This window comes from Peribacillus sp. FSL H8-0477, assembly GCF_038002765.1.
Lineage (GTDB): Bacteria > Bacillota > Bacilli > Bacillales > DSM-1321 > Peribacillus.
Map to the genome: position 1 here is coordinate 2246705 of NZ_JBBODE010000001.1, position 57671 is coordinate 2304375.

Annotated in this window: 49 protein-coding genes and 4 tRNA genes (1 of these 53 cut by a window edge); 23 read left to right on the forward strand and 30 right to left on the reverse strand. The window is 38.7% G+C overall.

The window, feature by feature from the left end:
• Positions 1 to 1486: the 5' portion of a sensor histidine kinase gene (locus MHI18_RS11255; protein ID WP_340847433.1), read on the reverse strand. Its footprint begins 728 nt before the window's first position; the window shows 1486 of its 2214 coding nt (coding positions 1-1486); it begins with the start codon at positions 1484 to 1486; its stop codon lies beyond the left edge, outside the window.
• Positions 1464 to 2156 (reverse strand): response regulator transcription factor, encoded by a 693-nt coding sequence (locus MHI18_RS11260; protein WP_340847434.1) that lies wholly within the window; start codon positions 2154 to 2156, stop codon positions 1464 to 1466. Before MHI18_RS11260 ends, MHI18_RS11255 begins: the two co-directional genes overlap by 23 nt.
• Before the next feature lie 359 nt (positions 2157 to 2515).
• Between MHI18_RS11260 and MHI18_RS11265 the strand changes: the two genes are divergently transcribed.
• Positions 2516 to 3985 carry an alpha-amylase gene (locus tag MHI18_RS11265; protein WP_340847435.1) on the forward strand — a complete coding sequence of 490 codons (1470 nt, stop codon included), beginning with the start codon at positions 2516 to 2518 and terminating at the stop codon, positions 3983 to 3985.
• Positions 3986 to 4024: 39 nt separating this feature from the next.
• Here the strand turns inward: MHI18_RS11265 and MHI18_RS11270 are convergent, their stop codons facing one another.
• A complete protein-coding gene (locus MHI18_RS11270; RefSeq protein WP_340847436.1) occupies positions 4025 to 5164 on the reverse strand; it encodes an SEC-C metal-binding domain-containing protein in 1140 nt (379 codons plus the stop codon).
• A 137-nt stretch (positions 5165 to 5301) separates the two neighbouring features.
• On the opposite strand from MHI18_RS11270, the gene MHI18_RS11275 reads away from it, so the two are divergent.
• Positions 5302 to 5931: a hypothetical protein gene (locus MHI18_RS11275; RefSeq protein WP_340847437.1), complete on the forward strand. Its 630-nt coding sequence runs from the start codon at positions 5302 to 5304 to the stop codon at positions 5929 to 5931.
• A gap of 140 nt (positions 5932 to 6071) precedes the next feature.
• On the forward strand, positions 6072 to 7310 hold the full coding sequence (gene pepT / locus MHI18_RS11280; protein ID WP_340847438.1) for a peptidase T: 1239 nt from the start codon (positions 6072 to 6074) through the stop codon (positions 7308 to 7310).
• Between the two features lie 48 nt (positions 7311 to 7358).
• On the opposite strand, the gene MHI18_RS11285 is transcribed toward pepT, so the two are convergent.
• Positions 7359 to 9401 (reverse strand): catalase, encoded by a 2043-nt coding sequence (locus MHI18_RS11285; RefSeq protein ID WP_340847439.1) that lies wholly within the window; start codon positions 9399 to 9401, stop codon positions 7359 to 7361.
• 212 nt (positions 9402 to 9613) lie between these two features.
• Here MHI18_RS11285 and MHI18_RS11290 point away from each other — a divergent pair, with 212 nt between their 5' ends.
• The 3 genes from MHI18_RS11290 (at position 9614) to cstA (ending at position 14028) form a co-directional block, all read left to right on the forward strand.
• Positions 9614 to 11353 carry a sensor histidine kinase gene (locus MHI18_RS11290; protein ID WP_340847440.1) on the forward strand — a complete coding sequence of 580 codons (1740 nt, stop codon included), beginning with the start codon at positions 9614 to 9616 and terminating at the stop codon, positions 11351 to 11353.
• Between the two features lies 1 nt (position 11354).
• Complete coding sequence (locus MHI18_RS11295; protein WP_340847441.1) at positions 11355 to 12071, forward strand: LytR/AlgR family response regulator transcription factor; 717 nt, start codon at positions 11355 to 11357, stop codon at positions 12069 to 12071.
• 154 nt (positions 12072 to 12225) lie between these two features.
• The gene (cstA, locus tag MHI18_RS11300; RefSeq protein WP_340847442.1) at positions 12226 to 14028 is read left to right on the forward strand and encodes a carbon starvation protein CstA; all 1803 of its coding nucleotides are present in this window, start codon (positions 12226 to 12228) and stop codon (positions 14026 to 14028) included.
• A 68-nt stretch (positions 14029 to 14096) separates the two neighbouring features.
• On the opposite strand, the gene pulA is transcribed toward cstA, so the two are convergent.
• Positions 14097 to 16028, reverse strand: coding sequence for a type I pullulanase (gene pulA / locus MHI18_RS11305; RefSeq protein ID WP_340847443.1), 1932 nt, complete (start codon positions 16026 to 16028; stop codon positions 14097 to 14099).
• Between the two features lie 244 nt (positions 16029 to 16272).
• On the opposite strand from pulA, the gene MHI18_RS11310 reads away from it, so the two are divergent.
• Positions 16273 to 16458 (forward strand): SE1832 family protein, encoded by a 186-nt coding sequence (locus MHI18_RS11310; protein WP_340847444.1) that lies wholly within the window; start codon positions 16273 to 16275, stop codon positions 16456 to 16458.
• A 131-nt stretch (positions 16459 to 16589) separates the two neighbouring features.
• Here the strand turns inward: MHI18_RS11310 and MHI18_RS11315 are convergent, their stop codons facing one another.
• On the reverse strand, positions 16590 to 18035 hold the full coding sequence (locus MHI18_RS11315) for a DEAD/DEAH box helicase (protein WP_340847445.1): 1446 nt from the start codon (positions 18033 to 18035) through the stop codon (positions 16590 to 16592).
• A gap of 421 nt (positions 18036 to 18456) precedes the next feature.
• On the opposite strand from MHI18_RS11315, the gene MHI18_RS11320 reads away from it, so the two are divergent.
• The 8 genes from MHI18_RS11320 to MHI18_RS11355 all read left to right on the forward strand — a co-directional run bounded on the left by MHI18_RS11320 (position 18457) and on the right by MHI18_RS11355 (position 25562).
• A complete protein-coding gene (locus MHI18_RS11320) occupies positions 18457 to 19896 on the forward strand; it encodes an amino acid ABC transporter substrate-binding protein/permease (RefSeq protein ID WP_340847446.1) in 1440 nt (479 codons plus the stop codon).
• Positions 19883 to 20611, forward strand: coding sequence for an amino acid ABC transporter ATP-binding protein (locus tag MHI18_RS11325; RefSeq protein ID WP_040374678.1), 729 nt, complete (start codon positions 19883 to 19885; stop codon positions 20609 to 20611). Before MHI18_RS11320 ends, MHI18_RS11325 begins: the two co-directional genes overlap by 14 nt.
• Before the next feature lie 176 nt (positions 20612 to 20787).
• Positions 20788 to 21495, forward strand: coding sequence for a pseudouridine synthase (locus MHI18_RS11330; RefSeq protein ID WP_340847447.1), 708 nt, complete (start codon positions 20788 to 20790; stop codon positions 21493 to 21495).
• A 101-nt stretch (positions 21496 to 21596) separates the two neighbouring features.
• A complete protein-coding gene (locus MHI18_RS11335; protein ID WP_340847448.1) occupies positions 21597 to 21932 on the forward strand; it encodes a heme oxygenase in 336 nt (111 codons plus the stop codon).
• Between the two features lie 140 nt (positions 21933 to 22072).
• Complete coding sequence (locus MHI18_RS11340) at positions 22073 to 22540, forward strand: hypothetical protein (protein ID WP_340847449.1); 468 nt, start codon at positions 22073 to 22075, stop codon at positions 22538 to 22540.
• 76 nt (positions 22541 to 22616) lie between these two features.
• Entirely contained in the window at positions 22617 to 23297 is a 681-nt protein-coding gene (locus MHI18_RS11345; RefSeq protein WP_340847450.1) for a response regulator transcription factor, read from the forward strand.
• Positions 23294 to 25036: a sensor histidine kinase gene (locus MHI18_RS11350; RefSeq protein ID WP_340847451.1), complete on the forward strand. Its 1743-nt coding sequence runs from the start codon at positions 23294 to 23296 to the stop codon at positions 25034 to 25036. The genes MHI18_RS11345 and MHI18_RS11350 overlap by 4 nt, the downstream gene beginning before the upstream one ends.
• On the forward strand, positions 25029 to 25562 hold the full coding sequence (locus tag MHI18_RS11355) for a hypothetical protein (RefSeq protein WP_340847452.1): 534 nt from the start codon (positions 25029 to 25031) through the stop codon (positions 25560 to 25562). Before MHI18_RS11350 ends, MHI18_RS11355 begins: the two co-directional genes overlap by 8 nt.
• Positions 25563 to 25619: 57 nt before the next feature.
• Here the strand turns inward: MHI18_RS11355 and MHI18_RS11360 are convergent, their stop codons facing one another.
• The 6 genes from MHI18_RS11360 to MHI18_RS11385 all read right to left on the reverse strand — a co-directional run bounded on the left by MHI18_RS11360 (position 25620) and on the right by MHI18_RS11385 (position 31918).
• Entirely contained in the window at positions 25620 to 26795 is a 1176-nt protein-coding gene (locus MHI18_RS11360) for an amidohydrolase (RefSeq protein ID WP_340847453.1), read from the reverse strand.
• 75 nt (positions 26796 to 26870) lie between these two features.
• The gene (locus tag MHI18_RS11365) at positions 26871 to 28055 is read right to left on the reverse strand and encodes a hypothetical protein (RefSeq protein WP_340847454.1); all 1185 of its coding nucleotides are present in this window, start codon (positions 28053 to 28055) and stop codon (positions 26871 to 26873) included.
• Positions 28056 to 28229: 174 nt separating this feature from the next.
• Entirely contained in the window at positions 28230 to 29072 is an 843-nt protein-coding gene (locus MHI18_RS11370) for an SAM hydrolase/SAM-dependent halogenase family protein (RefSeq protein ID WP_445669968.1), read from the reverse strand.
• A 256-nt stretch (positions 29073 to 29328) separates the two neighbouring features.
• Complete coding sequence (rlmN, locus tag MHI18_RS11375; protein WP_340847455.1) at positions 29329 to 30396, reverse strand: 23S rRNA (adenine(2503)-C(2))-methyltransferase RlmN; 1068 nt, start codon at positions 30394 to 30396, stop codon at positions 29329 to 29331.
• Between the two features lie 287 nt (positions 30397 to 30683).
• Positions 30684 to 31289: a hypothetical protein gene (locus MHI18_RS11380; protein ID WP_340847456.1), complete on the reverse strand. Its 606-nt coding sequence runs from the start codon at positions 31287 to 31289 to the stop codon at positions 30684 to 30686.
• Positions 31286 to 31918 (reverse strand): phosphate starvation-inducible protein PhoH, encoded by a 633-nt coding sequence (locus tag MHI18_RS11385; protein WP_340847457.1) that lies wholly within the window; start codon positions 31916 to 31918, stop codon positions 31286 to 31288. Before MHI18_RS11385 ends, MHI18_RS11380 begins: the two co-directional genes overlap by 4 nt.
• 207 nt (positions 31919 to 32125) lie before the next feature.
• On the opposite strand from MHI18_RS11385, the gene MHI18_RS11390 reads away from it, so the two are divergent.
• From MHI18_RS11390 to MHI18_RS11425, 8 genes are all read left to right on the forward strand, one after another.
• A complete protein-coding gene (locus MHI18_RS11390; protein WP_340847458.1) occupies positions 32126 to 33232 on the forward strand; it encodes an ABC transporter substrate-binding protein in 1107 nt (368 codons plus the stop codon).
• An 18-nt stretch (positions 33233 to 33250) separates the two neighbouring features.
• Positions 33251 to 34255, forward strand: coding sequence for a FecCD family ABC transporter permease (locus MHI18_RS11395; protein ID WP_340847459.1), 1005 nt, complete (start codon positions 33251 to 33253; stop codon positions 34253 to 34255).
• Positions 34252 to 35073 (forward strand): ABC transporter ATP-binding protein, encoded by an 822-nt coding sequence (locus tag MHI18_RS11400; RefSeq protein ID WP_340847460.1) that lies wholly within the window; start codon positions 34252 to 34254, stop codon positions 35071 to 35073. Before MHI18_RS11395 ends, MHI18_RS11400 begins: the two co-directional genes overlap by 4 nt.
• Positions 35074 to 35293: 220 nt before the next feature.
• Positions 35294 to 35944, forward strand: a complete 651-nt coding sequence (locus MHI18_RS11405; RefSeq protein ID WP_340847461.1) for a hypothetical protein — start codon at positions 35294 to 35296, stop codon at positions 35942 to 35944.
• 15 nt (positions 35945 to 35959) lie between these two features.
• Positions 35960 to 36946, forward strand: coding sequence for a transglutaminase domain-containing protein (locus tag MHI18_RS11410; RefSeq protein WP_340847462.1), 987 nt, complete (start codon positions 35960 to 35962; stop codon positions 36944 to 36946).
• A gap of 150 nt (positions 36947 to 37096) precedes the next feature.
• Positions 37097 to 38011: a Gfo/Idh/MocA family protein gene (locus MHI18_RS11415; protein WP_340847463.1), complete on the forward strand. Its 915-nt coding sequence runs from the start codon at positions 37097 to 37099 to the stop codon at positions 38009 to 38011.
• A 181-nt stretch (positions 38012 to 38192) separates the two neighbouring features.
• Positions 38193 to 39854: an FAD-dependent oxidoreductase gene (locus MHI18_RS11420; RefSeq protein WP_340847465.1), complete on the forward strand. Its 1662-nt coding sequence runs from the start codon at positions 38193 to 38195 to the stop codon at positions 39852 to 39854.
• Positions 39855 to 40337: 483 nt separating this feature from the next.
• A complete protein-coding gene (locus tag MHI18_RS11425) occupies positions 40338 to 40652 on the forward strand; it encodes a DUF2628 domain-containing protein (RefSeq protein ID WP_340847466.1) in 315 nt (104 codons plus the stop codon).
• A 75-nt stretch (positions 40653 to 40727) separates the two neighbouring features.
• Here MHI18_RS11425 and rlmH read toward each other — a convergent pair whose 3' ends face one another.
• From rlmH to MHI18_RS11515, 18 genes are all read right to left on the reverse strand, one after another.
• Positions 40728 to 41207 (reverse strand): 23S rRNA (pseudouridine(1915)-N(3))-methyltransferase RlmH, encoded by a 480-nt coding sequence (gene rlmH, locus MHI18_RS11430; RefSeq protein WP_040374695.1) that lies wholly within the window; start codon positions 41205 to 41207, stop codon positions 40728 to 40730.
• Between the two features lie 104 nt (positions 41208 to 41311).
• Positions 41312 to 41467, reverse strand: coding sequence for a CxxH/CxxC protein (locus MHI18_RS11435; protein ID WP_081704873.1), 156 nt, complete (start codon positions 41465 to 41467; stop codon positions 41312 to 41314).
• Positions 41468 to 41660: 193 nt separating this feature from the next.
• Positions 41661 to 42863, reverse strand: coding sequence for a S1C family serine protease (locus MHI18_RS11440; protein WP_340847467.1), 1203 nt, complete (start codon positions 42861 to 42863; stop codon positions 41661 to 41663).
• 165 nt (positions 42864 to 43028) lie between these two features.
• Positions 43029 to 43823, reverse strand: a complete 795-nt coding sequence (locus tag MHI18_RS11445) for an MBL fold metallo-hydrolase (RefSeq protein ID WP_340847468.1) — start codon at positions 43821 to 43823, stop codon at positions 43029 to 43031.
• A 5-nt stretch (positions 43824 to 43828) separates the two neighbouring features.
• The gene (locus MHI18_RS11450; RefSeq protein ID WP_340847469.1) at positions 43829 to 44626 is read right to left on the reverse strand and encodes a two-component system regulatory protein YycI; all 798 of its coding nucleotides are present in this window, start codon (positions 44624 to 44626) and stop codon (positions 43829 to 43831) included.
• Positions 44627 to 44628: 2 nt separating this feature from the next.
• A complete protein-coding gene (locus MHI18_RS11455; RefSeq protein ID WP_340847470.1) occupies positions 44629 to 45945 on the reverse strand; it encodes a YycH family regulatory protein in 1317 nt (438 codons plus the stop codon).
• Positions 45942 to 47774 carry a cell wall metabolism sensor histidine kinase WalK gene (gene walK, locus MHI18_RS11460; RefSeq protein ID WP_340847471.1) on the reverse strand — a complete coding sequence of 611 codons (1833 nt, stop codon included), beginning with the start codon at positions 47772 to 47774 and terminating at the stop codon, positions 45942 to 45944. Before walK ends, MHI18_RS11455 begins: the two co-directional genes overlap by 4 nt.
• 5 nt (positions 47775 to 47779) lie before the next feature.
• Positions 47780 to 48487, reverse strand: coding sequence for a response regulator YycF (gene yycF / locus MHI18_RS11465; RefSeq protein WP_040374701.1), 708 nt, complete (start codon positions 48485 to 48487; stop codon positions 47780 to 47782).
• Between the two features lie 263 nt (positions 48488 to 48750).
• Entirely contained in the window at positions 48751 to 50169 is a 1419-nt protein-coding gene (locus MHI18_RS11470; protein ID WP_340847472.1) for a M23 family metallopeptidase, read from the reverse strand.
• A 396-nt stretch (positions 50170 to 50565) separates the two neighbouring features.
• Positions 50566 to 50638: transfer RNA gene (locus MHI18_RS11475), tRNA-Phe, on the reverse strand.
• 70 nt (positions 50639 to 50708) lie between these two features.
• Positions 50709 to 50785, reverse strand: a tRNA-Asp gene (locus MHI18_RS11480).
• A gap of 8 nt (positions 50786 to 50793) precedes the next feature.
• Positions 50794 to 50865 (reverse strand) — tRNA-Glu (locus MHI18_RS11485).
• A gap of 16 nt (positions 50866 to 50881) precedes the next feature.
• Positions 50882 to 50957: transfer RNA gene (locus MHI18_RS11490), tRNA-Lys, on the reverse strand.
• Positions 50958 to 51259: 302 nt separating this feature from the next.
• On the reverse strand, positions 51260 to 52552 hold the full coding sequence (locus MHI18_RS11495; protein WP_340847473.1) for an adenylosuccinate synthase: 1293 nt from the start codon (positions 52550 to 52552) through the stop codon (positions 51260 to 51262).
• A 219-nt stretch (positions 52553 to 52771) separates the two neighbouring features.
• Positions 52772 to 54136 carry a replicative DNA helicase gene (dnaB, locus tag MHI18_RS11500; RefSeq protein ID WP_340847474.1) on the reverse strand — a complete coding sequence of 455 codons (1365 nt, stop codon included), beginning with the start codon at positions 54134 to 54136 and terminating at the stop codon, positions 52772 to 52774.
• Between the two features lie 132 nt (positions 54137 to 54268).
• Positions 54269 to 54718 carry a 50S ribosomal protein L9 gene (gene rplI / locus MHI18_RS11505; protein ID WP_340847475.1) on the reverse strand — a complete coding sequence of 150 codons (450 nt, stop codon included), beginning with the start codon at positions 54716 to 54718 and terminating at the stop codon, positions 54269 to 54271.
• Positions 54718 to 56685: a DHH family phosphoesterase gene (locus MHI18_RS11510; protein WP_340847476.1), complete on the reverse strand. Its 1968-nt coding sequence runs from the start codon at positions 56683 to 56685 to the stop codon at positions 54718 to 54720. Before MHI18_RS11510 ends, rplI begins: the two co-directional genes overlap by 1 nt.
• Before the next feature lie 38 nt (positions 56686 to 56723).
• Positions 56724 to 57668, reverse strand: a complete 945-nt coding sequence (locus MHI18_RS11515) for a YybS family protein (RefSeq protein WP_340847477.1) — start codon at positions 57666 to 57668, stop codon at positions 56724 to 56726.
• Positions 57669 to 57671: the final 3 nt, after the last annotated feature.

The following is a 57671-nucleotide window of genomic DNA, read 5'->3' on the forward strand; positions in this document are numbered from 1 at the left end:
GAGCAAGTTTTGAAAGGGTAGAGTTTCCCTTAGCTGGGAGATCAGATGCATAATGGCCATTTACTAACTCATCTGTATAGCGGACAATTCGATTGAACTTCCCAATTTGTGTCAAAAGATAGATAATAGCTGGTACAGTTACAAACAAAAACAAGGGGATGAAGACTATGATAGCTTCATTTTCCATAAAGACAACTGAAATCCCGATTCCTGTAGCAAACGCAATACTAAGCAAAATGACCATCTGAACACCGGTTCTTCTGACAAGAAATACATCTTTTGCTTTGTAGATTAATGATTCTTTCCATTCTTCTTCGATATTTTTGTTTTTAAGCGTATTGATGAACCAACTTCCCTGAATGAGTGTCAATACAAGAAATAGGACGGTCCAAAACGTTTGGTGTATGATCTCTCTTACAAAATAGAACCATGATGAATAGGATATTTGATACATACTATCTGTAATATAATCGCCTAATATAAGTATCGTAAGGAGCAAAACGCCCGCCCGTACATCAATGGGAATCTTAGAATAAAAAGCAGGAGTGGACCTATTTATCTCAATACTTTTCCATACACCTGATTTACGAATCATAAACGCACCAAGCAGCAAGGCTAACACGCTGGCAATTAGATAACTATACGCCAGTTTTTGAGTGGTTTTGTACGTTATATATTCCTTCATAATTGGACTTGATTTAGGAGCATCTTTTGAAATACCCACCTGCCCCTCTAATTCCCGATCTGCAAACGGTTCTATCAACTCCGCTGTATCCACCTTTGTACCCTCTGAATCATAATCACTATATTGAGGGAAATAAGAGCGTTCTTCTTGGTCTATGATTGGAATAGAACGGAGATAGAGCATATCTTTTTTATTCATATATTGAGATATATCATCTTCACTATCCAAATTTAAATTTGTATACACATCCCCTGTATTCAAGTCTTCTAGATAATAGGTATACGCTTTATCAGATTCCAGGAATTCCTTACGATTCTTGGTCATTTCTTGGAAATAAGCATCTACTGCTTTTTCTTTCTCTTTACTAATCTTTTCTTCAACTACTTTATCATTTTGAAAATTGGTCATGATGTCTTTTATTTTCTTGTCGCGTTCCGCTTTGTACATCTCTATAAGTTCTTTATTCTTTGCTGCCTCTGCTTCCGTAATTTGACCCTCATACTGAGTCTTAATGGAATCTATTTGTTCAGGTAAATCACCATATCTGAAGCGGTATTCTTCAATTTCCTCTTCTGTCACAGTAATCTTTTCTTTCGTATTTTCAGACGTAATCCCCAATTCAAATAGATTTAGCTGTTCCAAGTACTCGCTATTCTGAGCCTTGAACTGCTCCGTTTCAAAAAAATTTCGACCTATATATTCATTCCCTCTGCTCAGTCCTGACATAACTCCTGTGATCCCCAACGTAACGAACAATAAGGCTAAAACAACATGCAGTTTACTTTTCCATTTTGTATCCAATTCCCCATACCACCTTTAAATACCTTGGATTTTTCGGATCGATTTCGATTTTTTCACGGATCTTACGGATATGTACGGCTACGGTATTTTCGGCGTTATAGCCGGGTTCCTTCCACACACGTTCATAAATTTCAGATATAGAGAATACTCTTCCGGGATTCGACATTAGTAACTCAGTCATTTTATATTCAATAGGCGTTAATTTCACTGGCTCTCCGATCACCTTAACTTCCTTCGTTTCTCGATTAAGAGTCAGTCCATTTAAATCAATAACTTTTGCTGTGCCTTCATATGTACCAAGAGAAACATATCTTCTAAGCTGCGATTTTACTCTAGCCATTAGTTCTAAAGGGTTAAATGGCTTTGTCACATAATCATCTGCACCGACCTGAAGGCCCAAAATTTTGTCTGTATCTTCACTTTTTGCACTAAGAAGAATAATCGGTATATTTTTTTGTTCACGTATTTTAAAAGTTGCAGCAATCCCGTCCATTCGGGGCATCATAATATCCAGCAAGATTAAATGAATCGTATGCTCTTGGAGCTTTTCTAGAGCTTCTATCCCGTCTTGTGCTTGGATAACCTTAATCCCTTCATAAGATAAATAAATCTCGATTGCATCTCGGATTTCTTTTTCATCATCGACGACTAATATACAAAAGTTATCCATTTCCCGACCTCCTTTTCTCCAATATAGCAGAATGTTCCTGCTCATATTTACATTGTAAGTAGTAAATCTTAACTTTTACTCAGTATATTTCTTAAGAATTTCTTAAGTTTCTATCTAAAAAGAATTAAAGGATATCCAGCCTAGATACCGAATGTATGAACTAAGCTCTTTCAAAAAAGAGACTATGTTCATACACCTTTTATTTTGTTCATGTACGTACCGTTTATTACCTTTTAAAACTGCCTTCTTCCCAAAAAGCAGCTTACGTTTACCCTTTCTTATGACCGGGTACATATATAAATCATACAATACCTGTAAATAAAATTAATAATTGGGAATAGAGCGGAGTGGATAGGGGCATGGAACGAAATCATACAATTATGCAATTTTTCGAATGGCACGTACCGGCTGATGGTCTTCATTGGAAACGTTTAAAAGAAGCAGCTCCTGAACTAAGGAAAATCGGTATTGATTCCATTTGGGTCCCTCCAGTAACAAAGGGTCAGTCAGGCGATGATAATGGATATGGCATTTATGATGGCTATGACCTCGGAGAATTTGATCAAAAAGGCAGCGTTCGTACAAAGTACGGGACGAAACAAGAACTATTCGATGCTATTGAAGCTTGTCACGAGCATAAGCTCTCTGTCTATATCGATTTGGTCATGAATCATAAGGCTGGAGCCGATGAGACGGAAAACTTTGAGGTCGTAGAAGTTAATCCAATGAACCGAAATGAAGAAATTTCTGAACCCTTTGAGATTGAAGGATGGACGAAATTTGATTTTCCTGGACGAGGCGGAAAATACTCTTCCTTTACGTGGAATTCAACTCACTTTAACGGCACGGATTATGATCAAAAAACAGGTAAAACGGGTATTTTCAAAATTGGCGGAAACAGTACGTGGAATGAACATGTAGATGACGAGTTTGGTAATTACGACTACCTCATGTTTGCGAACATTGATTATAATAATCCCGTGGTCATTGATGAAATGATTGCCTGGGCAAAATGGCTGGTTGAAACGACAAATTGTGATGGCTTTCGCCTTGATGCAATTAAGCATATTAATACTAAATTTATCAGTCAATTTTCCCATGAAATATTAGATCATATTACAGAAAAAAACTTTTATCTGATCGGGGAGTTTTGGCATTCAGATCTTCAAGCCTGCCGTAATTATCTAAATAAAACAAATTATAAGATTGATTTATTTGATGTTGCGCTTCATTATAAATTTTGCAAAGCCGGTAAAGAAGGCGGCGCATTTGATTTATCAACCATTTTTAACGATACCCTTGTACAAAGTCATCCTACCAATGCAGTTACCTTCGTAGATAATCATGATTCTCAACCTCATGAATCGCTGGAATCTTGGGTCGAAGACTGGTTTAAACCAAGTGCCTACGCTTTAATCTTATTACGCCGTGACAGTTATCCATGTATCTTCTATGGAGATTATTATGGAATTGGCGGACCAGTACCTGTCGATGGAAAAAAAGATGACATTGAGCGTCTAATGTTTGCACGCTACCATAAAGCATATGGGGATCAGGAAGATTATTTTGATCACCCAAATACAATTGGCTGGGTTAGAATGGGCACTCCCGAAATTCCTCATTCAGGTTGTGCAACTGTGATTGCAAATGGAGAACCTGGAATTAAGCGGATGTTCGTAGGAGAAAAAAGAGCTGGAGAAGTCTGGACGGATCTCACTACTAAGATGGACGAACGAATTACGATTGAAGAAGATGGCTGGGCTACCTTTCCTGTTAATGGAGGAAGTGTCTCTGTTTGGGCCAACCCAAAGATTGAAGAAGATGAATAAGTTAACAGAAAAAAAGCTGCCAAAAGGCAGCTTTTTTTCTTATATTCCACAACATTTTTTATATTTTTTCCCGCTGTTGCATGGGCAGGGATCGTTTCTTCCTACTTTTATCTTTTCCGATTCTTCAACTGGGATTTGCAGACTTTCATCTTGCAGTTGAAGTGCATTTTTCTTCCAATTATTCAATTGAGGATGCTCCTTGCTCATTAACGTGTAATAGCCATAAGCAAGCACGTCAATATCAACTAGCAAATCACTGCCTCCATCCATCAAATAGTCATCCATTTCAGGATATTGTTTATCTGAAAGTTGAATACATATTCCTTCTATAGCTAATCCTTTATCATCATAATCTTCCATTGTTGAAAGAAGCTTTACCAGCTCTGCCTCTGCTTCTGGGATCTTACTATTCCCAAGAATACTCGTCCCAAAAACAAGACAGTCTGGATCTTCTAGATAAGGTACAACGGCTTGAATGACCTCTTTACTTTGGAATTTAATCAATGTATCAGACACTGCCTCAACTAATAAATCCTCGTCACGAAGCAGTAAATTAGCAAGCAAAGGAATATACTTTGTCTGGTTCATCAATCCGATAACATGGAAAATCAGAATGCCTGCAAAAGAAAAATAGTCTTCATTTAGATCTTGGTTTAACACAGCCGCAATTTCAAGGTCATCCATCCAGCCTTTTTCGACCAGGACCTCTACCGTCATTTTAGCTTGATTGTATACTTCTTGAGAAAAGCGCTCTTCGGTTTCTAATCGCGCCAACAATTCCCCATACTGCTCCCAAACGGCCTCCTCTCCGCCATCTTCTAACGTTTTATAGAACGACCATTTATTCTCATCAAAAAATGGTGCTAATTCTTGACGGTACTTCATTGCCTCTTTCGGACGAACCGAGTCCAATAAGTTCACGTATAGTGAAAGGTTTCTCGGATGAGCACTCTTTGCCCCTTTAATTAATAACTTTACTGCCTCATCATTCAGCCTATGCTTATAAATTCTCGTTAAGATATTGACTTCCTTTTCCCTCGAACTAAGTGCTTCTTTTATCAGACGGACCGTCCATTCTTCAGGTACAAAAGGATAATCCTGCAAAGCCTCTACTAAAAATGTTTGTAAGATCGTATCTTCTGTTTCCAAATACGGTTCCAATTTATCTAAAAAATTCAATGCGTCATCTCCTCCTACTTTTCATCTATTATTCACATACTAGCAAAGAAAGGCTCTTTACGCGAAATAGAAATCATATCCGTTCAACTTTTATAAAAAAAGTAGTATGATTTATAGGAGAAGGGATTGGCTTTCAATTGAAAAAAACGTATCTATTACTATGGTTTTTTGGATCTTTAACACTAAATGCACTAGGAAATAGTTTTATGATTGTCGCTCATCTCGGCTCTGCTCCTTGGGCAGCAGCTAGTCAAAATCTTGCAGCAGTAATCCCTCTTTCTATAGGACTATGTACGATTGTTCTACAGTTATTTTCACTATTGCTGACAACGTTGATGGGCAGCCGGTTTTCTATCCGGCTTATAATAAAAAGTTTGCTCCTTGCTGTTTTCTTTGGCCTTTTAATTGATGTGTTTGTTAACATCCATCATTACTTATATACGCCCGACCAAATCTGGATTCGGGGTCTTTATACGCTTATTGGGATGAATGGAGTGGCTGCTGCAATCTCGATTTACATTCAAATCAGCCGAGTTCTTTTGCCCTTCGATTATCTTCTTCAAGCCTTTGCTCGTTTGGCAAAAAGCTTCTCTCTCGGTACAATTATTTGTTTGAGCATTCCACTTACCATCTGCATCATTTTCTCTATTGTCTTCCATCAATTTATTGGTCTTGGAATCGGCACCTTAGTTTTCATACTTGCAAATGGGTTTCTTATTGATCAATACAATAAGAAGATACGGTTAACTCGGACGGAACTGTCCTAACTAAAAAAAGGGATGAGACCATCCCTTTTTTAGTTTTCTTCCTCTAGAATAAGCTGATATAAGAACTTGTCACAATCGCCTTTCTCCTTTAAGGTAAAATTAAACAAGCAAACAAAACTATTCAAGGAGATGACGGTACATTGAAAAACGAGTTAGTTGAACGGTTTATATCCTATGTAAAAATTGATACCCAGTCAGATGAAGAGAACTCTGCATGCCCCTCTTCCGCAGGTCAATTAATTCTCGGCAACAAGCTGGTTAATGATTTACAAACGATTGGCCTCGTTGATGCAAAGATTGATGATAACGGCTATGTTATGGCCACACTTCCTAGTAATACAGATAAGGAGGTTCCCGTGATTGGGTTCTTAGCTCATCTCGATACAGCAACGGATTTTACCGGGAAAAATGTTAACCCTCAAATTGTTGAAAATTATAATGGAAAAGACATCACCCTTAATGGCGAATTAAACATTATCCTTTCTCCAACTGATTTCCCACACCTTGCTGACTATCAGAACCAAACGTTGATTACGACAGATGGTACTACCTTACTTGGAGCTGATAATAAAGCTGGAATTGCAGAAATTATGACGGCCATGGACTATTTAATACAACATCCTGAAATAAAACATGGACAAATTAGAGTAGCCTTTACACCCGACGAAGAAATTGGAAGAGGACCTCATAAGTTCGATGTCGATTCATTTCAAGCAGCCTATGCTTATACGATTGATGGAGGGCCGCTGGGCGAACTTCAATATGAGAGTTTCAACGCTGCTGGATTGAAAATCACTTTCAAGGGAACCAATATTCATCCTGGAACTGCTAAAGGAAAGATGGTTAATGCAGCAAAAATAGCGATGAAATTCAACGACCGTCTGCCTGTAAACGAATCTCCAGAAATGACTGAAGGCTATGAAGGGTTCTATCATCTATCTGGAATCAATGGCGATGTGGAAGAAACGGTTCTGCACTACATTATCCGTGATTTTGACAAAGAACAATTTGCAGAAAGAAAACTATTTATTAAAAAAATGGTTGCTGAATTCCAGGATCAATACGGAACAGACCGCATTATTATGGAGATGAAGGATCAATATTACAATATGAAAGACAAAATTAAACCGGTGATGGAAATTGTCGAAATAGCCGCTGAAGCAATGAAAAGCCTTGGCATTGAACCAATTATTGAACCCATCCGCGGTGGAACAGACGGCTCACAGCTTTCATATATGGGGCTGCCCACACCGAATATCTTTACAGGTGGAGAAAATTTTCACGGAAAATATGAATTTATATCCGTAGATCATATGGCCAAAGCAGTAGATGTGATTATTGAAGTCGTCAAATTATTTGAGGAAAAATCAGGGAAATAAACGAAAAAAAGAGGTTCGGAATAAACCATTCCGAACCTCTTTCCTTTTTTATACGATTCTTGACCAGTGACGTGCTTGCGTTACTGCTTGTATAAAGGCTTGATGGTCAGCGCCTGCGATTACACCTGCAGCTTGGTCTTGTGATGTGATGCCAGCTGCTGTTAATAAATCGAGTGCATCTGTGCCAGCCCCAACAGACTTGAAGTGACTATAGGCTTCGAGTAGGAAGATTGGAGCTTTTTTACTAGCTAGAAGGTTCGTAACCCCTTCTTTCCCTCCTGCAACATACACTGCGTCAAATTGGACAGAATCTGCTGTCAAGAACGTATGATCAACAGGAACTTCCTCGCCATTACTGCTAAGGATCACTCCTAGGTTTTTACTCACGACTTCAACAAGTATTCCCGCTCCTATTAAATCTGCTTTTAATTGAGTAAACTCTGCATAATCAAAACCATGATCAGCTAATACAGCTACTTTACGTGTATTTGGAAGCTTCACACTGGTTTCTTGGCTCAAGCTGGCTGAAGCTGGACTGCCATCTGGAACATTCCCCGCTTCAGGTACAGATGCGCCCACCGCTAAAGCAAGTTCCTTCGCAATCCTGAAATCAACATTTGCAAACATATTGACTACCCGCTGTTGAATTTCTTTGCTTTTCAGTTTTCCTACTTCGAACTGGAAGGCTTCAATAATATGCTGTTTCTCAACTTCCGTCATGCTATTCCAGAAAAGAATCGCTTGGCTGTAATGATCTTTAAAGCTCTCACTGCGAGCTCGAACTTTTCGGCCATCTACCTTTTCCTGATAATGTACATATCCGCCATCTTTTGCCGAAGCCGGCTCGGGTGCATTAGCTTGTAATCCATTTTTATGGTAGCTGACTTGTCCTTTATTTATCGCCATACGGTGCATCCCGTCACGTTGGTTATTATGAACTGGTGCAACCGAGCGGTTAATCGGAAGTTCATGGAAATTTGGACCGCCAAGGCGGGAAAGTTGTGTATCGGTATAAGAGAAGAGGCGTCCTTGAAGCATCGGGTCATTTGAAAAGTCTATTCCAGGTACGACATTTCCAAGATGGAAGGCAACTTGCTCTGTCTCAGCAAAGACATTATCCGGATTTCGGTCGAGAGTCATTTTTCCGATGATTTTAACTGGAATGATTTCTTCCGGCCAAAGCTTAGTTGGATCAAGGATATCAAAATCAAAAGCAAATTCATCTTCTTCTTTAATGAGTTGAACCCCTAACTCAAATTCAGGATACTCTCCCATCTCGATTGCTTCATAAAGATCACGGCGATGGAAGTCAGGATCCTTACCAGCTAGTTTTTGGGCTTCGTCCCAAACGAGAGAATGGACCCCAAGTTTTGGTTTCCAATGAAACTTCACAAAATGAGACTTGCCCAGTTCATTTACAAAGCGGAAGGTATTTACCCCGAATCCTTCCATCATTCGATAGCTGCGGGGAATAGCCCGGTCAGACAAATGCCACATAATCATATGTGCGGTCTCGGTATTGGCCGTTACAAAGTCCCAGAACGTATCATGTGCAGTTTGTGCCTGTGGTATTTCATTATGCGGTTCTGGTTTGAAAGAATGAACCAAATCCGGGAACTTAATAGCATCTTGTATAAAAAACACTGGAATGTTATTTCCAACTAAATCATAGTTTCCTTCTTCTGTATAAAACTTTGTAGCAAAGCCCCTTACATCACGAACGGTGTCTGCTGAACCACGCGAGCCTGCCACAGTTGAAAAACGTACAAACACAGGTGTTTTTATGGAAGGATCTTGAAGAAAACCAGCGCTGGTATACTCCTTCATGGATTCATAGGCTTGGAAGTATCCATGTGCACCATATCCACGAGCATGAACAATACGTTCAGGAATTCGTTCATGGTCAAAATGAGTCATTTTTTCACGAAAATGAAAGTCCTCCATTAGTGTCGGTCCACGTTCACCCGCTTTTAATGAATGTTCATCTTCAGAAACACGCAGCCCCTGATTAGTTGTTAATTTGGTCCCGGCATCATCAACCCGGTACGATTCAAGTTGTTGATCCTTACTGTTTTCATGTTTATTAGTCATCTTGTTCAAGTCCTCCCTCTTCTTCTCTATAAAAAGTCTGGATAAATTTATGTTGCTTTTTCTTATGGTTTACCACGATATTTTTAAAGTTAAACAAGACTATTCACACAAATAAAAAAAACTAGAATCGACAAAAAACTACTATTTAGTTAAAATCGATAGAAAAGACTATGGAAGTTAAAGGGGATACCTTGATTACTTTATTGCCATTAATGATTGAAAGAGTCGGAATTATTGTCATACTCGCTTTCTTGTTATCACAAATGAAGTCCTTTCGAAAACTCGTCAATCATGAACAAAATCTACCAGGAAAAATACAGCTTATTCTTTTATTTGGTTTTTTCGGAATCATCAGTAATTATACTGGAATAGAAATTAATGATCAGTCAATTGTTCACTCAGAGTGGCTCACCGATGTCGGTTCCGAACATGCATTGGCCAATACACGGGTAATGGGGATTGGTATTGGCGGATTACTAGGGGGGCCTTGGGTCGGCCTTGGCATTGGGTTAATCGCGGGCATTCACCGTTTATCTCTCGGGGGCTTTACAGCAGCTGCCTGTGCAATCTCATCAGTAGCTGCTGGGATTGCTGCTGGTTTATTAGGTAGACAGCGAAGGATGAAGGGTGGAGAAATTACACCGATATTTGCTGTTGGAATCGGGATGATTATGGAAGCGTTTCAGATGGTAATTATTTTACTTTCTGCGAAACCATTCGAACAAGCACTAGCACTTGTAAAGGTTATTGGGTTACCGATGATTCTGATAAATGGTTTAGGTTCATTATTATTCGTTTTCATTCTTCAGTCGATCATTCGGGATGATCAGCGTACACGAGTACTGCAAACTAATCGCGCCTTCCGCATCACAGACCAAACTCTTCCTTTCTTCCGGAAAGGCCTGAACCCGGATTCTTGCAGTGCCATTGCTAACATCGTCCTCAACCTGACAAATGCCGATGCCATCGCCATTACAGATGATAAACAAGTATTAGCTCATGCAGGTGCCGGAAGTGACCATCATATACCACTAAAAGGATTGGAGACTGGATTAACCAGAGAAGCTCTTCAACTCGGAGAATTATTGATTGCTAGAACCAAAGATGATATTTACTGCATGCATAAAGACTGTCCATTAGCGGCAGCCGTTGTTCTTCCGTTAAAAGTTCACCAGGAGACAGTAGGTACGTTAAAAATGTACTTTACAAATCCAAATAAACTTGATGACGTCCACCAGGAGCTTGCTGAAGGACTAGCAAACTTATTTTCTACTCAGCTTGAATTAGCCGAAGCGGAAAAACAAACTCGTCTATTAAAAGATGCAGAAATTAAAGCCCTGCAGGCTCAAGTACATCCGCACTTTTTATTTAACAGTATTAATACCATCTCTGTCTTATGCCGGACAGACTCAGAAAAAGCCCGGTCACTCTTACTCGGTCTCAGTTCCTTCTTTCGCAGTAACCTGCAAGGTGCCCGCCAACTTCTAATTCCACTGGAGAAGGAACTCGAGCATGTACATGCATATCTATTACTAGAGCAAGCCCGTTTCCCTGACCGATACAAGATGACCTATTCGCTTGCTCCGGGTCTTGAAAAAATCTTAATTCCCCCTTTCACTCTTCAGCCGCTCATTGAAAATACCATTCACCATGCATTTTCAAGGTTGAACGTACAAGGAGAAATTACAATAACCATTTATACTCAAAAAGGATTTCTTTATATTTCAGTACAGGATAATGGTCAAGGCATATCAGACGAACGAATGCTGGAGTTAGGAAAAAAGATTGTTTCTTCTGAGAAAGGTACTGGAACAGCTATTTATAATATTAAGCAAAGACTTGATGGAATATATAACGGCCGGGCTGCCCTATCTATACAATCAAATTCATGCAGCCCAGGAACAACAATCAAAATCACCATACCTATGGATCAAAAAGGAGTTTCTGACTAACATGCTAAAGGTGTATATTGTTGATGATGAACCACTTGCGAGGGATGAACTACGGTATTTGCTGCTCCGCAGTAAACTGGTGGAAATTACCGGAGAAGCAGCGTCTTTTGAAGAGGCATTAGAACAAATTTCTGCCTATCAACCTGACCTCGTCTTCGTTGATATCGAAATGACAGACCAGAATGGCCTGCAGCTGGCAAAACGCCTGCAGGAGCTAAATCCTATACCCTCTATTGTATTTGCGACGGCTTATGACGAATTTGCTCTTCAAGCATTTGACTTGGGTGCGAGTGATTATATCTTAAAACCATTTGACGAAAAACGAATTCAACAGACAATTGAAAAGATCATCCTGCAAAAAACAAAAAGGAACCACGCCATTTCGACTAATCCTAAACGGATTGCCGTTTCACTGGAAGGACGGATTCTTTTAATAGATTGTGATTCGATTCTTTATATGACCTCAGCAGACGGGAAATGCACTATTTTCACGGATAATCAGGCATATACAATCAGTGAAACCCTGACCATGCTGGAAAAGAAGTTAAGCGGCTCTATGTTTCTCCGAGTCCACCGAAGCTATCTGGTAAATGTCGAACATATCAGTGAAATTGAGCCTTGGTTTAATTCGACTTACAACATCACCATGAAAAACGGAGTAAAAGTTCCCGTTTCTCGTACGTATGTAAAAGATTTAAAAGAGCTTATCGGTTTTTAATCGCTTAAGAGCCCCTGATCCGACTGTAATGAATGTATTCCAATGGTGCAATTATGTATTTCACATCCAGTATTTTGGTGTTTTGAAGTGAAAACCCAATGTAAGCGTTTTTATTTAGTAAAATTACGTTACAACAATATTGGGGGGATGAAAAATGAATGCAGTTACAGTAGTAATCGCTTCAATCTGTATCTTATTAATTGCCTATCGTTTATACGGTACCTTTATAGCTGCCAAGGTATTAAAACTCAATGATTCCATTCCGACACCCGCACATACACTTGAAGACGGAAAGGACTATGTACCAACAAATAAGTGGGTGACATTCGGACATCATTTTGCTGCTATTGCCGCAGCAGGTCCACTGGTTGGTCCCATTCTTGCAGCCCAATTTGGTTATTTGCCAGGATTGCTCTGGCTGTTAATCGGAGCAGTCGTCGGAGGGGCAGTTCATGATGCTGTCGTCTTATTCGCTTCAATGCGTCAAGATGGAAAATCTCTTTCTGAGGTAGCTAAGAAAGAATTAGGTCCTGTAGCAGGTTTTTGTACAGGTCTAGCTATGCTTTTCATCATTACCATTACAATGGCCGGCCTTTCTATGGTTGTGCTTCATGCTTTAGAAAATAACCCTTGGGGAACCTTTGCCGTCGGTATTACGATTCCAATTGCAATGGGTGTTGGTATCTACCATAAACTCACCGGAAACCTAAAGTGGGCAACCATTGTCGGTTTCATCTTAATTATGGCCGGTATTTTTTTAGGACCACAAATTCAAAATACGGCATTTGGAGATTTCTTATCTCTTGAAGCAAGTACTTTAGCTCTTATTCTCCCAATCTATGCCTTTTTCGCGGCAGCATTACCAGTGTGGCTCTTGCTGGCACCTCGTGATTATCTAAGTACTTTTATGAAAATCGGCGTATTTATTGCCTTAATCATTGGTGTATTTGTGGTTAATCCAGATATCCAATTCCCTGCATTTACTGAATTTATTAATGGCGGGGGGCCGATTGTAGCTGGTCCCGTATGGCCATTTATTTCAATAACAATCGCTTGTGGAGCTATTTCCGGTTTTCATGCATTTGTTGGTTCAGGAACCACACCAAAAATGCTAAATCGCTGGAGTGATATTAAACCCGTCGCATTTGGTGCGATGCTTGTAGAATGTTTAGTTGCAATTATGGCCTTAATTGCTGCGGTTGCCTTACAGCCCGGAGATTATTTTGCCATCAACTCCTCTCCTGAGGTTTTTGAAACACTAGGTATGCAAACTGTTCATTTAGGTGAACTAAGTAATGAAATCGGCATGGACTTAGAAGGTAGAACAGGCGGGGCGGTTACCTTAGCTGTTGGTATGACCTATATCTTCACGGCTATTCCTTGGTTTGAGAACTTAGCTTCTTATTTCTTCCAATTCGTGATCCTATTCGAAGCGGTATTTATCCTAACCGCTATTGACTCAGGCACGCGCGTTGCCCGTTATCTAATTCAAGACTTTTTCGGTGAATTTTATAAACCGCTTAAGCGTGTTGATTGGCTTCCTGGTAATCTATTTGCCAGCGCATTAGCCTGCTTTGTCTGGGGCTACTTACTCTACTCCGGAGATATCAGCTCGATATGGGCACTCTTCGGTGTTTCTAATCAGTTGATGGCATCAATTGGCTTAATTGTTGGTACGACTGTTATTCTAAAAATCGCTGATAAACGCTGGTATATTCTTACCTGCCTGATTCCCCTTGCTTATCTATACGTAACCGTGAATGTTGCCGGATACTGGATGGTTAAGAACGTGTATTTGAATTCAGCATCTGCAGGATATAGTGTAATCAATGGGGTTCTTTCTATTATTATGCTAGTATTAGGCTTAATTATCATCGTTACATCGATAAAGAAATGGACCGAGCTTTGGAAGATTCCGCAAGCGGAATTAGTTGCTCAATCAACTAAATCCGCGTAAAAAATCGACCGTCCCAATTAGGGGCGGTCGATTTTTTATTACTGCTCTTAATTCAGTTTCCATACCTCTTAGTCATTCTTTTTTAAGATAAGCGTGCTGATTTCTGATACGTTTACAGAGCTTGCTTTATATACGGAAATGTCTTCTATCCCGGCTTTTTCATTATCTACAAGGACCGACCAATCCCCTTTAAAGGGCAAGTTGACTTCTACTTCCCACGGATTGCTATTATAAATCACAACCAATTCATTTGGTTGACCGAACAATCTGTATGCGATAACATTGGCCGGAGCTTCGATCCAGTTTACGTTCTGGTGAATTAACTGATACGATTCCAAACGGAAGCTCGGATAAGTTTTACGAAGCGTAATCAGCCCCTTGATGTATTCGATATCATCAGTATATTCTGCAGACCGTCTCCAATCGAGCTGGTTAATGATGTCCGGTGACTTATAACTATTTTCCTCCCCTCTTTTTGTCCGCATAAATTCCTGTCCTGCATGAAGAAAAGGAATACCCTGAGAGGTTAAGAGGATAGCTGAAGCAAGACGATGCATGCGCTTACGAATCGCAGGCGATAAATCTTTGTTCGAGATTTCGAGCTTATCCCAAAGTGTATGGTTATCATGCGCTTCTGCATAAGTAACCACCTGACTTGGACTGGTAAAGGTCGCTGTAATATGGTCGTAGCTCCTTGCACAAATACCCCTTTTCATATTTTCTTCAAGACCGGGGGAATGGCTGATAAAACCTTTTTGCGTCGTGTCAAACGTACTTCCCTTCAAGCTGTCACGAAAAAAATCATTAAATTGAGCAATTCTTGGCATTAGGGAGGCATTTTTTTGATTCGCTTTTTGGTCTGCGGGCAGCGTTGTATGTAAATCCCATCCTTCCCCTAGGAGAATGATACTTGGATCTATGTCATCCAAGGCTTGGCGCACCTGATTCATCGTTTCAACATCATGTATCCCCATTAAATCAAAACGAAACCCATCCAATTGATATTCATTTGCCCAATACGAAACAGAATCAACAATAAATTTTCTCATCATCATCCGCTCTGATGCCGTATCATTTCCTACGCCTGTCCCGTTCACTAATTGACCATTGTGATATCGAAAATAATAACCAGGCACTAGTTTGTTAAAGGAAGAATTTTCAACCGAATAAACATGATTGTAGACCACATCCATAATCACTCGTAATCCTTGATCGTGAAAAGATTGAATCATTTGTTTCATTTCTTTAATTCTTGTTTTCGGATCGAAGGGATCTGTTGCATAGGAGCCTTCCGGAGCATTGAAATGATTGGGATCATACCCCCAGTTATATTGTAGACGTTCATCGTCTGCTTCATCGACTGTTGCGTAATCAAACATCGGCAGCAATTGTACATGCGTAACACCTAAGCTTTTAATATAATCAAGCCCTGTATCCATACCTGTAGGACCAGTCGTCCCTGTCTCTGCTAATCCTAAATATTTCCCTTTGTGAACAATCCCGCTTTCCGGATGAATAGAGGCATCACGAATATGAAGTTCATAAATAATCGTGTCCATCACAGAAGAATGCTTAGGCTTTTCAGTCGACCAATTTTCAGGATTCGTGCTCTTGAGATTGACTACAACTCCCTTTTCACCATTAACCGTTACAGCACGTGCATACGGATCAGTGACTTCCTTCCACTGTTCATTGCTTCTTACTTTATACGTATACACTAGGCCGTCTTGGTCACCCTCTAACTTTGCTGCCCACGTTCCCTTCTCAGAACGCTCCATCAGCATTTCTTTCCCGCTTTCTTCCTCTTGTTCGTATAGTACTAATCTCACTTCTGCTGCAAGAGGCGCCCATAAACGAAAGACAGTTGCCTGTTCATGATACCGATTACCTAAATCCTCACCATCATAATAAAAGAGGCGGTCAATCTCCTCTGCGGTGCTCCTTGTCTCTATATATGAGTGCTGGTTGATATGCTCGATAACGAAGACCTCCTTCGACAAAATTCCCGTTATACTTTTTCCACATTTCCAGCATTTTCAAACAAGATAATGAGCGCATGTTGGAATCGTTACTCTAATAAGCTTATGTAAGATGAAAGCTGCATATTCACATCCATAAGCCATAAGTAACAGGTAGATGAATTTTCCGAAAAATCTAATATGATGGTTAATAAGCCTCTCTCTCTCATTCACAAACCATCTTTTTTATGGTATGAATAGAGAAAAGTAAAAAGGAGATGTCAAGATGAATAAGGAAACCCTCGACTATAAAATCGCCGACGTCAAAGCCGAATTTGTACGCTTACAAGATGATATGGAAAAATTGGATTCTGTAAATGGAAACAGCGGCCCAATTGAAAAACAACTAGACAGGCTTCAGGACGAACTAAAGGCCCTTTATCAGCAGCGATTAGACGTTGATGAAGAATAAATCTACAACAAAATAGGGGCTGAGCTATTTGGATCTGGAAGCCGTGCCTTTGGGTTTCCTTCCCCAAATAGTGATGTTTGCTGCCCTGCCATAAAAAAACAGCTCACATATCTGTGAACTGTTTTCCTAACTTATTTCAAGGCTTCGTGAACCTTTAGCTGTTTACCTTTTATGGTTGTATTTTTCATAGCTTTTAACACTTGCGGTCCTTTTCCATTAAGGATTTCAACATATGAGACAGTATCCTGAATGGTGATGATCCCAATATCTTCAGCTGAAACGCCATTAATCTTAGCGATGGTTCCCACGAAATCAACAGCACGGATTTTCTTTTTCTTGCCTCCATTAAAATAGAGCTTCATGATTTGACTATTTAACTGGTCACTTTTAGACTTTTTAATAGTTGGCTGAGCAGCAAGTTTCTTTTCAAAATCAGCCTGGCTGTTGTTTTTCTCTTCGTTAGAAGGAGCCTTCATTCTTGGGATATTAAATCCTATATAACTTTCTATTTCACTTAAGAATTTATCCTCAAATGGGGTAACCAACGTAATGGCCTTCCCTTTTTTACCGGCACGGCCAGTTCTGCCTGTTCGGTGTACATAGCTTTCCTTTTCTAATGGCAGATCATAATTAATGACATGTGTGATGCTGTCAATATCTATGCCTCTTGCTGCCACATCTGTGGCCACTAGATAACGGAATTCTCCCCGCTTGAATTCATTCATGACATCCAATCTTTCCTTTTGCTCCATTCCACCATGAATCTTATCCACTGGGTAATTCAAATCCGCAAGATCATCACACAGCTGATCAACACGATCCTTAGTACGGCAAAAAATAATGCAGCTATCCGGATTTTCTACCACCATTAGATTGTGAAGTAAGGCTGTTTTATCACTATCTCCAGCTTCCAAAACATAGTGATCAATTTTATCCGTTGTTAAACCCGTTGCTTTTATTTCAATATCCGTAGAGTTGTTCATATGCTTATTTGATAATTTTTTTATATCTTCAGGAAGGGTAGCTGAGAACAGCATCGTCACCCGTTTTTTAGGCAGTTCATGGATAATTGCTTCTACTTGATCAATAAAACCCATGTTCAGCATCTCATCTGCCTCATCAATTACTAGATAACTCAAACGATCTAAAGCTAGCGTTCCCTTCTCAATATGGTCAAGGACGCGGCCTGGTGTACCAACCACTACATGGCTCTTTTGTTTTAACTCAGCTGCCTGTGGAGCAAATGGTTGTTTACCATAAACAGCCGTTGCTTTTATACGTTTATAACGCCCGATATTCGTGATATCTTCCTTCACTTGAACTGCCAGTTCACGTGTTGGTGATAAAATTAAGGCTTGAGGTTTATTTTCTGCCCAATCCACCATTTCACAAATAGGAATCCCAAATGCCGCTGTCTTCCCACTGCCCGTTTGTGATTTTACAACCAGATCTTTTTTCTTCAGGGCAACCGGAATCACTTCGTTTTGTACCTCTGTTGGCACAGTAAACCCTAAATCCTCGAGTGCACGTACAATTTCATCACTTAATGCGTAATCTGTAAATTTTCTTTTCGTCATATAGCTGCCTCATTTATTGTATAGTATCGTATTTCCTAACCCATGTCCGTTCTACTTATATTATATCCAACTTCCCATTATACTCGAAAACGAACCATAATGAGATTTTTACGAGAAACAAAGGGAATGATAAAACAATCATCAGTCTATATTCACAGGAAAACATGCCTACATACCCACCATTTATCTCTTTGTAATGAATTATCTACGAAAATTGTTTCACGTGGAACGCACTCTTTCTATACCCTATTTATTTGTGTACCCATTCATCCGAACGGATGCAGATAAGTAAGCTAAAACTACTTTCTTAAAAAAAAAATTACATTAAACTCTTATTTTCATTTATTATTGGGTAAATACCACTAGTAAGAGTATTTATCTATAATTATTTTTATTTCTAACATATATCAAGGAGGAAATCATGAGGAAATTTCGACAACCGTTAATGATCGCATTAATGACCTTATTACTATCATTCATAGCTCCATTCGCTCAAGCAGCAACAACCGACGAAAAGACCTATCAAATTGCTACAGATATTACTTTTGCACCATTTGAATTTCAAGAAACAAACGGTGAGTATGTCGGTATTGATATCGATTTACTCAACGCGATCGCTGAAGATCAAGGATTTAAAGTAGAAATTAAGCCCTTAGGGTTTAATGCTGCCGTACAAGCTCTTGAATCCAAGCAGGTAGATGGCGTCATTGCTGGTATGAGTATCACCGATGAACGGAAAAATAAATTTGATTTCTCTGATCCATATTTTGATTCTGGTGTGGTCATGGCCGTTAAAGAAGGCAATGACAAAATAAAAGAATATAAAGATTTAAAAGAAAAAAAAGTCGCGGTTAAAACAGGTACAGAAGGTGCAAGCTTTGCTACCAGTATTAAAGATAAATACGGTTTTAAAATTGTCACATTCGATGATTCAGCCAATATGTATGATGATGTAAAAACAGGTAATTCTACTGCTGTTTTTGATGATTATCCAGTTCTTGCTTACGGAGCTAACCAAGGTAACGGACTTGAACTAGTTACGGAGAAGGAATCCGGCGGCTCATATGGTTTTGCCGTTTCTAAAGGACAAAATCCCGAGCTTATTCAGCAATTTAATGAAGGGCTAAGTAATTTAAAAGAATCAGGTGAGTACGACAAGATCTTAGACACGTACCTATCAGCACCTAAAAGCGATGAAGATAAAGGGGTTCTCGGTTTAATCAAATCGAGCTATCCAAGTCTGTTAAAAGGGTTAGGCATGACATTGATGCTGACGGTTGTTTCGTTGATTATCGCTTCCATACTCGGAATTGTATTCGGTTTGTGCCGAGTTGCTAAAAATAAAGCGTTAAATATACTGGGCAGTATTTATGTGGACATATTCCGTGGAACACCGCTGATTGTACAAGCGTTCTTCTTCTACTTTGGTGTTCCTGCTGCACTTGATTTCCGTATTTCAGCAATTACAGCAGGTCTATTGACCCTTAGCTTAAATGCTGGGGCCTATATGGCTGAGATTGTCCGCGGAGGTATTGAATCTGTAGATAAGGGCCAGATGGAGGCTGCACGCAGCTTAGGTCTTCCTTACAAAAAAGCAATGGCAAAGGTTGTTCTTCCTCAAGCCATTACGTTAATGATTCCTTCTTTCATTAATCAATTTATCATCACATTGAAAGATACTTCTATTCTCTCGATCATAGGAATTAATGAATTAACTCAAAGCGGTAAGATCATTATCGCCAGAAATTTAGAATCATTTAATATGTGGTTAATCGTTGGGTTAATGTACTTTATTATTATCATGATTTTAACAAAAGTATCGCAGCGTTTAGAGAGGAGAATCCAGAATGGCAAAGCTTAAGGTCAATCAACTGAAAAAATCATATGGTTCATTAGAAGTACTCAAGGGCATTGATCTTGAGGTACAGGAAGGTGAAGTTGTTTGCCTAATTGGTCCCTCTGGTTCAGGAAAAAGCACCCTTTTACGCTGTATGAATTTATTAGAGGAAGTAAATGGCGGAGAAGTGATGATTGATCATACACTGCTGACAGATAAGAAAGTCAATATTAATAAAGTTCGAGAAAATATTGGAATGGTTTTTCAGCATTTTAACTTATTCCCTCATTTATCAGTTCTAGATAATATCACACTTTCTCCAATAGAATTAAAGAAAAATACAAAAGCAGAGGCCAAAGAAATTGCATTGAAATTACTGGATCGCGTTGGTCTGGCAGATAAAGCGAATGCAAGACCTGCTCAACTATCCGGCGGACAAAAACAACGTGTCGCCATCGCAAGAGCCTTGGCCATGAATCCTGATATTATGCTGTTTGACGAACCAACAAGTGCCTTAGATCCAGAGATGGTCGGAGAAGTTCTGGCAGTTATTCAACAATTGGCAACTGAAGGCATGACAATGGTCATCGTTACACATGAAATGGGATTTGCCAGGGAAGTCGCCAACCAAGTCATCTTTATGGATGGCGGATTGGTTGTTGAAAAAGGCACACCTGCAGAAGTGTTTACCAACCCTACACATCCAAGAACACAAGACTTCTTGGATAAAGTTTTATAAAAGATTACCTTACTAGTAAACGCTGGAGTTCTCTTACTTCAGCGTTTTTGGTTTGGATGCTAAGAATATTGCATGTAGGTAATTACCTATTGTATTGTTAAAGAAGATAAATAGCGTATATGCCTCTTCTCTTCATGGAAAGGCAGTAAACTCTAAAATAAGGAAGTGTCCATGCTTTGAGAATTAATAAATTTATAAGCGAATCTGGAAAAGCCTCCAGACGCGGAGCAGATAAATTAGTCAGTGAAGGCAGAGTAACGATTAATGGAAAAACTGCTAAAATAGGTGATCAAGTGGAACCTGGAGATGATATTCGCGTCAGCGGAGCCCAAATCGGTATTGTGAAAAACAATGTCTATATTGCGTTAAATAAACCTGTAGGTATCACGAGTACATCAGAAAAAAAAGTTAAAGGGAATATAATTGATTTAGTCAATCATCCTCTGCGCATATCACATATTGGACGCCTTGATAAGGAGTCAGAGGGATTAATTCTCCTTACGAATGATGGGGATATCGTAAATGAAATCTTAAGAGCTGAAAATAAGCATGAAAAGGAATATATTGTTTCAGTAGACAAGCCCATAACACCAGAATTTTTAGAGAAAATGGCTTCTGGTGTAAAAATCCTTGATACGATAACGTTACCGTGTGAGGTTACGCAACTTTCCAAATTTGATTTTAAAATTATCCTCACTCAAGGATTAAATCGTCAAATTCGCCGCATGTGTGCCGAACTAGGGTATGAAGTGTATCGTTTACAGCGGGTAAGGATTATGAATATACAGCTTGGCAGTCTTCCAGTTGGTCAATGGCGTGATCTGACAAAAAAAGAACGTAATCAACTATTTGAGGATTTAAACTACGAACCAAAAGAGTGGTAAACCTATTTTTTATGGAAATATTATCATCTCCAATTCTTGATTTTATAAAAGCTATCGGCAATACTAAAGAGGAACAACTTTAAACGAAGGAGATGTAAATAATGCTAATCGTAACCAATCGAATCAAGGTAAAAAAAGGCATGGGTGCAGTTATGGCTCCAGGGTTTACAGCACCTGGCCCGCTGGATACAACTGAAGGCTTTGTAAAAGTAGAAGTCCTTTTAACACAAAATCTTGAAGACTATGATGAATTAAATGTAAATATGTACTGGGAAAACCTTGATAACTTTACTGCATGGAGAAATAGCGATGCCTTTAAAGCGGCTCATAAACGTCCTGAACCAAGTGCAGACGAAGTTAAAAAGGAATCACCTATTATAGGCAGTGAACTAATTACCTATGAAGTGGCCGCAGTTAAAGAAGCAATCTCTAAATAAATCAACATAAAGAGGCGCACTCATCTGCAGCCTCTTTTTTTCCCCCTAATATCCTATTCATTAATCTTTTTTCATTTGTACACTTGTTGGTCACATCAACATAGTATTCTTTGGGTATACCAAATTAGGAGGTACTACAAATGAAAAAAACTCGGATGACCGCAGCTATTTTGGCACTCTCTCTTTCCACATTTATTATTACTACTCCCGCTCAGGCAGCAACAACTCAATCTCAAAATACTGAGACCACACAAACCGTACAATCAACAAAAGATAAATTCTATGTTGCCGGTTTTACACAAAAGGAATTCAACACTTATTTTATTAACTTACAAAAAGCTGTAGCTAAAAATGATAAAAAAGCCGTATCTAAACTCGTTTATTACCCGCTGAATGTGAATAGCAATGGAAAAACAAAAGTCATCAAAAATCAAAAACAGTTTATTAAAGAATACAAGACCATCATGACAAAAAAGGTAAAAAACTCTGTTCTCAAACAAAAACCAGATAAAGTATTTGTGAACTATAAAGGTGCAATGACTGGGAGCGGCGAGGTTTGGATTAGTAAATTCAATAAGAAGCTCGGGATCTATGGCATTAACAAATGATATCGTTTCCTTAATCCTTATTGCCCCGTTATAATTGGGCAATAAGGATTTCTTGGGATAAAGAGGTGAACCTTTTTTGAAACATAACCTATTATTGGTCGAAGATGAAGCGCTCGTCCGTGAAATTGTGACTGACTATTTTGAAAATGAACATTGGACTATCTATGAAGCAGAAACTGGGGTACTGGCATTAGATCTTTTCGAGCAACATTCCATTGATTTGGTCATCTTGGATATTATGCTCCCCGAATTAGATGGGTGGACGGTTTGCAAGCAAATTAGAAAGTCTTCTGACGTGCCCATTATCATGCTGACCGCCAATGGGGAAGATGACGATAAGGTGTTAGGATACGAGCTCGGCGCTGATGATTATGTGACAAAGCCCTTTAGTCCAAGGGTATTAGTTGCACAGGCTAAGGCTTTGTTAAAACGAGCAGAAGGAAGAATAAGCGGGGAAGAATTTTTGCTGCAGTTCGGTTCGTTAGAATTGAACACCAAGTCCTACTCCGTAACGATTGCCGGAGTAGACATAGACTTATCGCCGAAAGAATATGATTTGCTTATCTATCTAGTCCGAAATAAAGGAATCGTTCTTTCAAGAGATACTATTTTAAATGCCGTTTGGGGATTTGATTATTTTGGGGATATTCGAACCGTTGATACTCATATAAAAAAGTTGCGGGCTAAATTAGGCATTGAAAGTGAAAGAATTGTTACTGTTATTCGTGCGGGCTACCGATTTGAGGCAGAAAAATGAAGAAAAGCTCTGTTGTTCTAAAGCTATTTATGGTTACACTTATCTGTTTTTCCCTCTTTTATTCTCTTCTTCTGCTCAGCCAAGTTTTATTTTTCGAGAAATTTTACTTTGAAAATAAGATCGGCCAATTAAGTAAAAACCTAAAAACACTCGGTCCTATTCTCTCGAAGCACGCGGAAGATGAAGGCAAGACAGCTGAATTAACAGGAGAATTTATGAACCAAAATAATGCAGCACTTTCCCTGCTAAATAAGGATTTTACCAACCAGCCTTTATATTCCTATCGGATCGAACTGCTGGCAGACGGTGAGAACAAGACCATATTACTTTCTGGAGAGGGCATTCAATTAAATGATGTACCTAGCCAGATTAAACATGGGGATAGTCTACGTGTTGACGGATTCTATCTGGACGAAGCAGAAACCATTATTCAACCTGTTACGCTGTCTGCCCCGTCTACTGTGCCGCCAGAGCAAGAATTAGTAACGATTGAGGGCACGGTGACTAATTATACACTACCTAAAAACCGATCGTTTAACGCATACTTTCAGGATAGTTTAAACCAAGAAATCTTACGCAGCTGGATGAATATAATGCCCGACAAAGATTCGTTGAATAATGAAACGATTCAATACAAATGGACCGATCAATGGAGCGGTATCCCCTATATTCTGCTTATCCAGAAAATTAGACTTAACGGAGATCCCTATTATCTAGCTGCCTCCACAACGCTTCAGCCAGTGGATGAAGCGGTCGAAACCATTCAACACTATTTTCTGTATTTTGCAGCTTTCGGCATTATCCTGCTTGTTATTATTTCAGGCTTTTACTCACGTATTCTATCTAAACCGTTAATATCTTTGAGCCAAACCGCACGACGTATGGCTGATCTCGATTTTTCTATCAAGACTCCTTCTCATTCAACTGATGAATTCGGGGCTCTCTCCGCTAGTCTTCAGAAGATGTCCGATAACTTGAAAGCGACATTAGAAGAGTTAGAGACTGCTAATCGACAGCTGCATAAGGATATGGATAAAAAACAGGAACTCTTACAGCTGCACAAAGAATTCACCGGTAATGTCTCACATGAATTAAAAACGCCGCTTGGAATTATCAAAGGATTTGCAGAGGGACTTCAAGATGGAGTAGCTGAACATAAAAAAGAACGCTACCTCTCTCATATCCTGCATGAGATCGATCATATGAATGAAATCATCATGGACTTACTTTTGTTATCAAAATATGAGGCGGAAGCTGTTCAGCTTCATATAAGGTCCTTTTCCGTCAGTCACTTAATCAACCTTGTACGCGATACATTCATTCAACAACTTGCTCAGAAATCCCTAGAGGTTGTGATCACCAATCATACACATGGAATTGTCCAGGCTGATCAAAAAAGAATCGAACAAGTTCTCGTCAATCTGTTAAGCAATGCCATAGCCCATGCCTCTCCTCCGTCATCCATCTATGTCACTCTATTACACATAGCAGATGAAATTGAGATTCGTATTAAAAATAAAGGCGAACGAATTCCTATCAACCAATTGGAGCGGATTTGGGAAAAATTTTACCGAATCGAATACTCGAGAAGCCGTAAATCCGGAGGTACCGGTTTAGGTCTGGCTATTGTCAGTCAAATCTTACATCTTCATGGCCGATCTTTTGGGGCAGAAAACACAGCCGATGGAGTCGTCTTTTTCTTTAGATTAAAAGAAAGCGAGAGGGATACAAATGAATAGTAACATCAAACTCTATCTAGTATTCATGTCTCTTTTTATCGTCCTGACAGCCTGCAGCCAAGATCAACGTGCAGAACCGCCTAAAGATGAAGATACAACTGACATAAAGGAATCGGAAAGTGAACAGCAAGAGAACGAAGAAAATGATAAAGAAAGCGATGGAAATCTAAAAGATAAGGATCATGATAATGAAATTGATTCTGCAAAAGAACAAGTTCTCATGATCATTGACCAAACTCAGGAGGAACCACCTGATCAGTTTTATTTTTCAGTTAAGAAGCTGCCAGATGGATACAGTCTTGCTAAGATGGCCTGGGATTCAAACCATGATGTTACGAATACTACCCAAGAAGCCATCAGGAATGGCGGAACAGGCAATAAGGGCTTTTATATCAGCGGTAATGGACAATTCATGGGATTTTCCTATGATCCCTCATGGAAGGGAGAAACAGGAGTAGTCATTTTCTATTTCGAAAATGAGGCAAAAGAACAAGTTACATGGCAGAAAACCATCACGCTTCTATAAAGAAAAACCCGGAAAGTCTCAATTATGAGTCTCCGGGTTCCCTTTAACTAACCAGTTCTATTCGTTTAGATAAAACCAAGCATATTGTGCATAGAGCTCTGCTCCAACCACGAGTGCATCCTCATCAATATTAAATCTGCCGTGGTGATGAGACCATTCTGTATCTTTTTCATGGTTTCCGCAGCCGACTAACGCGAAGCAGCCTGGAACTACATCTAAATAGAAACTAAAATCTTCGCCGCCCATCGTAGGCTTTTCATCATATATACTATCTTCGCCAAACGCTTCAGAAGCAACCTTCTGCACGAGCCTTGCACTATATGTATCATTACTGACAGCTTGTGTACCTCTGATATATTCCACTTGAGCCGTTGCACCATATATGCTTGCTGTCTGTTCAGCATACCGCTTGAGCTGTTTTTCAATATGAATACGTGTATCATTGTCAAAGCATCGTACAGTACCCTCTATTAAAGCATTTTCAGCAATAACGTTAAAACGCGTTCCAGCTACCATCTTCCCAACCGTTAGAACAGCAGGTTTTTGCGGATCAATTGTTCTTGATACGACCGATTGAACATTCATCACAAATGAAGAAGCAACAACCGCTGCATCTATACAATCTTGTGGAATTGCTCCATGTCCGCCTTTGCCTTTAAATGTGACATTGAAGATATCCGCTGATGCAAATGAAGGCCCCGGATTACACGAAACTTTTCCAGTCGGCATCTGAGACCAAATATGCAGACCAAAAACATTGTCTACTCTCTCCATGGCTCCTTGTTTAACCAACTCTTTAGCACCAGTTGCCACTTCTTCAGCAGGTTGAAATACCAAACGAACGCTGCCAGGAAGCTCATCCTTGATTTCGTTTAACACCTTAGCCGCTATAAGAAGCATCGAAGTATGGGCATCATGACCACAGGCGTGCATTTTTCCCTTTTCTTTCGAAGCGTATGGCAGGTCTGTATTTATTTCTTCTACAGATAAAGCGTCCATATCTCCCCTTAACGCAACTATTTTTCCTTTAAGACCCCCTTCGATGGTGGCAATTACTCCTGTTGGATTCGTTTTACGATAGGGAATCCCTAAGTTTTCTAAATACGAACAAATAAATGCTGTAGTATTTACTTCTTGCCAGGAAAGCTCCGGCTCACTATGTAACTTACGGCGAAGAGCAGTTAATTCTTCTGTGTGTTCTAGTATCGATTTTGTTATCGTTTTATGATTCAAGTGAATCAACCCCCATAATAAGTTACAGTTTCATATTTTCCGAGTATTAGTAAATTTACACAGTCCTTTTTTAAGTTATAAAAATCCAACAAAGATCCCCGCTAATACAACCGAAACCATTGTAACCGAGATAAACCCTCCAACAAGCATAGGTGGAAGCATTTGACTAGTCAGCATGTCTTTTTCTTCATCATCGGTAGTCAGAGCTTTAATGACTTCGTTGGTGATGATGTAGTCAGCCGGAAAACCGTAGAGAGCTGTTAAGGATACGGCAAATGCCATTTCTTTACTTACCTTTAATATCCTCCCGATTATGTATGAAAAGATATACATACCTATTACACCTAAAATAATACAACCCACTAGTGGATATAAGATTTCGAGCATCATACTAGGCGTAGCACTTTTTAAACCATCGAAGATATAAAGCATCAAAGCCATGATAGCAAACCCGAATCCATTTGCTTTTTGCAGTGTATGCTTTTCTAAGAACCCAATACTTCTGCCAATAACCCCAAATAATAAACAGAGAACGAAGGGACTTATGGTAACGAGTGGATCTACTAAGGTAGAAATGAGATAAGCAAGATAGCCAACGAAAGCAAGCCTTAAAAATTTAAAGAAATCCGTATTGTACTTTTCAGGCAGCTTTTTAAATAAAGAAAGCTCCGACTTTTCTGCTGAAACAGAGACGGCTGTTTCCTTCCTGACCAGCTCGCCGCTGCGGTATTCACTTAGCAGCCTTTTCCCTTCTTTTTTTAGGACGATTGATGTCAGCGGATACCCTGCAAATCCCTGCATTACGTATATGACGATAGCAAAAATAGCTAAACTATCAAGACCAGCATTTGCTGCCCCTTCCGACATGATTAGTGCAGATACTAAACCACCCACTAAAGGCGGAATAGCTACGATAATTGTTTCTACTCCAAAAAGGAAAGTCCCAGCCGTAAACAATACAACGATTATTCCTAGTATTCCTGAAAGGGAGATTAAAATAGTTTTCCATTGTTTTATTAGTTCTTGAATAGAAAGCAGCGTACCCATATTCGTAATTAATAAGTAAATTAACATGGTTGCCACAACTGGCGGAACACCCGCTATTTCCACAATATCTTTTGGGAAAAACGTCCAATATCCTAGCAAAAATAAAACTGCACAGATAAAAACCGATGGGACGATAGCTTTTGTCCGAACAGCCACAACTTCTCCAATAAATAATATTAAAACCATAATGACTAAAGCTAACATCTGTGACATAAGAATATCTGTGCTCCTTTTTATGAAATTTAGTTATTTTAATATACTAGCACTTACTAATCTAAATTAAAAGATAATTCTGTATATACAGAAAAATTGTTGTTTCATCAAAAAAACACGATGGGAGATTCAGTTATGAACCCTCCATCGTGTTTTCTTCAGTGAAGTCTGCATTTACTTTTCTTTAACTATGGTAATCTCCCAAGTGCTTCCCGTTCCAATCTTATATGTCTTCGCAAAAGAAGCTTGGTTAAGTGCAATCCCCATATTATCAAGTGAATTGACATAAATTAGCGCTTCCCCTAACGAACTATCAGCAAAGGATCTTCCATATGTCATAGAATGAGCATAGACCTGTTGATTCCCGCTTTCTATCTCAACAGTGACCTTCTCGCCAATCTCAACCTCTAATTGGTTAAATATACTTCGAGGGATATTTGTCCATAGATTACCGAAGCGTATATCGAGAATTTCAATAATCCCTGTAATACGATTATTACTTAGATATGAATCAACAAGTGGGAATTCCACTAGCGAATTAACCGAAACTTCAGGACCTACCTCTTCAAACTCAATGACACCTGCTGCAAGCCTAGCGCCCGTATATGCATATACGTCACGGCCATGAAACGTATAGGACTCACCAGAACGCGGCAGACGATTAACTGTCTCATCTATCATGCGGACAGCTGTGATTCCAACCTTTTTCTTTAGATGGGTGAGTGTTCCGTTATCTGGTGTCACAATATATTGTTCATCCGTTGTCTTGACGACAATACTTCGGCGGTCACAGCCTACTCCTGGATCAACAACTGAAACAAAAACCGTACCGTTAGGCCAATATGGTACAGTCTGTAACAGACGATAGGACCCTTCCCAAACGTTAAACGGGGGAATATCGTGGGTAATATCACTGATTTTCAGTTCTTTATTTACTGATAAAGCCACCCCATACATTGCACTAACTGCACCATCACTAATTCCAAAATCTGACTGAAAAACCAATAGATTAGTCATTATTTACCTCCATCTGAAAGGGTCTTTATTGCGTCATCTTATAAAATAAAAACACCTTATCCTTAATCAAAACATAAAAAGGACTGGTGTTATTTATGGTTTCTTTTAAATGGAGACAAAACTATTCATCTAATCTATTAAGATAAATCTTTATATTAATAATATTCTAACTTTTCACCTCTTGGTAAGTCAATGAAAAAAAAGCATGGTCGAAGTTGGTACTTCAATCCACGCTTTTTACCCATATCCTAAATGCTTAGTTTGCTTCCGCTTTTTTCATTTGCTTACTACGAAGCTGTCCGCAAGCTGCATCGATATCCGTACCATGCTCCTGACGAATTTTGCAGTTTACGCCTCTTTTTTTCAATGTATCATAAAACGCTAGAACTGATTCTTGGTCACTGCGTTGATACTGACTATGTTCATCAACTGGGTTATAGGGAATCAGATTAACATACACACGCTGTTTTTTATTATCTAGAAGATCGGCAAGCTGCTCAGCTTCTTCTGGGTGATCGTTTAAATCCTTCAATAAAATATATTCAATCGTGATTCTACGATTTGTCTTAGCTAAGTAATAATCAAGTGCTTCCATCAGTTTTTCAATTGGAAATGCACGATTGATTTTCATAATTTTCGTTCTCAGCTCATTATTCGGTGCATGAAGTGAAATCGCAAGGTTAACCTGCAGTTGGGCATCCGTAAATTCATACAGCTTGTTAGCCAAACCGCTCGTGGACACCGTAATCCTTCTTGCAGCAATTGCTAAGCCTTTTCGGTCGGTCACAACATGAATGAAATCCAGCATATTTTCAAAGTTATCAAATGGCTCGCCAATGCCCATTACAACAATATGACTGACGTGCTCATCCTGTTCTTTTTTATCCAAATAAAGTTGTACATTCATAATCTGTTCAACAATCTCTCCGCCCGATAAGTCGCGGTTCTTGGCTAATAATCCGCTCGCACAGAAGCTGCAGCCAATATTACATCCAACCTGCGTCGTCACACAAACAGAGAGACCATATTTATGTTTCATTAGAACTGTCTCAATTAAATTGCCATCCTTCAGCTTAAATAAAAACTTAACCGTTCCATCCGCAGATTCCTGCTTAACATGCTCTGTCAGTGTTTGAATGGAAAAGTTATCAGCCAACACCTGAATACAGTCAGTATTTACATCAGTCATTTCACTGAAATCAGTTGCCCGCTTCCGATATAGATAGTCCCAAACTTGTGTCGCTCTATATTTTTTATGTCCGTGTTCCATTAGCCACTCGGTCAGTTGTTCAAATGTTAATCCATAAATGGACTCTTTCCTCATTCCTTAACCCTCTTCTCATATTGATAACTTTTCTACTATTACTATTACTCATTCAGCATAAATTAGCAATCCTTCAGATCCTGATTTACTTGTAAGGATTCACCATTATTGTTCTATGATACCTTACAAAACAATTCATAAAAAAACAACCCAACTACGGCAAGTAAGTTGAGGAGATTCCTTCTGCTTTTCTTTTATTTTCTTCCTATATATAAAAAAAGACAGGCAACCTTTGCAGGTCCGCCTGTCCTTTGTTTGTATCACTCTGCTCGATGTCTTCAATTAACCTAGATTTCTCCATTCGCCAGCCAAGGCAGAAATCCATCAAGAAAACGTTCAGTCGCGGGCATGAAGTATGATCCAAAATGATAATCAGGATCTAACGTGGTAATAATCCATGTGCCACCTGTGCTGACTTTATCTAGATACATGACTGAACCGCCGTCTTCTGTTGCGATTAACGTTTCTGTTCCCGCAACCGGCCAGAAAACCCCATGTTGATGCCATGTAGCGTCTGATAACGTGATGTAATTAAATAGGTCGTTTTCTGGTGAAGCCAATACCAACCCGCTTTTAGCACCTTTTTCCTTCCACCACCAGAAGTTTGTTTCTCTTTCTTCCCATTTTTGATTAGGCAGCCATTCCCAAGGCTGTGGGCCGAATGCAACCACAATTCCACCTTGCTCCGCATAAGCATGAATTTTTTCTTTTGCTTGAAGGAGTAATGTTTCATTCATCTGAGATGGAACGAGCAACACATCAAAATGATTGATTGGCGTTTCTAAAAAGTTTGGAAAGTAAATAAGCTCTGCAAGGTACTGATTATATTTGGGTTCATTAAAGGTTCGATAATGTGAGGCGTTACCACTATAAACTACAGCTATTTTCCTCATTGTTTTTCTCCCCTTATTGACTCAAATTCATCTTGTACCCATTGAAGAAGCTGTGTACTTATACGGTCAGTTGATTTATTTTGCATCCGATGAGAAAAAAGATCCCGCCCAGCATGAACTAAAATGGTTCCTCTGGTCGTGTTTCGATCGATATAGGTAATCGGCATCCCTGGAAGGTTAAGCAGGACTTCAGCCTGACTTGGAACGGGTGAATGTGTGCCTCGTGCAAAAAAGCCGGCAACCCCTTTATTAAAAGTCATATCTTCTGGCTCTACACCTTCAAATATCGGATGCTCTATTGCTTTTGAAATGGTATAATCCGCAAAACTATTGATGGTTTTCGGCGTAAAGAGTGAACAGCCCGGCAGCCATTCTTTGAATAAGTGTCCACAAAAAATAACTACCCTTCCTTTCTCTAAAAAGGAAGCAATCTTCTCTTTATGTATATAGAGGTATTCTTGATCAATAAAGTCATGAAAGAATAGACATTTAAATGGTTCTAAGTCTACCTTATCAAACATGTACTGATCAATTTGTGTAAAGTTTTCTTGTATAAATGAATTAGTACGATTCTGTAATCCAAATGCATGACCTGGATCTAAATATAAGATATCTCTAAGCTGCGTCAACATACATCCTCCAATCAGTAATGGGCTATTTATCTTTACTATGTTAATTCTATTATGAAACATACCTACACTTGTTGTGATTATGCACGACAAGCATTATTATTGTAATATAGAAAAACAATTGACCAAAAATATTTATTCCTGTAAATTAGTATATGATGATGAAAATCATTATCATTTAGAATTCTAACAGAGTGAGGTAAGAAAATGAAGAGGAAATTTATTATATCCACCGCATCTCTACTGTTTTTGTTAGCAGGCTGCAGCGATGCAGATACATCTAAAGATCTTGAACCAACCAAAGAATCAAAGTTAGTAGTTGATGAATTAGATCGTGAGGTCACGATCCCTTCAAAACTCGACTCTGTCGTAATGGGAAGTATTCTACCATACTTTTCAACATGGTATATCGCAACCAACTCTACAGACGAGATCACAGGAATTCATCCAAATTCATATAACGCAGCCTCACATTCAATTTTGAAAGATATATCACCATCCATTCTCGACGCTAAAACCAATTTTATTGAGAACGGCGAAGTAAATATTGAACAGTTGATGTCGCTAAATCCTCAAGTGTATTTTGAAATTGCTAACCAAGAGAAAACAATTAATAAACTTGAAGAGACAGGCATTACCACTGTAGCTCTAGATACAAATACAACTTCTTTAAATCCGCTTGATACATTAAATCGCTGGTTAACATTAACTGGTGAGATCACTGGAACAACGGATCGCCCTAATGAAATTATTAAAGAGGGTGAAGAAAACCAGAAAATGATTAATGAAACACTTGCTGAGGTGGATGAAAAAGAAAAGCCTCGGGTGATGGTCCTTCAATATCATAGTAATGGTGAAATATCTGTTGCTGGAACAGGTATGCATGGAAATCGCTGGTTAGATGCTACAGGTGGAATTGATGTTGCAGCTAAAGACATCGAAGGAATAAAAGCCGTAAACATGGAACAAATTTATAAATGGAATCCAGATATTATCTATATTACAAACTTCACCGAGACACAGCCGGATGATTTGTATAATAACACTTTTTCTAGTCAAGACTGGAGCCAAGTAAAGGCAGTTCAAGACAAAAAAGTATATAAAATGCCCCTTGGAATCTACCGCTGGTATCCACCAAGTGGAGATGCTCCTTTAATGCTTAAATGGATGGCTCAACATAACTATCCAGATCGTTTTGATTATGACATGGGTGAGGAAATTAAAGACTACTATTCACGATTCTATAATTATAAGTTGAACAATGAACAAGTTCAGCAAATCTTAAACCCTCCCTCAGAAGCAGCAAAATATTAAGTTAAAGGTGGCTTTCAAATGAAATCCAAGTTTATAAAATTTTCACTTTGGACGCTGCCCTTAATATTTGGTCTTATCTCGATTAGTATCGGACGTTTTGAAGTCGGTTTTATCGTACAGATCAAAATATTACTTTCACAGCTATTTCCTATTGAACAAACCTGGTCCGCTATGGAAGAAACAGTGGTCATGAATATAAGGTTACCGCGAATTTTACTTGCGATGCTTATTGGCGGCGGATTATCCATTGCGGGTGCAGCTTTCCAAGGAATGTTTGCTAATCCATTAGTCAGCCCTGACATTCTAGGTGTTTCGGCTGGAGCAGGGTTTGGTGCGTCCATTGGTATTTTATTATTTGGTACTGGGATTACCATGCAACTATTTTCTCTAGTAATGGGTATGGCAGCGATTGGATTCACATTCCTGATTGGCGGTTCTAAACGTGAAATGCCTATTTTTATGCTGGTCTTGGCAGGAGTCGTAACAAGTGCCTTATTTCAGGCTCTCATATCATTAGTCAAATTCCTAGCTGATCCCGAGGAAAAACTCCCATCCATTACCTACTGGCTGATGGGAAGCCTTGGAACAGCTAGTTATTCTGACTTATTTATAGGCGGACCACTCATTTTAACCGGAATTATCATATTATATGTTGTACGATGGCGGTTAAATATCTTATCTCTTTCTGATGAAGAAGCGAAGTCACTTGGGATATCAGTCATGAAAATGAAATGGCTCGTCATTATCGGCGCTACATTAATAACATCTGCAGCTGTTGCGATAGCTGGAATTATCGGCTGGGTTGGCCTGATCATTCCTCACATCGCTCGGATGCTTGTTGGCAGTAACAATCAATATGTATTACCTGCATCCGTCTCTATAGGTGCGATGTACTTATTGATGATTGATAACTTAGCGAGAAGTTTAACCTCAGCAGAAATCCCATTATCGATTTTAACAGCGATTGTCGGGGCACCTTTTTTCGCATATTTATTACGAAAAACAGGAGGCGGCTGGAATTGATCTCAATAAAAGATGGAAACTTTTTTTATCAAAAAGCAAAGAGCAAAGAGCAAACCTATTTATACAATAATGATATATCCTTTGACTTGCATCCTGGTGAAATCATGTCGATTCTAGGTCCAAATGGTGCAGGGAAAACAACCTTATTAAAATGTATTATGGGTCTCCTGAAATGGGAAAAAGGCGAAACATTATTAAATGGGAAACCACTTTCAACTCTACGTCAAAAAGAAGTATGGCGAACAATTGGGTATGTACCTCAGGCTTCCAAAATGACCTTTGGTTACTCGATCCTAGATCTAGTCACAATGGGACGTGCATTGTTAATTCATGCTTATGCACAGCCCACACAAGAGGACCGGCAAGCTGCGCTTGATGCGCTAGAACTTGTAGGCATTCAGCATCTAGCTGATCAGTCTTGTACAGCTGTCAGCGGCGGTGAGCTTCAGCTGGCATTGATTGCACGAACATTGGTATCAGATCCAAAAATTTTAATACTAGATGAGCCAGAATCACATCTAGATATTCAAAAGCAAAAAATCATCTTGCAGACCATTAAAAAGTTGGTCAAAGAACGAGACTTAGCTTGCATTATCAATACTCATTATGCGAATCATGCTTTTTACTTTGGTGATAAGGTACTTATGGTCGCTAAAAATAAACCTGTCATTACGGGCCCTGTTTCTGAAATTATGACAGAGGAAAACATCTTTCATTACTTTGATATTGAAGTGAAAAAATTGTTACATAGCGACAATGGTCAGGTATTTGAAACCATCGTCCCTAAATATTTTGGATTAGATAACAGTGACCGATGATTTCGGTCACTGTTTTTTTTATGCACTTTCCCTCCTCTATCACATTACTTCTATTTTTTTATTCCCCTCGACTTTTTTCATTACATACTTTATACCTATTTATTACAAAAAAAGAGGACATAAGGCGCAGAAACCAAAATAAGAATATAAACGTAAGATTAAAAACTGGTTATTAAAGGAAAATATATGGAAGGGTGATTTTTTGAGTACGAAAGGGTTTATGAGCGTCATTTGCTTATTGTTTATCCTAGCAGGATGCAGTGATACTGAACATAAAGACACAAAAGCAGTCAGCGCTCCAGAAAATAAGTATGAAAAACTAGTTAAGGAAAAAAACAAAGAACTAGCACAGGAACCAATTAAACAGATGAAAAATAGCGAAGGGGTTGTGTTAAAGCTAAAACAGCCTCTGTACAAAGAATTTGCCGTTAATGGTCAGTTGATTATTGAAGGAGAGATAGAAGAATCTTCAGAATTGAAATCTGATTATGTATGGATAAAGGCATTATCTGATGAACAAGAGCCCGCAGGAGGGCAACATGATTATTACACTCCCCTAAAAGACGGAAAATTTAAGCAAACGATTCATTTTTTTAATGGAGAAGGCATGTATGATTTCATTGTCCAGGTCCCAAGTAAAACCCGGGATAATTATTACTATCATGCTGCTTCTTTTTCCGTATTTAATGTTCATCCAGATTACCAGAGAGATGTGACCTTTACTCCGTTTGGACAAGAAAATCTAGTCACTCTGGATGTTGAAAACGGATTTCAAAAGGCAGACGGAATTTTTAAGCTTACAGGCCATTTAGAGCAGACAGCAGGCAAAGATGAAGTAATGGTCGCACTAACTAAAGAAGGAGAGACTTAGAAAAATACCTTTGCAGTGAAGGATGGACGAATTGATTACGATATTCCTTTGTTTTATGGAAAGGGACTGCATAAACTAGAGGTATTACTTCCAGACGATATTCGTGATAATTACTACCTGCCGGTCACAACCCTTTTAATTGATAATCAATCAAGTACTGTAATGAAACCGATAGAGTATTATTCTAAAACAATGATTGAAAGAGGATTTAACCTAGATGAACCTAAATTTGGCGGAAGTGAAACCGATCAAACCTTTCAAATAAAAGGTTCATTTGATTCCAGTGCAGAATTAGCAGCAAAAACGGATCATCTGTATATATCTACAGTAAAAGGTGATGACCACGCATTAGATGTGATTCCCGTTGAGGATTTTTCTTATGACGACTCTTTTTATTTACGATTCGGACCAGGCACGTATGAAGTGACGGTAAGTGTGCCTGAAATAACAGAGAAAAAGACGAATTACTTCCGCTATTTTAGTGTAGCGCAATTTGAGGTAGACTCTACAGAAGCGAGTGATCAGCGTGACCTCCTTCCCTCGCGAGGTGTCCAATCAAATGATGCGAAAATTATTAAGCTAGCTGAATCAATTGTAAAAGGAAAAAAATCTGAACGTGAAAAATCAAAAGCAATCTATGATTATGTTGCTAAAAACATTGCGTACGATGTAGAAAAATTTAAGACAAATGACTTCAATTGGGATGACAGTGCGCTAAAAACGCTTCAACTAAAGGATGGCGTTTGCCAAGACTATGCTTATCTTGCTATTGCACTCCTGAGAGCCAATCATATTGAAGCGAGGTTCGTCGAAGGCTACGCACCCCAGAAACATGCCTGGGTTGAAGCGAAAATTGATGGTAAATGGCTGACTATGGATCCAACATGGGGGGCAGGATATATTCAAAATAATGTTTTTGTAAAAAAATATACCGATACGTATTTTGATCCAAATATGAAAGAATTCAAAAAAACCCATAAACGTACCGGAATCTCTTATTAGAATAATAATTCAAGGAAGAATAATGAAACACTCAGGCGGCTCCGTTGGCAGCCGTCTTATTTTTTTTCGAGGGTCGTTACTTATCATGGCAACATGATTCATAGTAAACTTAGCTGATACGGCCTTCAAACATACGAATGAGGTGATGACATGAGAATAGCTATTATTGGATTAGGTGATATTGCTAAGAAAGCCTATCTGCCTGTCCTTTCTCAAAAAGAAGGAATTGAACTAGTACTGTGTACAAGAAATGCAGCCACATTAGACGAATTAGCAAGAAAGTATAAGATTAAAGAAAGTGTTCAAACGGTAGAACAACTTCTACAAAAGAACATTACGGCAGCTTTTGTGAGTACGGCTACAGAAGCACATTTTGAAACTGCAGAACAGTTACTTAAGAATGGAATACATGTATACATAGACAAGCCTATCTCCATGAATATAAATGAAACACAAAAAATCGTTAATCTCTCAAAAGAAAGCGGAAAAATCGCCATGGTTGGCTTTAATCGGCGATTTATTCCAAGGGTCAGCGAACTGAGAAACAGCGGCAAACCAAGCTTGATTATCATGCAAAAAAATCGATTTGCGTCTCCAGATATTATAAGACGCTTTGTGGTAGAGGACTTTATCCATGTGGTGGATACCCTCAGATATTTAATGAATACCACCGTTTTGGATGTAAAAGTAGAATACTTAAAAACAGGTGACAAGCTCGATCACTTAGTCATACAGCTTATTGGAGATGGGTGTACCGCTTTAGGAATAATGAACCGCAACGGAGGTGTTACGGAAGAAATAATCGAATATAATGCAGGGCATGACAAATATGTCGTAAGTAGTCTAGTCGAAACCACCCATTTTCATGATAAAGAAATGAGTATTTCAAAGTTTGGAGATTGGGAGCCGACTTTGTACAAACGCGGCTTCTACCAGTTGGTCGATCATTTTATTGAATGTGTGGAGCATAATAAGACTCCAGATCCCTCTATAGAAGACTCTCTCCTAACGCATGAGATCTGTGAACGGATTGTTACCTATATTGAAGCAGAGTCTGGAAAATAACCCTTCAACAAAAAGGTGCAGAAAAAAATCTGTGCCTTTTTGTTATGTAACTACTACATTTACCTCCTAAAACTAATTAAATCCCCTTAAACATTGTATAATTCATGTTAAATACTGTAAAATTTAGTTAACTGAATATTCTTTACTAATATATTAAATTTGTCTAAAGGGGGACTTGCCAATGGCTTGGGATTATGAGTATGACGTTGTTGTTGTCGGTTCTGGTGCAGCAGGTTTTTCGGCCGCAATCACAGCAAAAAAAGAAGGGTTACGAACGCTATTAATTGAAAAAGAAAAACACTTTGGCGGTGCTTCTGCTTTATCAGGCGGCGGTGTTTGGATTCCGAATAACAAATACTTAGTTGAAGCTGGTGCTGCTGATAGTTATGAGGAATCTAAATTATATTTAGATTCTACAGTTGGTGATTTAATAGGTGATAACATTAAAGAGACCTATTTAAAAAAGGGAATTGAAATGTTGGATTATATGCACAACATAGGACCGCACATGAGATTTTCCTATGCGAAAAATTACTCTGACTATTACCCAACGCATCCAGGCGGCAAAGGGCAAGGCCGGTCAATTGAGCCTAAAGTAATTGATTTAAATACATTACAAGATTGGAAGAGTATGCTTCTTCCTCCTTCGATGGATACAAAGGGTTTCGTTATGACAGGACAAGATTTCGTTAAAGTAAATATGATTACTAGAACCTGGGCTGGAAAAAGAGCTTCTGTCACACTGGGGTGGCGATTAATTAAGCACAAAGTATTTAAAAAAGATTACGCCTCTTTAGGAAGAGCTTTAATCGCCAGGTTGGCTTTAACGTACAAGGATTTAAGCGGTGAAATTTGGCTTGAATCACCCTTTATTGATTTTATTTATGAAAACGATCAAGTAACGGGTCTAACCGTAAATAAAAATGGTAAGCAAGTAACCATTAAAATCAATAAAGGTCTTATATTTGGTTCAGGCGGATTCTCAAGAGATCAAGAAAAGCGAGATAAATTTCTTCCAAGTCCACAAAACGTCGAGTGGACAAGTTCGCCAAAAGGTCAAACTGGAGATATTATTGAACCGTTCGCAAAACTACATGCTCAGTTTGGATTGATGGACAGAGTTTGGGGTGCACCTACTGTCATTAATCATTTAGGAATGCCCTTCTTTTTAGTTGCTGATAGAGGTCTTCCGAATATGATCATTGTGGACCAAGACGGAAACAGATATATTAATGAGCCGACTCCATACCATGAGTTCATTGATAAAATGTATGAACATAATGAAAAAACAGGCGGTAAAGCCATTACATCTTGGATTATTTTAGATGCAAGAGCTAAGAAAAGATATCTATTTACTGGTTTATTTCCAGGTCAGGATTTTCCTAAAGAATACTATGAGCATGGTGTTGTTCTGAAAGGCAACACAGTCGAAGAATTAGAAAAGAAATTAACGATTCCAAAGGGAAATCTAGTAAAAACAATGGACAGATTCAATGAATTTGCTCGAAATGGGGAAGATTTAGACTTCCATCGAGGAGAAAATACACATGACAAATATTACGGTGATCCTACTTTACCGAATCCGAATTTACTCGAAATCAATGAGGCCCCCTATTATGCCATGAAAGTTTATCCAGGCGATATTGGAACAAAAGGCGGTGTAGTTACGGACGAATTCGCGAGAGTCGTAAAAGAAGACGGAACTATATTTAATAATGTATATGCTTGTGGAAATTGTTCAGCATCAATTATGGGCCATTCATATCCCGGACCTGGGGCAACGCTAGGACCCGGCATGACCTTTGGTTTCATAGCTTCTATACACTGTAAAGATAAGGTATAAGCGTAATAACAAGCATTTGAATGGACAAGTTCAAGTGCTTTTTTTATGAAGGATTTGAGAAATAAAAAACACACATCTCATTAAAGATGTGTGTACATATATTACTGACTATCTACTTTTTGACCCCTTTTCACTTATAATCACTGTAATAATAGTGCAAAATATCCATTTTTATATAAATATATCCTCCATTTAACTTTATTTTAGTATAATTAGCAATCTATATATTATTTAAAAATAGCATCATTTACAGCAAATCTTTCTATTGAATCTTAATACATAATGCCAAAAAAAAACCTAAAATACCTATAAATAAACAATGTTTGTTAAAAACATAGATTTTTTACAATAATATAGTACAATTGGGAAAGAGAAATGGTGAATGTATTTTCAATACTATTATCATAGGACTTATATCATGTTATTATTTCTTAATTCATTCTTCATCTCGTCTCTAAATAAAACTATAAAGGTGTGTTTGTTTTGAAAGTAAAATTAAAAAGTACAGCTGGATTAACAAAGGAAGTTAAGATTGGTTTCAGTTGGACTACTTTCTTTTTCGGGTTTTTCCCCGCATTATTCCGCGGCGATTTAAAGTGGGCTATAATCATGTTAATTGTTGAATTAGTTCTAGGCTCATTTACATTAGGAATAGGTGCTTGGGTAAGTGGTGTAGTCTTCTCCTTTGTCTACAATAAAATATACATAAAAGAGCTAATTGAAAAAGGTTATATTCCTGCCAATGAACACGCTCAATCTCAGTTGGAACAAAGCCAGATATTAGCACCAACAGCTTAATCAGTTTGATAACTAAAGACCCTTACTCTTTATGAGTAAGGGTCTTTTAGCTTTGTCTCCATTAAATTTCTCACCTTACTTATGATACGGTTCTCCCCGATTGATCCGGTACGCACGATACACCTGTTCCACAAGAATCAATCTCATTAACTGATGCGGGAAGGTCATTCTGGAAAACGACAGCGCTTCATCTGCCCGTTTCATGACCTCTTTGCTAAGACCAAGTGAACCACCTATGATGAAGCAAATTTTGCTTGTACCATAAGTGGCTAGTTTATCAATTGTTTCGGCAAGTTCCTCCGAGGACTTTAATTTGCCTTCGATAGCTAAAGCAATAACGTGGGCATCTGGGTGGATTTTTGAGAGAATACGCTGTCCTTCTTTTTCTTTAATTTGTTCCATTTCTATGTCGCTGAGTGTTTCTGGCGCTTTTTCATCAGCCAGTTCAATCATATCGATTTTTGCGTAAGCAGAAAGTCGCTTAAGATACTCTTCGATTCCTTGTTTTAAGTACTTTTCTTTCAATTTTCCAACGGTAATAATGGTAATATTCATTGATTCCCCTACTTTACAAACGGTTTACGAACAAGTTACAAACAGATTATCCACAGTAGTTATCCACATATCCACAAAAACTATCCACATGTTGTATGCGAATATTAGTTCCCTACCATATATACAGCTTGATTAGGACAATATTCACAGTTTGTTGATAACTTTTCATCTGTTACTTTATTTAAAACTGGATAGGTTTCATGTTCATCTACCACTATGTCTAACGCTAGTTCCACATGTTCTTGGCAGCAATAAATCATTGGCTTTCCCTCCTTATTTTCTTATCCCTCATCCACAATAAATCATTCTTTCTTTATTTATCCACAAATCGGGTTCAAGCATACATTCATTTTGTGGATGACTGATAATTTTTTCTCATCTGTCATCGTACCAAATTACTCAAAAAGCGCAAGTATAGAAAAAGGCAGGAATAACTTCTTCCTGCCTTTGATTTTATAATTGTTCTTCAGTAAGCTTTACTGCTGCTGTCTCTTTTTTACCGGCACGATAATAGGTAATCGTAATACTGTCGCCTATTTGCTTATCGTTGTATAAATATTTTCTTAAACCGACTACGTCTTTAATCTCTTCCTTATCCATCTTGACAATTACATCGAATTCCTTTAATCCAGCTTTGGCTGCTGGTGAATTCGGCTGTACACTTGTAATGGCTACACCTGACCTCATATCCTGGGGCAATTTGAGTGTGTTTTTCTGGTGATACTGTGATATTTCTTCTACAGAAGCCAAACTTACTCCCATAAAGGCACGTTTAACTTCCCCATATTTTTCAATGTCATTAATAATTGGTACAACTGAGTCAATCGGGATAGAAAGCCCTATGCCTTCAACTGCGCTTTCTGCAATTTTCATTGAATTAATGCCGATTACCTGCCCCTTCATATTCACAAGTGCTCCACCGCTGTTCCCTGGATTGATTGCTGCATCTGTCTGAATAACTTCTGCATTCCAGTCAACCTGTCCATCTTCATTAATATCTACTTCAATTGTTCGTTCCAATCCTGATATAATTCCCTGTGTAATTGAACCAGAGAATTGAAGCCCCAGTGGATTTCCAATGGCGATTACTGGTTCACCAGGTTTCAGTGCTGTAGATTTTCCGAACTCTGCGATTGTTTGAACTTTTGATCCTGCTACTTCAACAACTGCAAGATCTGTCCAAGGATCGCTTCCCATCAATTTGGCTGGCAGCTTCGTTCCATCAGCAAGAGTAACTTCAAGTTCGTTAGCACCTTCAATTACGTGATTGTTCGTAACAATATAGGCCTTGTCTCCTTCTTTTTTATATACCACACCGGATCCAGACCCAGCCTCTGCAGCTTCACCTTGCTGTCCCCAGAAGTTCGTTTGCTGAATATTTGTAATGCCTACAACAGCATCGCTAGCCTTATCTCCAGCGTCAATGACGGCCGATGTAACATCAATTGAAATATCTTGTACACGTTCATCCGATTTTTCATCGTTTTTTGATTGACCAGCATTATCAGTTTCTGTTCCAGTATCATTATTGTTTACGACGGTTAAAACGAGCAGCGCACCAATTAACACGCCCGCCAATGCCGCCAAAAAATAACCGATTTTACTTCCGCTTTTTCGTGTTTTTCGATTGCTCTCCTGTTCATCAAAGTATCCCAAGGTTTACTCATCCTTTCTTTTGGTTCATGTACCTAATCTAACTATTCATTCTATGTTATACCCATTATTATACTCTCGATACAAGAAATAGCTTAATAAAAAACACTCTGAAATTTTCCACAAAAAAGGACTGAAGGGTATATCCCTTCAGTCCCCTGCAATTCCTTACACACTTACTAGTTCTGTTGCTTTTTTGGGATCTGTATCATAAATTGAAAACTGTTCACCCACAATAATCCCTTGTGTTTTCAATGTTTGCTCCACAGACATCCTAGCCAGATCTTTCATGTTATTATCTAGACTTAGATGTGCCAGATAAATACGTTTTGTTCGATCGCCTGCAACCTCACTCATTGCAAGAGCTGCATCTTCATTTGATACATGTCCTACATCACTTAAAATACGTCGCTTAATATTCCATGGATAGCGTCCCATTCTTAGCATAGAAACATCATGATTGCTTTCAAAAATATATGCTTCAGCATTTGAGATAATCCCTTTTACTCGATCACTTACGTAACCAGTATCCGTTATTAAAACGACCTTTTTATCATCATGATGGAAGGTATAAAACATTGGTTCAGCTGCATCATGGGAGACACCAAATGATTCAATATCCAGGCTGCCAAACGTTTTAACTTGTTCCATTTCAAAATGAAACTTTTGTTCAATCGGAATCTGTCCGATATTTCGTTCCATTGCATTCCACGTTTTTGCATTCGCGTAAATAGGTAGCTTATGTTTTCTCGCTACTACACCCAAACCCTTAATATGATCACTGTGCTCATGGGTAACAAGAATGCCTGAGAGCTTGGACATATCACGTCCAATATCGTTAAAAAGGCCCTCTAATGCTTTACCACTCAATCCGGCATCTACTAGGAAGGATTGATCCTCTGTCTCTACGAAAAAGGCATTTCCTGTACTCCCGCTTGCGAGAACACTAAAATGCATTGTCATTCCACTCACTCCAGTATTTTTTCTTCGGTATTTAACTCAATCACTTCACCATCGAATGCATTAACAAATAGATCAAGTTCACCATTTACGATAATTCTCCAGGTTGGAACCAATAGTTGAGATACGGTAGCAGCTTGTAAAGAATTATAATACCCTAGTTCTGCTTTAATATCGCTTTTCCCTGCTATATCTCCATTCAAATAAAGAGATATAATGGCTGATTCAGCCTGCTGGAGTTCTCTTTCTTTTTGATACTTTTCTATTTCAACAAGATACGTTTGTTCATACGAAATCATATTGTTTTTATCGTCAATGAAAATGGTCACTTTTCCCTTACTGTTGTTATAAAACATTTTATTCTCGACATATTGGTAAAAAACAATCGTTCTAGCTTCTTTATCATAGGACCAAAAGCGGTAATCTTTGCCATAAAGGATATTTTCCTTTAAAAATGTTTCAAGCTCTATTGCCATGTTTTTGCTAGAGAACTTAATCTTTTTATCAAATTTACCCGTCAACTTATTCTTATTAATAATGTTTGTTTTCTGATCCTTAAGTTCCTTTAGCTTATCGGCTTCTTTGGTAAAATCCTTGCTTTTCGCGATAAGATAATTCTCGCTCAGTTTATGTTTCGGCAGGTTATCATACGTAATGCCTTCCAGTTTTAATAACTCTACGTCTGAAGCCTTGCTTAAAAAGGGCGTATTGAAGCTTGCTTTTTTTTCAATATATTGATAAAGAAGAAAAATATCTAGGATTAAAAAAACGATAATAAAAAGCGTTTGCGTTTTGTTCCAGTCCATCCCTACTCGCCTCCTGGTTCAGCAAACGAAACGATGGCCCAAGTATCGCCAGAACGGTAATACCATGCGGGCTCAAGTGTCACGAATTTATCATCTGATGATGGTTTCGATAAATGGTAGCCAACGACTAAGTCTTGAAGCTTGCTCAGTTGAAAACCTTCTTTCATTTCCAACGCCTTTATCGCTTCCCTCCCAGTTGGGAGTTCAACCTCAGCACCATCAGATTGTAAAGGAAAATCAAGAGCGAAAGCAGGACGTTTATAGCGATAAATATTGGCATTGCCCCAAACCTGTTCAATTTGAGACATTCCTAATTCATTAAATACTGGAATCCCCTCAATAAACAGCTGGAAAAAGATACTCTGGTTATTTTCGTTAAGACCTGCAAACTGATACTTGTTGTCTTCCCATCCTGCATGATTATTAACATGATTTATGCTTTGCTGAATGATTTCACTTGATGCAAAACTGTTAATGTTATTCCCTTTTTCCGTGGTATCAACATAAGAAATTAAGGAATTACTTCGGACAGTCATCAAGCTGCCGTCATCTGAAAACTCCTCTCCATCCTCCACTTTTTCAGTTCGGACCTCTGAGGGGTTATCAAACAGAGCTTTTTTGAGGTTACTCAAATTCACGTATTTAATACTATAGATGAGCTTCTCTAACTTCGGTTTTTCTTTTAGAATAAACAATGTACGTTCTTTACTAACCTTGTACGATTCGTATTCCGGTAAAGTTTGAGCCTTTTTATAGTAGGTTTGATAAAACCCTTCCATGTCTGCTCCATTTAATTTACTTTCTATAACTTCCTTGCTTTTCGTCGAAACAAAATAAATCGATGAGTCTCTTTGGTTTGACTCTTTCGCTTGAAATACAATTCGGTCAAACGAAAATCTCGGTAAATCCTTTTCATCACTATTGAGAAGCATACTAAAAGTTTTAAATGGTACTTCATCTGTTAACAGAATTTCTGTATTAGCCTCACTATGCAGAAAGTCACTGAATTCTTCAGCTGACCCGGCTTTTTCAGAAGAAACATCTTTGTAACCATTTAACGTCCATTTAGATAAATTAGCTTGGAATTTATCCATCTCGACACTATCAGTCATTTGAAAATGACTGCCTCCTGAATGAAAAAGGATCCCTTTTAACTTAAGAATATCGTTAATTTCTTTTTCTTCCGTTTTAACCGGGATAAACCCATTGGGATCGATGTCTTCATATTCAGGCTGGGTCGTCCAAATATTCCATGTCAACACTGCACTTGTGATAATTAAAATCGTCAGAGTAATGCTTTTTACATGTTCAAAATTCATGACCACTCATCCTCTTGTTCCTGTTCGTACGGTAGGGTAAAGAATACAGTCGTTCCTTTGCCTTCCACACTTTCAGCCCAAATTTTCCCGCCATGAGCGACGACCATTTCTTTAGCAATAGCAAGTCCTAATCCAGTGCCTCCGACATTCCTTGATCTCGCTTTATCAACACGGTAAAACCGTTCAAAGATCTTATCAAGAGTGTTTTTAGGAATTCCCACTCCTTCATCACTAATACTAATCACAATCTGTTCTTCTGCTTCACGGATTCTAAAGGTAATTTGTCCGCCCTCCGGGGAGTACTTCATTGCATTAGAAATAATATTGTAGAGTACTTGAGTGATCTTATCTTCATCGATTTCGACATAAAACGCCGTTCTCGGTACATCTCTTTTAAAGAGAATATCTTCTTTTTTCGACATTTCCAGCCGATCAATGATGTTTGTAAAGAAGGTGCTAAAGTTAACCCAGTTCTTTGAGAATTGATAATCCTTGCTGTCCATCTTTGAAAGTTGAAGCAGGTCATTCACAAGGCGGATCATTCGTTCTGTTTCATTTTGCGTGACACCTAGAAATGCCGGAGCTATTTCTTCATCCTGCCATGCCCCTTCAGCAAGAGCTTCTAGATAACTGCGCATCGTCGTTAACGGTGTACGCAGCTCATGAGAAACATTTGCCACGAACTCACGGCGATCTTCCTCGATCTTTTCCTGTTCGGTAATATCATGCAGCACGGTAATCAAGCCATTAACAAAGCCAGTTTCTTTTTGAATAACGGAGAAATTAGCACGCAGTACATAGGGTTTATTCTGTTTACTATAATCAAGAATGACTGATTCTCTTTCTTCAAGTAAATCCTCGAAGGTATATTCTTCTTCTAACCCTAGCAGTTCAATAATAGGTTGACCTAATACTGTTTCACGTGAAACATCTAATAAACGTGCTGCAGGGTCATTAATCAAGTTCACTCGTCCTCGGCGATCCGTTGAAATAACTCCATCCGTCATAAACGATAATACGGAAGACAGCTTCCTGCGTTCTCCTTCTGTACTCGACTGGGAATCTTGGAGCTTTTTAGTCAGCGTATTAAAGGTGACTGCAAGCTGACCAATTTCATCATCACCATACACCTTAACTTTACGAGAAAAGTTCCCTCTAGACATAGCTATTGCCTGTTTTCGCATATCGGTCATAGGACGGGTAATGGTTTGACTGAGAAATACCCCTAATATTGCCGTAATAACAAGCGCAATGGCTGTTCCGGTAATAAATATAGTATTAATTTCATTCATTTCTTCAAATACATTTTCCATATCAGCAATTAAATAGACCGCGCCAATCACCGTCGTTCTATCAGTGATAGGCGTTGTAAGCACCCACATGCGCCGGCCATTATCTTTGTCACGCTGAATTTCACTATGCTCTCGGCCGACTACAAGTGTCCGTTTGACAAGAAAATCAGTGGTCTTCTTTCCGACGAGTGCTTGATTACTCGCATTCGATGTTCCAATCACTCTCTTTGATCTTCTTTCGACGACACGAACCTCAGTTATATCGTTATTGCCATTATTCTTATCTAGAAGAATTCCATTAATTGCTTCTTCAAGCACAGGGTCACTTTCGGTTCTTTCCTTTGTCATTTCTTCACCTATGCTGTAGGTCAGAAGATTAATATGACTGGTAACTGATTTCTGAAAGTTTTCCTTTAATTTACCTTCCAATTCAGCAACAAAATATACACCGATAATCTGCATGGCTACAAAAATAAGCAGCACGTAGATTAAGACAAACTTCACGTGAATAGAACGAAATAAGCCTAGCTTTTTCATGGTTATTACTCCTGTTCAGGGTTACGCAGGTAATAACCTACCCCTCTTCTTGTGACAATCCAGCCTGGGTGACTTGGATTATCTTCGATTTTTTCACGTAAACGTCTCACTGTTACGTCGACCGTACGAACATCCCCAAAATAATCATAGCCCCAAACCGTTTGCAAAAGATGTTCTCGTGTCATAACTTGTCCAATATGTTTAGCTAAGTAATGCAGCAATTCAAATTCCCTATGTGTTAGCTCAATTGTATCGCCGCGTTTAGATACAACGTACGCATCTGGGTGTATCGTTAAAGGCCCAATAGAGATTTCTTTTGATTCTTCTTCTGGGTTTGGCGCAGCTACTATTTGATGACGACGAAGATTCGCCTTTACACGAGCGATGATTTCTCTCGTACTAAATGGTTTTGTAACATAGTCATCTGCTCCTAGCTCAAGACCTAGCACTTTATCTATCTCTGAATCCTTAGCTGTCAGCATAATAATAGGTGTTTCATATTTTTTTCTGACTTCACGACAAACTTCCATACCGTCACGCTGTGGAAGCATGATATCGAGAAGTATCAAATCTGGCTGTAATTCCTCTACCATTTTAAGTGCTTCATTGCCATCATAAGCGCAATATACATCATAGCCCTCTTTTTTCAAATTAAATTGCAGAATGTCTGCAATCGGCTTCTCATCATCTACTACTAAAATCTTTTTCTCCATATCTTGTTTCTCCTTTGTCAAATGGTAGCTGTTATCTAAATAGCTTTCTACTTCGTTAGTAAAATAGCTTAATGATTTAGTCTAATTTCCTTCTATTATTAACACCGTACACGGGTACCCTAAGCATACATATATTCTCTATTATACTTTATCACTTACTAGGCTTTAAATCATCTATTACCTATTTCCAGTGGGTAATACAGTCTCTATAATACATGTCGAAAGCCTCCGAATCTATGGTTCGGAGGCTTTCGATCTAGTACTTATTGTTTAATATAATTCAGCGGATTAGCAAGTGCTCCATTTTTATAAATTTCAAAATGAAGATGCACACCTGTGGAATGACCCGTTGACCCCATCATCCCTATTTTCGTTCCTTTAGGTACTACTTGTCCAGATTGAACAGCTAACGAATCTAAATGGGCATAAGTTGTTTTATAACCATTTTTATGATCAATGATAACCATATTTCCATACCCAGAGGCTACGCCAGCAAATTCTACCACGCCATTATCCGCAGCTGTAATTTTTTTGGTAGTCGGACGGGCAATATCAATCCCTTTATGCAGTTTGCCCCATCGTTGTCCTTGCTTACTGGATATATAACCTCCGTCAGCAGGCCATGCGAAGGTTCCAGTCCCTCTTGAAGGTACTTCCTTCGTTCCTTCTATCTCTACTTGTGTAACCGGTTCTGATTCCACACGGTCATCTGTAATCGTTTTTTCAATAGACTGTCCATTCATTTCTATTGTTTTATACGTAATAACCTGTTTCCCGGTTTTTCCTTTTACCTCTGTTTTCTTTTCACCTTTATAAAGTCGTTCATCTTTAATAATTTTAGTCTTGAAATCTATATCTTTATTCTTTATAACTTCTCTTTCAACTCGGATATCTAAATAAGCTACAGGGACTTCAATTTGCAGTTCTGTGCCTGCTTTTAATTTTGTCTCTTCATTAATATCCGGATTTAATTCTAACAGTCTTGTCATTTCAATGTCAGTAATGTCTTCAATATCTGCCAGCGTTTCTTGATCCTTTGTTTCATAAACCGCATTGACATGCGTACCTTCATTAATCAATTTGACTGCTTCTTTAACATCAATCAATTTAGCTGGATCTACATGAGCAGCTTTACTTTCTAGAGATTTTGATAATAGAATCTCTGTCACACGGTTTTCCGGTGTGTCGTTTACTTTCCCTTGTTTCCCTGCTTCATATTGTTCAAGTTCCTTTTCCGTCACATACTGAAGAAAAATGCTTTTTATTACTTCCTCGGCATCTGCCTTTGAAGAGACATAAGCAACCACTTCATCATCAATCGTAATTTCGTAGGCATCCGCTTTGACTTTGAGATCGTGAATAACTTTATCAATAACCAGGCTATCCCGGTCAGGTTCCTTAAACATATGTTCAGGTATGAGCGTTACCTGGCTATCCGCATTAATGACGGCATCTGGATATGCAGCTTTTGTATTTTCTACTTTTTCTTCCAAACTGGACTGCAAATCTTTTTCATCAGTCAAACTTCCAACGAAATCATCATTAATATATACATGCTGTACCATCTTCATTTCTGTTGTTTCACTTTCTTTAGCCGAAGAATGTAATGGAAACAGTAAAACCGCTGTACATACGACAAGTAATCCTTTTAAAAGTGTATTTTTATTATATAACTTGAACATTTTTTCCTTATTCCTCCTTGAAGAAACAGCCATTAAATGACAAGAAGATATTTTATAACCTAAAGTCTTTCGAAAAGTAGGTATAAATGACTAGATTCATTCAACATTTTTTCCCTTCATTACTCTATCATATTGTCGAAACCTTTCTGATAGAGATACTAATTTGTAATAAAAATGTATAGATACTGACATCTTATTACAAAACACGTAGATCATTTATTACATGTATTTACCTGTTACCTGCCTCCGAAATGTTCGTCTACCAGCAAGGACTGGCAAGGATATTGGAAAAATAAAGTATGGATGAATTAGGTATATGACAAGAAGATTACAGAGAGGGGGTAAGAAGAGAAGTAATTATAAACACAAAAAAAACGCCCTAAGGCGTTTATGAGATGGCGCGGGACGGAATCGAACCGCCGACACAAGGATTTTCAGTCCTTTGCTCTACCGACTGAGCTACCGGGCCATTATTTTTATTTCATTTCGGTAAGAACCTGCATGGTTCAATGAAATAGGTTGAACATTTAAAATAAAAATGGCGGTCCGGACGGGACTCGAACCCGCGACCTCCTGCGTGACAGGCAGGCATTCTAACCAACTGAACTACCGGACCAAACAAAGTGACCCCTACGGGATTCGAACCCGTGTTACCGCCGTGAAAGGGCGGTGTCTTAACCGCTTGACCAAGGGGCCATGACAAGAAGAAAAATGGTGAGCCATGTAGGATTCGAACCTACGACCCTCTGATTAAAAGTCAGATGCTCTACCAACTGAGCTAATGGCTCGTACAATTAACAGCAGCGAATGCTCTGTTTTACTTTCTTTTGTGACGACGCTTTTTATATTATCATAGATTACGACTTTTTAGCAATAGTATTTTAAAATAAATTTCATTATTATTTTAAACGGTGTTTTTTCTTTGTCATTTTCTCGGTCTAATACGTTGTCACAGTATAGATCAAATCTTAGTTTGATTCATAAATGTTAGCTTAATAAAAGCGGTTATCATTACGAAATGATCTAGTAACCGTCATATAAAAAACGGGATATTCAAACGATAACAGAATGAATATCCCGAGCTGTTTATTTAGACAATACGCCAAGGGTTTCTAACAATATTCGTCTGTGTACGGTCTGGACCGACAGAGAACGTCGCTAGTGGTATTTGAGTTAACTGAGACACACGCTCTACGTAGTGACGCGCGTTTTCAGGCAGTTCATCTAGTGAACGACAACCGGTAATATCTTCTTTCCAGCCAGGAAGTTCTTCATATACTGGTTCACACTTAGCAAGAATATTAAGGTTTGCTGGAATTTCTTTAATTACTTCACCATTATATTTATACGCAACGCAAATTTTTACAGTTTCGATTCCTGAAAGGACATCGATTGAATTTAAAGAAAGATCTGTTATTCCACTAACACGGCGGGCGTGGCGGACAACAACCGAATCAAACCAGCCTACACGGCGCGGTCTGCCTGTAGTTGTACCATATTCACGTCCGACCTCACGGATTTGATGACCAATTTCATTTTCTAACTCTGTAGGGAAAGGACCATCTCCTACTCGAGATGTATAGGCCTTACAGACACCAACCACATGATTAATTTTTGTTGGTCCTACACCTGAACCGATGGCAACGCCGCCAGCTACTGGATTAGAAGACGTAACGAAAGGATACGTACCTTGATCGATATCCAGCATCACACCCTGTGCACCCTCAAAAAGGACACGTTTTCCATCGTCAATTAAATCATTTAAAACAACAGATGTATCACATACATATTTTTGTACCTGTTGGCCGTAGTCGAAGTATTCATCAAGAATATCTTCCAGCTCAAAGCCATCTGTTTCATATATACGTTCAAGCAGAAGATTTTTTTCCTTAAGGTTATGAGCTAGTTTTTGTTCGAAGATTTCACGATCTAATAAATCGGCCATCCGAATCCCTGTACGAGCTGCTTTATCCATATAAGCAGGTCCGATTCCCTTTTTAGTCGTACCGATTTTATTTGCTCCCTTACTTTCTTCTTCTACTTCATCCAATCTAATATGGTAAGGAAGAATAACGTGAGCACGATTTGAAATTCGAAGGTTATCTGTTGAAACGCCGCGCTCATGTAAATAAGCAAGTTCTTTAACTAGCGCCTTCGGATCCACCACCATACCATTTCCAATTACACATACTTTATCGCTATAGAAAATTCCAGAGGGAATTAAATGAAGTTTATAGGTTTCACCATTAAATTTAATTGTATGTCCAGCGTTGTTTCCGCCTTGATAACGTGCGATTGCTTCCGCATTTTCTGATAAAAAGTCTGTAATTTTACCTTTACCTTCGTCGCCCCACTGTGTTCCAACTACTACAACTGATGACATTTCAAAGCACCTCCACAGGTTTACGTACTCCCAGTTTACAAACCGGGTTCTTATCAAACAAACCTATTTTACCAATAAACGAAGGGGTCAGTCAACCAAATAGACGAACAATCTACACATTTTTATATTTTTTTGTTCGTGAATTATCTCTATTTCTACTAGATATACGATAAAAACAGTAAAAAAATACACTCTTTCGTAGTTGAAAGAGTGCAGAACTCATGCGCCGGGAGGCATCGAGGAATCATCGAACCGCCGTTCAAGATTTACGAATTTATTATATTCTTTAACAAAAGCAAGTGAAACTGTACCAACGGGGCCGTTACGCTGCTTAGCTATAATAATTTCAATGATATCTTTGTTCTCAGATTCTTTATCGTAATAATCATCACGATATAGAAAAGCAACAATATCAGCATCCTGCTCAATACTTCCTGATTCACGGATATCAGACATCATAGGACGTTTATCTTGACGCTGCTCTACTCCACGAGAAAGCTGAGAAAGAGCGATAACTGGCACTTGTAATTCTCTAGCCAGTGATTTAAGAGATCGTGATATTTCTGAAACTTCCTGTTGACGGTTCTCGCCAGAATGGCCATTCCCTTGAATTAATTGAAGATAATCAATTAAAATCATCCCGAGACCTTGTTCTTGTTTTAGACGACGGCATTTCGATCGAATTTCTCCAATTCGGATCCCTGGTGTATCGTCAATATAGATTCCGGCATTAGAAAGACTTCCCATTGCCATGGTAAGCTTACGCCAGTCTTCATCGGTTAATGCACCAGTCCGAAGGTTCTGTGCGTTAATATTGCCTTCAGCGCACAGCATACGCATGACAAGCTGTTCCGCACCCATCTCAAGACTAAAGATAGCTACGTTTTCTTCGGTCTTTGTAGCCACGTTCTGAGCGATATTAAGGGCAAAAGCCGTTTTCCCTACTGATGGACGGGCACCGACAATAATTAAGTCATTACGCTGGAAGCCAGCTGTCATTCTATCTAGCTCCGTAAATCCTGTTGGAATTCCGGTCACATCGCCTTTGCGGTTGGTCAAAACTTCAATATTATCGTAGGTTCGAACGAGTACATCCTTAATATTTTGGAATGCACCAGCGTTCTTTCGTTGTGCAACCTCCATAATATTTTTTTCCGCTTCACCTAGTAGTTCTTCGACTTCATCTTCACGACTGTATCCTTCTTGCGCAATATTAGTAGCCGTACGAATCAAACGTCTTAGCAGCGATTTCTCCTCAACAATTCGTACATAATATTCGACATTGGCAGCCGTAGGTACGGAGCCTGCAAGTTCGCTCAAGTAGGATACGCCGCCAATTTCTTCTAAATTCTTAGAAGCTCCAAGTTCTTCACTTACAGTAATTAAATCCACTGCTTTACCATGATCATTCAGCTTAAGCATTACCGTATAAATCTTTTGGTGAGAGCTGCGGTAAAAGTCCTCAGGGATTAATACCTCTGACGTAACAGTCATGGAAGCAGGTTCTAAAAATATCGCACCTAAAACTGCTTGCTCAGCATCGATATTCTGCGGTGGTATTCGGTCTTGAAAAACCTCATTCATCTATTTGACCTCCTATTCTAGAGGGGTTCTCTTAGCTCTCTCAAAGAAAAAATGTGAAAGGACCTAATGCCCGATCACATTTTTTATCTACTTCTATTTTAACAATTTTTCATAAATATGAAAGCACTAAAATTAGCTAATTTCTTTAACATGAACAGTCAATGTCGCTGAAACCTCTGGGTGAAGCTTAACAGCAACCTTTGTGTGACCAAGAGAACGAATTCCGTCATTTAATTCCATTTTTCGTTTATCGAGTTTAATTCCGTGTTTTTTTTGAAGTTCTGCTGCAATTTGCTTCGTTGTAATTGAACCAAAAAGACGGCCGCCTTCTCCCGCTTTTGCCTCTAACTCAACTGTAATCTTTTCTAATGTCTCTTTTAATTCCTTGGCTTGCTCTAATTCTTCAGCTGCTAAATTATTTTCTTTATTTTTTTGTGCTTCTAATGTTTTCACATTTGTATTACTAGCCTCGACTGCCAATCCTTGCTTAAGCAGGAAGTTATGCGCATATCCGTCAGCTACGTTTTTAACGTCACCTTTTTTACCTTTACCTTTTACGTCTTTCAGAAAGATCACTTTCATTATGTTTGTCCTCCTTCTAAATATTCATCTATTGCTGCTTTTAATTTTAACTCTACTTCCTGAACAGTACCAGTCTGCTGTGTTGCCGCATTGGTTAAATGACCGCCGCCGTCTAGCATCTCCATAATAATTTGAACATTAATATCTCCTAGTGAACGTGCACTGATCCCAACAACCTCTTCTGAGCGCAAGGCAACTACAAAGGATGCACTCACACGATCCATAGTCAGGAGCGTATCTGCTGTCTGAGCAATCAGCACTTGGTCATGGATATCATTTGGTTGAGCAACAGCGATCGCAATCCCTTGTTTATAAAAGGACACTGATTCAATTAATCTGGAGCGTTTGATATAGGTTTCGACATCTTCCTTCAAAAACTTTTGAACAAGTACGGTATCTGCTCCTCTGGCTCGTAAATAGGAAGCCGCATCAAAGGTTCTTGATCCCGTTCTAAGCGAGAAGCTCTTTGTATCGACAATAATCCCTGCTAATAAGGCTGTCGCTTCAAGCATGTCTAATTTGCCTCGTTTAGGCTGATATTCAAGTAGTTCTGTTACTAATTCTGCTGTTGATGATGCATATGGCTCCATATACACAAGCAGGGAATTATTAATAAACTCTTCTCCTCGACGATGGTGGTCAATTACCACCACTTTATCGATTCGGTTTAAGAGTCGTTCTTCAATGAGCATAGATGGTTTATGCGTATCCACCACGACTAATAGGGTATCATCAGTAATCATCTCAGCGGCCGCATCAGGAGTAATAAAGCGCTCGTATAAATCAGGTTTATTTTTAATTTCATCCATAAGCCTGCGTACACTATTATCAATTTCATTAACGTTCACGACTATGTACCCTTCACGCTGATTCATCTGAGCTACTTTCAAGATTCCAATAGCAGATCCGATGGCATCCATGTCAGGGAATTTATGACCCATCACAATTACTTTATCACTGTCTACCACGATATCTTTAAGTGCATGAGAGATGACACGGGCACGGACTCGAGTCCGTTTTTCCATGGGGTTGGTTTTTCCACCAAAGAATTTAACTTTACCATTTGCTTGTTTAATGGCCACTTGATCACCACCGCGGCCAAGAGCCAGATCTAAACTGGATTGAGCAAGCGTTCCTAGTTCAGGGAGCATAGATACACCTGATCCGACCCCAATGCTCAAGGTAAGCGGTACATCTTGTTTTGCTGTTGTTTCCCTGATTTCATCAAGGATTGAAAACTTCCCTTTTTCAAACTGATGCAGAATTGCTTCATTGAATACAGCAATATATCGGTCTGAAGATGTCCGTTTTAAGAATGCACCATTATCTTTTGCCCAATGATCAAGCAAAGAAGTAACCATGCTGTTAAGAGAACTTTTTCGCTGATCATCCATTCCTTGCGTTAATTCATCATAATTATCGAGGAAAATAATCGCGATTGCTGTACGTTCATTTTCATATTGTTTCTCAATTTCAACTTGCTCCGTGACATCAAAAAAGTACAGCAGCTTTTCTTCCACTTTATGAATTACCTTAAATTTACGATCATGCAGTGTAACCGTCTCGGTTTCAATATCCTGCTTAATTAACGGAACAATCGTTTCAGCTACATCGTATAAAGATCGTCCAGCGAGTGAATCTTCATCAAAACAAGAAGCTAAGAATGGATTCGTCCATTCAATATACATATCATCGTTAATAAGCATAATCCCAATCGGCATTTCCAGCAGTGCTTCTTCGCCGACCTTTTTTAGACGGTACGATAGAGTAGAAATATACTCCTCTGTCTCACGATGATTACGTATCTCCGTTCGCAGGGCGAAAAAAAACATAATAGACAGAACAAGCAAACCTAAAAGCGCAGTCCACCAATTATAATAAGCGAGCATGCCTACTAGCAGGACTGCGACACTTAAAAGCCCGTAAAGCGGGAAAATCACCGCATTTTTTTTAAAATAAGATGGCATAATTTCAGCTCCTAAAAGCACCTATAAATGAAGTCTCTTTACTCTTTCTTTTTCGCAATGCTTTGACGAAAAGAAAAACCTAAATCTATTATACCTAATATCCTCACTATAGACTGTACGATTGGTAAAACAAGTGAACCAGCAAGTACCAAGTAAGGAATAATCTTCGACCACTTTTTCACGTGAGCAAAATAGAAGACAAAAGAATAACCTTGAATCAGGATAAGTATCTGCAAAATAAACATTAAATTGACGAGCGCCAGATACATAAAGCTAGTTTTTTCTGGGTTCACAACCAACGTCAGAACCATAGTAAGTAAATAATACCATAAAAGACTTTTAGGCAGTTGTAGTTCTCTAAATGAAGGCCATTGAATTTTCATGGTGCTGAAACGCTTTATAATTGGCTGTGAGACAAGGAAAAACAAAATTACTAATATTGCTGAGACTAGAACCAAGAGCGTTGGCAGCAGCGTATTCATCATCTCAAACATATTGTTTACATCTTCTATTCTTTCTTTTGGGATTGTCTGCCCAAAACGTTCTAGTATTTCGGTAGATTTGACCATAGAGGTATCAACGATGGTGAAGAATTCATCAATAGGATTAATCTTAAAAATCCAACTAGTGCCTCCCAAAACCGCTAAAATCATACCTAGTACGACTAATACCGTGTTCACAAAAAGCATAATAAAAGGCTGTTCTCTTTTTAAACAATAACCTATTGTTATCCCTGTTAAACCCATAAGGAGCGTCAAGGGGATGGCAAACATTGTACCAAATATCAAGGTTAGTACGCCCGCTATAAAAAGAAAGCCGAATGTCCAGGCTGTACTATGCTTTAATGCCATTAAAATAAATGGAATCGGTAAAAAGAAAAACAAAATACTTCCAATAATAGGAAGGTAGATCGTCATTAATAACAGTACACTATAAAGTGCAAGCAGCACTCCGCCTTCGGTAATCTTTCTTCCACTGTTCAACTT

Excerpts from the sequence above, each read along its gene's own strand:
- MHI18_RS11260 (WP_340847434.1), bottom strand. The coding sequence starts at position 2,156 with ATGGATAACTTTTGTATATTAGTCGTCGATGATGAAAAAGAAATCCGA.
- MHI18_RS11265 (WP_340847435.1), top strand. The coding sequence starts at position 2,516 with ATGGAACGAAATCATACAATTATGCAATTTTTCGAATGGCACGTACCG.
- MHI18_RS11285 (WP_340847439.1), bottom strand. The coding sequence starts at position 9,401 with ATGACTAATAAACATGAAAACAGTAAGGATCAACAACTTGAATCGTAC.
- MHI18_RS11290 (WP_340847440.1), top strand. The coding sequence starts at position 9,614 with ATGATTGAAAGAGTCGGAATTATTGTCATACTCGCTTTCTTGTTATCA.
- MHI18_RS11295 (WP_340847441.1), top strand. The coding sequence starts at position 11,355 with ATGCTAAAGGTGTATATTGTTGATGATGAACCACTTGCGAGGGATGAA.
- cstA (WP_340847442.1), top strand. The coding sequence starts at position 12,226 with ATGAATGCAGTTACAGTAGTAATCGCTTCAATCTGTATCTTATTAATT.
- MHI18_RS11310 (WP_340847444.1), top strand. The coding sequence starts at position 16,273 with ATGAATAAGGAAACCCTCGACTATAAAATCGCCGACGTCAAAGCCGAA.
- MHI18_RS11315 (WP_340847445.1), bottom strand. The coding sequence starts at position 18,035 with ATGACGAAAAGAAAATTTACAGATTACGCATTAAGTGATGAAATTGTA.
- MHI18_RS11320 (WP_340847446.1), top strand. The coding sequence starts at position 18,457 with ATGAGGAAATTTCGACAACCGTTAATGATCGCATTAATGACCTTATTA.
- MHI18_RS11325 (WP_040374678.1), top strand. The coding sequence starts at position 19,883 with ATGGCAAAGCTTAAGGTCAATCAACTGAAAAAATCATATGGTTCATTA.
- MHI18_RS11335 (WP_340847448.1), top strand. The coding sequence starts at position 21,597 with ATGCTAATCGTAACCAATCGAATCAAGGTAAAAAAAGGCATGGGTGCA.
- MHI18_RS11340 (WP_340847449.1), top strand. The coding sequence starts at position 22,073 with ATGAAAAAAACTCGGATGACCGCAGCTATTTTGGCACTCTCTCTTTCC.
- MHI18_RS11350 (WP_340847451.1), top strand. The coding sequence starts at position 23,294 with ATGAAGAAAAGCTCTGTTGTTCTAAAGCTATTTATGGTTACACTTATC.
- MHI18_RS11355 (WP_340847452.1), top strand. The coding sequence starts at position 25,029 with ATGAATAGTAACATCAAACTCTATCTAGTATTCATGTCTCTTTTTATC.
- MHI18_RS11365 (WP_340847454.1), bottom strand. The coding sequence starts at position 28,055 with ATGTCACAGATGTTAGCTTTAGTCATTATGGTTTTAATATTATTTATT.
- MHI18_RS11370 (WP_445669968.1), bottom strand. The coding sequence starts at position 29,072 with ATGACTAATCTATTGGTTTTTCAGTCAGATTTTGGAATTAGTGATGGT.
- rlmN (WP_340847455.1), bottom strand. The coding sequence starts at position 30,396 with ATGAGGAAAGAGTCCATTTATGGATTAACATTTGAACAACTGACCGAG.
- MHI18_RS11380 (WP_340847456.1), bottom strand. The coding sequence starts at position 31,289 with ATGAGGAAAATAGCTGTAGTTTATAGTGGTAACGCCTCACATTATCGA.
- MHI18_RS11390 (WP_340847458.1), top strand. The coding sequence starts at position 32,126 with ATGAAGAGGAAATTTATTATATCCACCGCATCTCTACTGTTTTTGTTA.
- MHI18_RS11395 (WP_340847459.1), top strand. The coding sequence starts at position 33,251 with ATGAAATCCAAGTTTATAAAATTTTCACTTTGGACGCTGCCCTTAATA.
- MHI18_RS11405 (WP_340847461.1), top strand. The coding sequence starts at position 35,294 with ATGAGCGTCATTTGCTTATTGTTTATCCTAGCAGGATGCAGTGATACT.
- MHI18_RS11415 (WP_340847463.1), top strand. The coding sequence starts at position 37,097 with ATGAGAATAGCTATTATTGGATTAGGTGATATTGCTAAGAAAGCCTAT.
- MHI18_RS11420 (WP_340847465.1), top strand. The coding sequence starts at position 38,193 with ATGGCTTGGGATTATGAGTATGACGTTGTTGTTGTCGGTTCTGGTGCA.
- rlmH (WP_040374695.1), bottom strand. The coding sequence starts at position 41,207 with ATGAATATTACCATTATTACCGTTGGAAAATTGAAAGAAAAGTACTTA.
- MHI18_RS11435 (WP_081704873.1), bottom strand. The coding sequence starts at position 41,467 with ATGATTTATTGCTGCCAAGAACATGTGGAACTAGCGTTAGACATAGTG.
- MHI18_RS11445 (WP_340847468.1), bottom strand. The coding sequence starts at position 43,823 with ATGACAATGCATTTTAGTGTTCTCGCAAGCGGGAGTACAGGAAATGCC.
- MHI18_RS11450 (WP_340847469.1), bottom strand. The coding sequence starts at position 44,626 with ATGGACTGGAACAAAACGCAAACGCTTTTTATTATCGTTTTTTTAATC.
- MHI18_RS11455 (WP_340847470.1), bottom strand. The coding sequence starts at position 45,945 with ATGAATTTTGAACATGTAAAAAGCATTACTCTGACGATTTTAATTATC.
- walK (WP_340847471.1), bottom strand. The coding sequence starts at position 47,774 with ATGAAAAAGCTAGGCTTATTTCGTTCTATTCACGTGAAGTTTGTCTTA.
- yycF (WP_040374701.1), bottom strand. The coding sequence starts at position 48,487 with ATGGAGAAAAAGATTTTAGTAGTAGATGATGAGAAGCCGATTGCAGAC.
- MHI18_RS11470 (WP_340847472.1), bottom strand. The coding sequence starts at position 50,169 with ATGTTCAAGTTATATAATAAAAATACACTTTTAAAAGGATTACTTGTC.
- MHI18_RS11495 (WP_340847473.1), bottom strand. The coding sequence starts at position 52,552 with ATGTCATCAGTTGTAGTAGTTGGAACACAGTGGGGCGACGAAGGTAAA.
- dnaB (WP_340847474.1), bottom strand. The coding sequence starts at position 54,136 with ATGAATGAGGTTTTTCAAGACCGAATACCACCGCAGAATATCGATGCT.
- rplI (WP_340847475.1), bottom strand. The coding sequence starts at position 54,718 with ATGAAAGTGATCTTTCTGAAAGACGTAAAAGGTAAAGGTAAAAAAGGT.
- MHI18_RS11510 (WP_340847476.1), bottom strand. The coding sequence starts at position 56,685 with ATGCCATCTTATTTTAAAAAAAATGCGGTGATTTTCCCGCTTTACGGG.